We start from the raw sequence: 57,671 nt of genomic DNA, 5'->3' as shown, positions 1-57,671 counted from the left end.
CAAATATATAAAGTAAAGTTTTGTATCTCATTAGGGAATTAACTGACAGGAAAACACAATTTATTAGCAATAAATTTATTTATTGCTAATAAATTGTAAATTTAATTAATCTTTTGTTAAACAACTTAATGATTTCTTCAGTAAAAATACTTAAGTATACTGTTTTAATAACTTAAAATTATAGTCAAAAGGGAAGCCGAATCAGCAAGTAACTTCATCGCAGCTTTACAATATGATGAGATGAAAGTATTTCCCGGAGCAAAAATGGCTATAAATATGGGACGATATGTGCACGTAGTGAAACTGTTTTGGGGGGCGGCGATGGCGGCAGAACTTGAATACCGCATCAATTTTGTCCTCGCGGCCCTGAGCAGCATCGGAAACCTGACTGGTAGTTTGTTTGGGCTGTTTTTGTTCTACCGCAACGGTAATACGTTTTCTGGGTGGAAATGGGAAGAAGCCCTAGTTGTACTGGGCATTTTCACCATTTTGCAGGGTTTTTCGTCAACCTTTCTAGCACCTAATCTTAGCCGGATTGTCGATCGAGTGCAGCAAGGCACCCTGGATTTTGTCCTCCTCAAACCCATAAGTTCCCAATTCTGGCTGTCTGCAAACACTGTATCTCCGTGGGGAATACCCGATATCATCTTCGGCGGGGTGTTGCTGCTGTACTCGGCCAACAAATTGGGAGTAGAAATCAGCAACTATTTCCTAGCTGCAATACCGCTGTTATTTGGCATGGTGAGTCTTTACAGTATCTGGTTTATGTTGGGCGCAACCAGTATTTGGTTTGTCAAGATTTATAACGTTACTGAAGTCCTCAGAGGATTGTTAGAAGCTGGTAGATTTCCCATGGTAGCTTATCCCGCAGCTTATCGATTTTTCTTTACGTTCATAGTCCCGGTTGCTTTTTTGACCACAGTCCCGGCAGAAACAATGTTAGGCAGAGGTGATATACTTTGGATAGCAGGAGCAGGCATTTTGGCGATCGCACTTTTGTTCGCTTCCCGCTACTTCTGGCAATTTGCACTCCGATTTTACACCAGCGCTTCGAGTTAGTTATGAATTTAAATAGTTAACAGTTGACTCTTGACTGTTAATTGTTGTATGATGAAATTACATATTTTAAATAGCCATAACAATCTAACTCTACAGATAAACAATCAAAAAAGGGCAAACCAATGAAAAATAAAAAACTCGGAAACACTAACTTTAATATCAGCCCAATTGGTCTGGGAGGGATGCCACTATCCTTAAATGGTAGACCAACAGAATCCCAGGCAATCGCCGTAATTCACCGCGCCCTAGATTTGGGAGTCACATTAATTGACACAGCAGATTCTTACTGCCAAGATCAATCCGACAAACACCATAACGAGGAACTAATTGCCAAAGCCTTACAACAGTATACAGGAGATATTAGATCTGTCACCGTCGCCACAAAAGGTGGGTTGATGCGACCTCAAGGTGCTTGGACGCGGAACGGCAACCCCCACCATTTACGCAAGACAATTCGCGAAAGTTTTGAAGCCTTGGGCGGCCAAAAACCCATCGACCTTTGGCAATACCACGCCCCCGATCCTAGTTATACCATCGAAGAAGCCCTAGCACCAGCAAAAGAAGCAGTTGCAGAGGGAATAGTTCGATTTGTAGGAGTCTCCAACTTCTCTGTAGAACAAATCAAGCGCGCCCGCGATACAGTAGAAATTGCCTCAGTTCAAAATCAATATAATCCTTGGCACAGAGAACCAGAATCAGACGGCGTACTGGAATATTGTGAAACCGAAAAACTGACATTTTTTCCTTGGAGTCCTCTCGGAGGCAGCCGTCGCGTCACCAGTTTGCAAGATATGCCAGCGATCGCGAAATTAGCAGCAGAAAAAAACGTTTCAGTTTACTGTATAGTATTAGCCTGGTTGATGGCAAAATCTCCCTGTATCGTTCCCATTCCCGCTGCGACCAAACTATCCAGCATTGAAGACTCCGTAAAAGCGATAGATGTCAAGTTGACTGATGAGGAAGTACAACGAATCTCCGCAAGTTAATTAGGTAAACGTCAAAAAACAATAAACCAGTCTCTCCGGCCTGTTCCACAAACAGTAAACTTGATTGTGGGCGATCCCAAACAGCCGGGACTGCCTGTTTGACCAAGACTCAACTTGATAGTGGGACACCCAGGATAACCAGCCCAGAAAAGCAACATTTTTAGAGGAGTGAGATTTTATGGAAATGAATCCAGTCAAGGCAGATTTAGACTTACCAATAGAACATCAAAACGTACCTATCGCCCATGAAGGACTGCACAACTTTTTATACAGTTCCGATGAAGAACATGGTGCAGCGACAGCAATTCCGTCCTTAGAAAATGACGGAACCAAAGTAGTGTCAATCCCAGCTTGGCGTGATTTAGCAACCAACGCTAAAGTGGCAGGCGTTTATGCCGTTATCGACGCTTCCCATCAAACCCAATATATAGGTTATTCCCGAAATATCCTGCTTTCTCTCAACGGTCACATCGCCCAAAATGGAAGCGAAAATTGTGCATTCCTCCGCGTGAAAACTTTCAAATTTCCCAAGCGGGAAGAAATGGAAAATTTGCGCGATGCTTGGATAGCAGAACTCGAAAACGTTCCCCCAGGAAATAGTACAGACAGCGAAATGTGGGCGAGTACAGTCGGCCAAGCCGCGCGGGCTGCCATGTCTGCTGACGAACAAAAAGCCTATGAAGAAAAGAAACTGAAATTACGCAAAGCAATGGCAGATTCCACTCTGACTAAAGAGTTGGAAATAGCAGCAAAAAGTGCCGACGAACGTGGCAAGGATTTGGCAAGTGCTGTTAATGAAGATGACTGGAGTGCTGTGATTCAATCCCAAACCCAGGAAACAAAGCCATCTATTTAAATATCGAAAAACCAAACAGCTTCTGTGGGCATAAAAAAAATTTGCCCACCAAACTTGATATAGTGGAATATAGATATTTCGATCGCAAGAGGGTACTGTGCAACCTGTAGACTTGACAACTTTAACTGCCACTTGCAGCGAACTGCGAGCTCAATGGCTACCAGCACGCTTAGAACAAGTCTACCAGCGCGATCGCTTCACTGTGTCCCTGGCCCTACGCACCATGAACAAACGGGGCTGGATTGACCTTTCCTGGCATCCCGTAGCCGCCCGCATCTGCGTCGGCGACCCCCCGCCCCGCATTCCCGACACCTTCACCTTCAGCCAACAACTGCGACACCAACTCAGCGGTTTAGCCCTGGTTTCCATCGCCCCCATCTCCCCCTGGGAAAGAGTTGTAGACTTGCAATTCGCCCAACGCCCAGGAGAACCAGCCCTGTGGCATCTCTACGCCGAAATCATCGGCAAATACAGCAACGTCATCCTCACCGCCCACGACAATCTCGTTGTCACCTGTGCTCACCAAGTCAGTGCCAAACAGTCCAGCGTGCGCCCCATCCAAACCGGGCAACCCTACGAAATGCCCCCGGCTTTGACCGATACAGCACCAAGCGCGATCGAACCTCAAAACAGATGGCAAGAAAGAATTAGCCTCGTTCCTGGGCAATTACACCGCAACCTGTTGAAGAATTATCGAGGGTTGAGCAAGGCTTTAATTTGGTCTATGATTCGATCGGCCAATTTAGACCCAGAACAATCCACCGACAGCCTCAGCCCCCACGACTGGCAGCAACTATTCCAGCGGTGGCAATACTGGCTGCAAGCCCTAGAAAACTCAAAATTCAAACCCAGTTTGACAGCCCAAGGCTACACCGTCATCGACTGGCCAGCACCCGAAAATCATCACGTAGGGGCGGTGGATGGTGCGTGCCCGCCCTCTGATTCTCCCCCCCTCTCCCCCTCCTTCCCTTCAGTCCAAGAATTACTCAATAGCTACTACACCAGCGAAATCAACCAAGAAGTATTCGCCCAAGTGCGACATCAACTAAGTCAAAAACTGATTAACCTGCTAGCCAAACTCAAACTCAAAGCCAACACCTTCAAACAAAAATTACAGCAGTCAGAAGTAGCCGACACCCACAAATCCCAAGCCGATTTGCTCATGGCAAACTTACAACATTGGCAACCGGGAATGAAAACCATTTCTCTACCAGACTTTGAAACCAACCAACCAGTTGCTATTCCCCTGAATCCCGAAAAAAACGCCGTTCAAAACGCTCAAGCACTCTACAAAAAGCACCAAAAACTTAAAAGAGCTCGCATTGCTGTAGAACCGTTATTGGCCGCCGTCCAAGAAGAAATAGACTATCTAGAACAAGTAGAAGCTGCACTTTCGGTATTAGAAACCTACCGCAACACCCAAGATTTGCAAACCCTAGCAGAAATCCGCGAAGAACTGATTCAACAAAAATATCTAGATGCTCCAGATTACCGCAGTACGGACAAAAATGCTGCGATCGAATTTCACCGCTACCAAACCCCCAGTGGCTTTGAATTATTAATCGGGCGCAACAACCGCCAAAACGACCAACTCACCTTTCGCGTAGCAGGCGACTACGACATCTGGTTCCACACCCTAGAAATTCCCGGAAGTCACGCCTTGCTGCGCGTCACACCGGGCACAGTTGCCGAAGAAGCCGATTTGCAATTTGCCGCCAACATGGCCGCCTACTACAGTCGCGCCCGTCAGAGCGAACAAGTACCAGTAGTATATACAGAACCGAAATATGTGTATAAACCCAAAGGCGCAAAACCTGGTATGGTTGTATACAAGCAGGAGCGCATAGTCTGGGGCAGACCGCAGCAAGCCACAGCTTAATCTAAGTCCGCCCGGAAATGTAAAGTTTTATTGCAAAAATTAAATTTTCTTGCTAAAGTAACACTCTCGAAGGATGATATGTTTTGAAGAACCCGCTGCAAGGGAACGCGCTGTTTGGGTTTCCTCACTTTGAAAGAACAACGGACTTAATTAATTAGCAGACCAGCTTTCCCAAAAAGCTGGTCGTTCTTGTTGAGTATTTAATATTTTTGACCGTTGCATGGAAATGATATCAATTCCGGTTGTATCGGAATGATTTAACCGCGAAGGCGCTAAGGACGCGAAGTTCGAGAAGAGAGAGTTTAATACAGGACGATGAAGAGAGGATTTTATATGATTTAACCGCACAGATTAACGCAGACCATGAATCTGCGTTAATCTGCGGTTAAAAACAACCTAGAAAGTGAAAGTCGTTCTAACTACCCCAATCAACAAATCAGAGTTATTCTTATTGTGGTCGGGAGCAGTCAGCCAAATTAAACCAGGAGTGATGGAAATATTGTCACTCAACTTGAACTGATAGAAACCTTCAATGTGCAACGAAGTATCCTTATCTTCGGGCAATGTCCGATTAGTGGAACTCGTCACTCTCGGTTCCATACCTACCAAAAAGCCAGCGACATTTCCCTCTTTCAATAAATCGGGAAAAGCCAAAGTAACTGCCCAGTTCCAGATTTTTTGGTCTCCCCGCTGTACCGAACCTCCAGGAGTTGCCAAGTTGGATAAAATGCGCTGATTTGTGTAACCAGCCCAACCGCCAACCGCAAGTCCACGGTTCACCTTCCAGGAAGCTTGCAAGCCATAAGAATTGCTAGAAACCGGAACAGTACCGTCATCTAGCCCGAAGTAACTGAGTCGGGCAGGAAAATTAGAAGCATTGCTGCCGGTACCAGTGACGAAGTTGTAGGAATTAAGGTAAGTCAAACCTAAAGCAATGCTACTTGTCGGTTTAAAAGTCAACTGAGCCAAACCGCCGTAGGAGCCGTTAAATAAACCATTTCCGTTGCTTGGGTTAGCAGCATTGCCGGCCAAATATCCCAAACTCAGTTCCAGTTTGTCTCCAAATTGATGCCGCAAAGCGATACCGGTACCTGCTGTCAAATAGTAAATCGGGTTGCGAGTACCGAAGTTAGAAAGAGCTCCGCTGCCCCCATCTCCGTCAAAGTAAGGGTTGACCGTATTTGTGAAATCGTCAGCAGCCCCGGCATTGGCTTCGAGAATGACTGTAGTGCTTTTCCCTAGAGGGAATTGATAAAACAACGCATCTAAACCTACAGTATTGCTAGCAGTGCCAAAAGGCCCAGCATTAAACCGCAATTCTCCTTCAGCGGTTTCGGTGTTATTGGTAGAAAATGAACCCAAATTTAACACTTGCAGTCGAGTTCTCAGTAAATCTTTGCCTGTGAAACTCGTGTCGAAATTGAGACGAACTCTGCTGCCAAAAGCTGTGGTTTTATCAGCATCGCGACCATTAGCATCTTCTCCTGTGGCGATGCCTGTCAAAGCGAATATCACTTCGCCATTGAGTTTAGTCGTAGTCGAAAACTGATTGGCTTCTAATTCAGCCGTCCGTGCTTCCAAAGCATCGACGCGGCCGCGCAAGGTTGCTAATTCGGCGGCAAATTCTTCTTGCAATCTTTGCACAGAAGCTAAATCTTCTTTAGTTGCCAGGCCTTGGCTGCCGCCTCTAATCAGTTCGTTCACTTTATCCAAACAGGCGTTTAAACCGGCTGCAAACTCGTAGCGAGTCATGGCGCGGTTGCCCCGGAAGGTGCCGTCGGGATACCCAGCTATACAACCGTAGCGTTCTACTAGGGACTGCAATGCTTGGAATGCCCAATCTGTAGGCCGCACGTCAGAGAGTTGGGAAACCGAGGTGACTTGACCGGCTGCATTTTCACTGTCAGTACCTTCGGCGCTGTATTGGTTGATTTGCTCTAAGGCATTGGGCAATGCTGGAGATGTGGCCTTGGGAGCTGTCGATTGGGAAATTTGCTCCGGTTGTGGTTGTGGTGCCACTGCCCTGGTTGAGTCGGTGGCTGGTTTTGCTTCGCTGGTGTTTGCCCCTAGGGCTGTGCTGTTGGGTTCTGGGGCTGTCGTGGCTGCCGCAGGCTGTGTAGTGCTTAAATCTGCTACTGCTACTGTGTTTTCTGGTTCTTTTGACTGTTGAGCTACTGGGGCGATCGACTCGATCGCACTTGTATTGTCAATAGTTTCAATAGTCTGAGGGCTAGCTAATGAGACTGAATCTGCCGTTAACGCTTCTGTATCGGGCTTGGCTGTCTCTGTTGCCGCACCTGCTAATTGCAATTTATTAACTGGAGTCGTTGCTGCAATTTCCAGAGGTTGCTCTGCTAGGGAAGCAGAAGATAAAACCAAACTTGCTGCTAATACAGCGGGACTGACTAAGAGTCCTTTCCACAAAATTTTAGACATTGTTACCTCACACCACATGGGATCGATCGCCAGTCCCGAAGATTTAGGCGATCGTAAATACTATACATCAATTGGGCCTAATGGTATTAGCTGTCAATAATCCTCTCCAGCCAGCCCGCTCACACTCCCAAAACAGCTTTGCACTGTCACTTTCAGTAAGTCGGGCATTCACCTTAGCCAAAGTGATATTGACAGAATTAGCCCAAACAAATAGTTCGATCGACTACAGACAAGAGGGATTGTTTTTTTTGCTAGTCTCAATCCAAGCTAAAAATTGTTACTGGTGTGGAGACAAGAGTGAAATCTGCTTACGAAAAACTTAAATATGCCCTAGTTCACGAATGGTTAACGCCCTTAGCCACGGGCGGTTCAGAATTAGTAGTAGAGGAAATCCTCAAACACGTAGAAGCCGATGTCTATGCTCTCATCGACTTTGAATCGGCAAATCCCCAAAGCTATCTTTTCGGGCGACAGATTGGCACAACATTTTTGCAGCACTTTCCTTTCGCCCGCAAAGGTGTCCAAAAATATTTGCCTTTTTTGCCGATCGCGATCGAACAACTAGATTTGCGTCAATATGACATCATCCTCTCATCATCCCATGCCGTCGCCAAAGGCATCCTCAGCAGTCCCAGCCAACTACACGTCTGTTACTGCCACACACCCATGCGTTACGCCTGGGACATGACTTTTGACTATTTGGACAGTAGCAAAGCCGGACGAGGCATCCCAGGGGTGCTGACGCGATATTTGCTACACCGACTACGGCAGTGGGAAGTCATTTCTGCCAATCGCGTTGATTATTTCATCGCCAATTCCCAACATACAGCCCGCCGGATTTGGCGGTGCTATCGGCGACGGGCAGAGGTGATTTATCCACCAGTCAATATCGATCGATTTTCCTTAGTAGGGCAAAAACAAGACTTTTACGTCACTGTTTGCCGATTGGTAAGCTACAAAAACATCAGCGCGATCGTCCAAGCATTTAATCAAATGGGGCATCATCTCATTGTCATCGGCACCGGGCCTGAATTAGAAATGATGCGACAACTCGCCAAACCCAACGTGCAAATACTCGGATGGCAACCAGCAGAAGTAGTGGAAAAATACATGGCCCAAGCCAAAGCCTTTGTATACGCAGCTTGCGAAGATTTTGGCATCGCCCTGGTAGAAGCCCAAGCTTGTGGAACACCAGTAATTGCCTATGCAGCCGGTGGCGCCTTGGAGACAGTGCGGGACATTCGCCAACATCCAGAGACAGGGACTGGTTTATTTTTTGCTTCCCAAACCCCCTCCGCATTAGTCGCAGCGGTGGAGGAGTTTGAACAGTTGCAAAGCAAATTTCAGCCAGAAATAGGGCGACTCCACGCCGAGGAGTTTGCCCCAGAAGTCTTTCGCCAGCGCTATCTGGCCTTTGTGGAAGAATCCTATCAGGAATTTCACTCCCGTGAATTTACTCAGTCTGGGAATTAAAGGGGGAGAAAGTCCCAGGGGGAGAGAGTCCCCAGGGAAGAGAGTCCCAGAGAGACAGGGAGATATTCCCACAGGGGGAGAATTTTTTCTCGGCCCACTGACAACCCTCAACCGCCCACTGGTAAGCACCAACCGCCCACTAGCCACTAGCGACTGCCCACTGTCCACTACCCACTCCCCCAGAAAATTGAGGATTAGAAACATAATTCACAGAACAAAGCGTCTTGAGGCTTTATGATCAGGACTGTGTGTGGTGTGAAGTGAAGGAGTAAGATGACTGCCGACAGCCAACTAATCTCCGGCAAGGTAATTCGAGCGATCGCGAGACGCGGTTTTCAGCCTGTCTTGTCTAGAGACAGACGCATAAGTCGCTCTCTCCAAAGCCTCGACGGAGAATTTTTCAAACGGTTATTTGACATCATGTTTTCCTTGTCGGTTCTGATCCTGTTTGCTCCGGTTTACCTGCTTTTGGCTCTCTCGATAGCCTTAAGCTCCTCCGGGCCAATTTTTTATGTACAGGAACGAGTAGGCAAAAATCACAAGATGTTTTATTGCCTGAAATTCAGAACGATGGTGGAAAATGCCGACGACATCTTGGTGGAAATCATGGAAAAATCGCCGCATCTCCGTCAAGAGTTTGAGGACAATTTCAAGCTGAAACAAGACCCTCGAATTACCTGTATCGGAAGGTTTCTCAGAGCGACCAGTTTAGATGAATTTCCCCAATTTTGGAATGTTTTGAAGGGAGATATGAGCGTAGTTGGGCCCAGACCCTTAGTTGAAGAGGAATTGCCTAGATACGGCACTTACATCAACAAAGTTCTGACCATCAGACCTGGAATTACAGGCCTATGGCAAGTCTCCGGCCGGAACGACATTCCCTATCCCCGCCGAGTCCAGATCGACCTCTATTATGCAAATGAAAAAAACCTTTGGATGGATCTGTGGATCGTTTTCAAAACAATTGGCGTGGTGATTTTTCCTAAAAATAACGGCGCATACTAATTTTTGTCCGCAGTCAGCATCAGTAGTTACTACTAATTTGCTACTAACTACTGATGCTTGCTACTGACTGCCTGGGCTAAGTCTTTGCAAAATCTCAACTCTGCTTTGACACCGATCGAATAATTGTGAGTTAACCTAGAGCTTGAGAAAACGATCGGCAGGCAACAGCACCCCTGCCCTGAAAATTACAATCTGTCAAGGAACAATTTAGATGACGCAACGGAAGCGAGCCCTAATCACCGGTATCACAGGTCAAGACGGCTCTTATTTAAGTGAGTTATTGCTAGAAAAAGGCTATGAAGTTCACGGCATTATCCGGCGGAGTTCTAGTTTCAATACCGATCGCATTGACCACATTTATGTCGATCCTCACAGCGAGGACGCCAAGTTGTTTCTCCACTACGGAGACTTAACCGACGGCACCACTCTGCGCCGGATATTAGAAGAAGTCAAGCCAGTAGAAGTTTATAACCTAGGGGCTCAATCTCACGTTCGAGTTAGCTTTGACTCCCCAGAATATACGGTTGATGCCGTAGGAATGGGCGTATTGCGCCTCCTAGAAGCAGTTCGAGACTATCAGCGACGTACAGGCATAGAAGTGCGCTTTTATCAAGCAGGTTCTTCGGAAATGTTTGGCTTAGTACAGGAAGTTCCCCAAAAAGAAACAACACCTTTTTATCCCAGAAGCCCCTACGCTTGCGCCAAAGTTTACGGTCACTGGCAAACCGTAAATTATCGCGAATCCTACGGTCTTTTTGCCTGCAACGGCATCCTATTTAACCACGAATCTCCCCGCCGTGGCGAAACATTTGTAACTCGCAAAATTACTCGCGCCCTCGCCAAAATTTTAGCAGGAAAACAGAAAAAACTTTATCTCGGAAATCTCGATGCCAAGCGAGACTGGGGCTATGCTAAAGACTATGTGCGAGCAATGTGGCTGATGCTGCAACAAGAAAAACCAGACGATTACGTCATTGCGACCAACGAGACCCATTCCATTAAGGAATTCCTACATTTAGCCTTCAGCTACACCAACTTAAATTGGGAAGATTATGTAGAGTTTGATGAGCGCTACCTACGTCCCGCCGAAGTCGAACTTTTGATTGGCGACTCGACAAAAGCCCGCACTCAGTTAAATTGGGAACCCTCTGTAACTTTTGAGCAATTAGTACACTTAATGGTAGATGCTGACATTAAAGCTCTGGATCAGCAGGGGCGAGGTTCTGGGAACGGATTTGATTAATTTTTGCATTTACTGAACTCTTTCACGGCGGTCACCAAGCTGTAGGGGCGGGTAAACTTCTCAGCTTTTTCATAGTGCAAATCGATGGGGTGCTCTACTATCCCGAACCCCTAAAAATTGTGCAAAAACTCACATGAGATACCCTAAATTCAATATTACTCATGGCGGTTGCGTCTAGGAGAGTGAAACAAACCCGCCCCCACCCACAAACAAGCCCATGATTAATACTGGTTTCTTCGGTGAGTAGTTAAGCTTCAGCGCGGGGGTTTCATCTTGCTGATATTGGATATTGTCGATCGACCCTGATGCAAATAAGAGGATAAAATTATGACCAGCTTAGATTTAACTAACAAACAGATTTTAGTCACAGGTGGCGCCGGTTTCCTCGGCCGTCAAGTCATCGACCAGTTAGTCAAAGCAGGAGCCGATGCTGATAAAATTAGTGTAACGCGATCGCGCGATTGCGACCTCCGCGTCATGGAAAACTGCCAACGCGCCGCCGACAAACAAGACATCATCATCCATCTAGCAGCCCACGTCGGTGGCATTGGTTTAAACCTACTCAAACCCGCTGAATTATTTTACGACAATTTGATGATGGGCGCGCAACTAATTCACGCAGCCTACCAAGCCGGAGTTGCAAAATTTGTTTGTGTTGGCACAATTTGTGCTTATCCAAACTTAACTCCAGTTCCTTTCAAAGAAGACAACCTCTGGAACGGCTATCCAGAAGTAACTAACGCCCCTTATGGAATTGCCAAAAAAGCCTTATTAGTGCAACTGCAATCCTATCGCCAGCAGTACGGATTCAACGGGATCTACTTGCTACCAGTCAACTTATACGGCCCAGAAGATAACTTTGACCCCAAAAGTTCCCATGTCATCCCCGCCTTAATTCGGAAAGTCCACGAAGCCCAAGAAAGGGGAGACAAAACATTGCCAGTGTGGGGCGACGGTAGCCCTACCCGCGAGTTTTTGTATTCCACAGATGCAGCGCGGGGAATCGTGATGGCAACTCAGGATTACAATGACTCCGAACCAGTGAATTTGGGAACCAATTCTGAAGTACCAATTAAAGATTTGATTGAGTTAATTTGCGAATTGATGGAATTTAAAGGCGAAATTGTTTGGGAAACAGATAAACCCAATGGTCAGCCACGCCGTTGTTTGGATACAGAAAGGGCAAAAACAGCCTTTGGGTTTACTGCACAGACCGAGTTTAAGGAAGGGTTGAAAAATACAATAGAATGGTATCGGAAACACGCAGCGTGAGTCTAAAAAACCAGGTCGATCGAGACTGACTCTATTGATTTAAATGTAGCGTTTTGTAGGGGCAATCCCACGCCCGGTTGCCCCGAGACCTAGGATGGTTGCATAAGTCCTAAATGTGATAAATTAGAGTATAATCTTTCTCAGGTTTCTGGATGTACAATAACAGCAGTGAGTAAACCACAGAACAGAAGTCTTGCTCCTCAAATTGCTCAAAAGCTCTCGTTATTGCTTCGGACAATGCTTTATAAGTTCTCGCAGGCAAAGTACGGAGAATGCCTTGAAATTTGGAAAGCAAATTTATGATGTCAGTAGAGAGACTTTTAGAGATTGATTACTTTCAACAAGATTCAACCTTAACCTTTGCTCCGCGTCCAGTGATTCACTCCAGCCAACAAGCGGGATGGAAAAATATCCATCTTGCACATTATCAACTGCCTGCAATTGACTTCCCGGAAACAACAGGTCTTCAGCACCTCATTTCGTTACCATCATGGAAGCAGCCAACGGAAGTAGAGATGGTAATTGATGGAAAGCGTTATCGATTTCAACATCACGAACAGGAAAAGGGGCATATTGAAATTTTTCCGGCTCATATGCTGCTCAAAGTGAGATCGAGTCAGGCAGGGGAAACGACTCACTGCTATCTCGATCCTGCATTTCTAGCTCATGCTGCTTACGAGTCTGCAAATCCAGAGAAAATCGAACTGAAGCCGACGCTATCAACGCTCGATCCGTTAGTCTATCAAATTGTCTTAGCTCTGAAAACGGTATTAGAAACTGATGCAACAAATAGTTGCTTCTATGCGGAGTCAATGGCAACAGCTATGGCTGCACATTTTTTGAGAAACTACTCAACCCGCAAGCACATTCTACCAGAGTATGAAGATGGCTTACCTAAGTACAAACTGAAGCAAGCTCTTGATTATATGAACGTTCATCTAAGTGAGAACCTATCGTTAGCAACCCTTGCAGATGAATTGCAGATTAGCCAGTACCATTTCTGTCGATTATTTAAGAAATCTACGGGCATGACTCCTCATGCGTATTTGATACACCAGCGAGTCGAGCGATCGAAGTTATTACTGAAGCAGAAAGAACACACAATGCTCTACATTGCGATCGAATGTGGTTTTGCTAACCCCAGTCATTTTGCTAAGCATTTTCGCAGATACACAGGCATTTCACCTAAGCAGTTTCGCATGATGTAGCAAGAATATGTTCAATTCGCAAGGAAATGTTCGACTTGAACTGGCAAAGATGATTAAAATTGAGCATCTACTGAACATTTTCAGTAAACAGGAATGGAAACAAAAATGAATCGATCGCTCGGATGCTCACGCAAGCGTGGGTTTTTGTCAGTCACCTTTAGTAAAGCACTAACGATCGGCGTTCTGAGCGCCATTCTACCTTTACTCGGACACACACAGCCTTCAGTTGCCCAAACGTGCAATCCCTTCGGCTGTTCTCAACCCGGTGCCGGTGCTTGTAACCCGTTTGGTTGCCCAAATCCGGGTGCAGATCCTTGCACTCCTTTTGGCTGTCCGGCTTCGCCAACTCCTGCTGGCGGGACCGCAGCGCAGCCCCTGGTCATTTATCAACCGCAGCAACCTCCCGTAATTTACCAACCGCGACGGCAAATTGGTGGTTCTCCGCAGGCGATCGGTAACTGCATGAAAAACCTGATGTACGAACAACAGCTAGTTTGCACTCGCAGTTATTGCAGCCAAGTGAGTCGAGAAGATGGTTGGGGCGGTTGGCAACTGCAAACCGTGAGAACTCAAACCAGTGAAGTTGCTGCCGTTCAGGTTTGCCAAAACGCACGCTAAGACAACTTTCCATTATTTGTAGAGCCATGATTATAAATCATCAAGCATTGACGATCGCAGGCGCGATCGCCACGATGCTATCACCATTGCTAATGACCCAAGGCGCGATCGCCCAGAGTTCGATTCGAGAATGTCTGAGTGAGTTTGTCCGCCAAGGCGTTTCGCCTGATAAAGCTGCTGACCTGTGTTCCAGTGGTGGTTTGGCGATCGAAAGATGTGTACAGAATAAGCGATTTCAGACTTACGAAGGTGCACCTCGACAGCGAACGGATGGTAAGACAGAATACATTTACCCGATGGATGCGTTCTCTGCTCATCTGAGTACCGGAACTCAATGCTGGACTGATCATCGAAACTTTTTTAATCCCAAAAATGTCTGCTGGGCGAGTTCGATTAGGGTTTCGGTATTGAGTGAAGAAGAAGCGGTCAACCAGTGCCGTAATGCGGTGGGTGGCAATCCAGTGGCTCCTGTCAGTAATCCAAATCAGAACACACCGCTGATCATCATTCCGGGAGGCGGAGGTACAACCTTGACTAATCCGGTTGGAGGGTCGCCACAGGCGATTCAGCAGTGTATGGAGAATTTGCTGTATCGAACAGAGGTACAGAAACCATTTTCAGGCTGGATTTGTGTTGCGAATGATGTGAACTGTAGAACCGTCAGAGTCAGAACTGAGATTAGCGAGGCTGCCGCAGTCCAGGCTTGCCAAAACGCACGCTAAAAAACCATTTTTTAGGGAATATTCAATAGAAATAAGAGTGCAGTGTTACCACTAATTGTTAAATTACACAACGATCGATAGGAGTAAGAAGTCATATCAATTCCTCTCTTAATCGTCCTGTATTCATTAGACCTCTCCCATAATTGTTATGGAACAGGTTTATAGCCTGTTCTTGACTATCTTTTTAGAAGATGTCTATTTCTCTGCGATCTCTGTGTGTTCTCTATGTTCTAGGTCCGGTTAAATCATTCCGATGCAACGGTCAACCATATCATGTCTAACAAAGCTTTTATGCTAGACTTATCTATTGCTGGGATCGCGATTTGTGGTGCGATCGCTTCCATCATCTTAAAACTAGAGCTGGCCTGTGGTTGTCCATTATGACAAGCTTGTGTTATCGCGCCATCAGTTTATTTAACCCTAAAAAAATAGTTGAGCAAAAAAATGCCAAATCAAACCTACTCTATTCTTGACTTAGGGACAGTGAGTGGCTCTGAAACTCGAGCTTGGGCGATTAATAATAACGGTCAAGTCGTTGGTGATGCTCAGACAGGTATAGGCGTCGCCCAAATGTATCGATATTGAGAGCAATATCCGTCAAAAAAATTAACATTCGTGAATTTTGTAGGCTCAATAGATGGCTTTATGTATAAAGGAGGAACTGATTGTGCAAATTCTCAAATTAGGTGCATCAGGTTCCGATGTGGTTAAACTACAAAAACGGTTGTTAGAATTAGGGTTAAGTTCCAGTCGTGCCGATGGTCAATTTGGACCAAAAACTGAAGCAGCCCTGAAAGAATTTCAGAGTAATCAAGGATTGGTAGCAGATGGCATCGCGGGCGATCGAACCCTGACTGCTTTGTTTCCTGGAGAATTGCTGGGGTCGTCACTTTTATCATACAGGGCGATCGAGTTAATTTTGGAATTCGAGATTGGTGGCGGAAAGGAATATTACGAAAAATTTTTGCAACACCCCACTTGGCCCGAAGGACAATCAGGAATTACGATCGGCATCGGTTATGATGTAGGTTACAACAGTGTAGAAGTCTTTAACCAAGATTGGCATAAATTAGAGGATGTTGACCGGAAGCGTTTGAGTGATTGCTGCGGGTTAAAAAAGGATGCAGCGCAGCAGCGTTTAGCTAGTGTTCGAGATATCATAATTTCTTGGGAATTAGCTTGGGAAGTTTTTAATGCTGTCACAGTGCCAAAATTTTACAATTTTACCAAACAAACATTTCCCGGTTTTGAAGAATTACCACCAGATGTTCAAGGGGGATTGGTGAGTTTGGTGTTTAATCGCGGTACGAGTTTGGAGGGAAATCGTCGCCTGGAAATGCGCGCAATTCGGGATTTAGTACCGAAAAAAGATGTGAAGGGAATTGCGGTAAAAATCAGAGAAATGAAACGAATTTGGGAGGGAACTTCAATTGCCAGAGGTATGAACAGACGGCGGGATGCGGAAGCGGATTTAATTGAAGAAAGTGCTTAAATCCATCGGCTCAGAGGTCTTTTCATCTACCGCTAATAGGGCGTAAGATTAAATGAACCGCGAGGCACGCGGACGCTAAGTTAGAGAAAAAAGAAGAGGCATTTATTCCTTCACGGTTCTATCGTTCTATTATATCAAATCCGGTAGCATCTGAATTATTAAGATCTCTATTTTCTCCCTCTGTGTCCTCTGTGTTCTCTGCGGTTAAATAATTCCGATCCAACCAGAAACGATATTATATAATAGGAATAGCTCGAATTAAATCATCTAAAACTTACATTTTGTAAACCCCGTGATTACCGATCGCCCCCACAATTATATCTCCCCCGAAGAGTATCTGAAGTTAGAAGAACTCAGTCCGCTCAAACATGAGTATATTCAGGGCGAAATCTATGCAAGGGCTGATGCAAATGATGCTCATGTGACGGTTGCGGGCAACTTATTTGCACTTTTGAGAAGTCATGTTCGGGGCACTGGCTGTCGTGTTTATATGTCAGACATGAAAGCTAGGATTGAATCTCAGAATGTTTACTACTATCCCGACGTGATGGTAACGTGCGATGAACGGGACAAGGCTTTTCAATCTTTTAAAAGATATCCTTGTTTAATTGTCGAGGTTTTATCTAATAGTACAGAAGGATTCGATCGGGGGGATAAATTTGCTGATTATCAATAATTAGAAACGCTTCAAGAGTATGTGTTAATTAGCCAAAAACGCGAGCGGGTAGAGTGTTTCCGTCGGAATGCTGAAGGGTTGTGGGTTTTGTATTCCTATACTCAAGGTAGCGAAATTAACTTGGCTAGCGTAGATTTTCGCACAGGTATTGATGCGATTTATGAGGATGTAATTTTTACTAAGGAAGATGCAGAAGCAGATGTTGATGAACTGCGATCTAGGGGATAAATTGAAATTGCGATCGCACCTCAGTTAAGGAAGGGCGATCGCACTCTTTCCTAAGCTACTCCATAGCCGGTATACGGACGCTTGTAAGGTGGATGTAAACCTAAAACTATATCTTCTTTTGGTACTCCCAGATCGACTAATTCCTGTCCGAGATCGGCTTCTGTCATATTACGTTGAATCCAGATTTTACCATCCTTGATATCTAAGTGAATGAAACAGTTATAAATCCGTTTGTATCCCTCCCAACCAACATCTAAAATTTGGTAATGATCGTGTTCTGTGTCGAACACGAGTTGACACTCACCATCCAACTCGGAATTATTATCGAGACTGGCATGAGAGGTTAAAAGTTGGCGGATAAATTGGCGATACTGCTCTATTCTTTCCATTCAATGATTACCTCCTGAACAGGGTCGTAAGCAATTAACTTTACTTGATACTGTCTGACGGCTTCCTGAGTGAATTTTTCTTGAAAAAATGATTGATATATATCGATAGGTACTGCCAGATAAAGAGTTCTATCTGGTTCGATCATTTGCAATCCTAAGCGGTAGTTCAAAAACTGTCCTAACGCTAAATGAAAGTCTGTAATCGCTGATGGATGGAGAAAGCTTTTAATTTCAACTGCAATTTTGCGTCCAGCCTTTTGGGCGGCAAAGACTTTCTCTGCTGCTAAATCTATCTCCAGCTTCACCTTATCTATCTTGAGGATCAGCGGATCTGCGGTAACTATCCACTCTTCCTTCAGGAGTGCTTGTTTGACGGCATCATGGAATAGGTCTTTGGCGGCCATCGTTTTTTTACAGTATATAGCTGTTATTATAATAGCGATCGCTCCTCAATTCAAGTCAGCGCGATCGCGCCTCGGTTAATGAAGGGCGCTTTTGATATCAGGTTATAGATAGAGGAGATCTGACAGGGAGTGAGGATGAAATCGATGACTACGATCGCTACGGTTTATACTTTGATTATCCTATAGTTTATCAAATCAGAGCCGACGGCAGTCGCATTCCGCTGTATTACGCAGAAATTAAAATCATCAAAGGAACTGATAATTACAAAGACATACAAAAAGTTGACATAAATAGCAGAATTCCCAGCGGTTGATTTTTCAAAATATGCTTTGCCATTGAACCCCCTAATTTTCCTGGTATCAATAAAATGGTTGATTGCGAACCTGACACAATGAAACTTTATTCAATCTTTGTCCTGTGGTGAAACAATATGTGATATCAAATCCGGTTAATTAGCCACGATATCTGTAGGGACAGGGCAATGCCCATTGGTGACAACTTAAGACTGAAAGCCTTGAAATCTCTCGTTTTTAGCTGAGTCTAGATCCCCCTAAATCCCCCTTAAGAAGGGGGACTTAAAGAGGCTTCCTGTCCCCCCCTTCTTAAGGGGGGTTAGGGGGGATCTGACCTTAATAGTCAAACAGCATTCTCTGATACCAAATCCTCTCTTCATCGTCCTGTATTAAACTCTCTCTTCTCGAACTTCGCGTCATAAGCGCCTTCGCTGTTAAATCATTCCGATACAACCGGAATTGATATGACTGGGTTTGACGTTAAGTTGACACCAATGGGCATTCTCGTTTCCCTACCATTTTGAGGAGAGGGCAATGCCGTTTCCCTACCATTTTGAGGAGACGGAAATGCCGTTTTTCTACTATTTTGAGGAGAGGGCAATGCCGTTTCCCTACCCGCAGCGATGATTTAATCTGAAATATGAATACTTCTGAACCTTCATTAACTAAAACAGAATTAAGAAAATCTCTCCTTCAAACCCGCAAATCCCTATCAGCACAAGAATGGAGAGAAAAGAGCGATCGCCTTTGCAACCACCTACAAACCTCATCCCTATTCACCCAAGCCAAAACCATCCTCGCCTACTTCAGTTTTCGCCAAGAACCAGACTTAAGCCCCCTATTTACCATTCCTAAAAAATGGGGATTTCCCCGCTGTGTCGGCAAAGACCTCTCCTGGCACATCTGGCAGCCCGGAGACCTTTTACATACAGGAGCTTATGGCATTCTCGAACCACTGCCTGATGCTCCTAAAATAGACCAATCAGAGGTAGATTTAATCCTTGTACCAGCCGTGGGTTGCGATTTGCGTGGCTATCGTTTGGGCTACGGCGGCGGCTATTATGACAGGATGTTCAGTAAAGCTGAGTGGGAATCAAAAATTGCGATCGGCACAATCTTTGAATTTGCCTTGAGGGCGCAACTTCCTGTTGACTCCTGGGATAGACCTCTGTATGGAATTTGCACAGAAAGCGGGTTAGAAATGATACAGCAGAAATCTTAAACGGGAATAAACAAATTAATTTTTCGCAATTAAGTCTATAACAGTTATTGATTTGTCTCGTTATTATCCAGATTTGAATCGAGCCGTTTGACAGAGTTCAACCAAATCGCAAACCGAGGTTTGAACAGGGAATCAAACCTCGATTCCCATTGATAATTTCGCCTCGCAGTCCCGGCGGCCTAGATGGCCAGGAAATGGGAACTGTTGAGGGAAGCTGCTGGGACACCAGTTAAAACCGCTAAGACTTCATTGGTAGCAGTTACCTTGATGATGGTATTAGCAAGATTGGAGTCTGGGGCAATGGTTAGCTGAGCAAATGTCAAGCCACCGGCTAGGCCCAGAGTGTCTTTATTGCCACCTGTAGCAGTGAAGTCAAGTAAAGTATCAACTCCGTTTCCAGAAGCAAAAACAAATAAGTCTTGGCCGTTTCCGCCCGTGAGGGTGTCGTCACCCATTCCGCCCGTGAGGGTGTCCTTGTTAGCCCCACCATCGAGCCAGTCGTCACCAAAGCCACCGAATAGGGAATCAGTACCATTTTGACCTGTGAGGGTGTCGTTGCCGGCTTCACCATCGAGGTAATCATTGCCCGTGTCGCCGTTGAGGGTGTCGTTACCAGCACCACCGAGAATGCTGTCATCACCTGCATTGCCAATGAGGGTGTCATCGCCTGCATTGCCCATCAGGGAACTGGAGCCTGAGTTACCTATTAGGAGGATACCAGGGACGGGGGAAGGTGCAGGTGTTGGTGTTACCGATGGTGTCGGTGTTACCGCAGGCGTGGGTGTTACCGCAGGCGTGGGTGTTACCGCAGGCGTTGGTGTTACCGATGGTGTCGGTGTTACCGCAGGCGTGGGTGTTACCGCAGGCGTGGGTGTTACCGCAGGCGTTGGTGTTACCGCAGGCGTTGGCGTTGTCGATGGTGTCGGTGTTACCGCAGGCGTTGGCGTTGTCGATGGTGTCGGTGTTACCGCAGGTGTTGGTGTTGTCGATGGTGTTGGTGTTGTCGATGGTGTTGGTGTTGTCGATGGTGTTGGCGTTACCGATGGTGTTGGCGTTACCGATGGTGTTGGCGTTATCGCAGGCGTTACCGATGGTGTTACCGATGGCGTCGGTGTTACCACAGGTGTTGGTGTTACCGATGGTGTTGGCGTTACCGATGGTGTTGGCGTTACCGATGGTGTTGGCGTTACCGATGGTGTTGGCGTTACCGATGGTGTTGGCGTTACCGATGGTGTTATCGATGGTGTGGGTGTTTCCACAGGCGTGGGTGTTTCCACAGCCGTTGGTTTTTTCCCTGGTGTGGGTGTTTCCGCAGGCGTTGGTTTTTTCCCTGGTGTGGGTGTTTCCGCAGGTGTAGGCGTTATCGCAGGTGTAGGCGTTACCGATGGTGTGGGTGTTTTTGGCGTGCCCAATTGCAAGTTTTTGAGGATGGCTAAAAGTTCATTATCTTTACCTTTGCCACGCCAGACTAAGGTATCTTTGGCATTTTCACCCGTGCCGTTGGTAAACTCTAATTCGTCATTTCTCAGTCCCTTCAAAACACCTAGATTATCTTGGCCGATCGCATAATCCCAGACGATATCTACTCCCTCACCAGGAGAAAGCATAAAGATATCTTGACCGTCGCCACCATAGAGGTTATCGTTGCCAACTTCGCCGTAGATTACGTCGTTGCCGTTGCCACCAAGGATGGAATCATCGCCGCTGTCTCCGTAGAGGGTGTCACCATCTTCGCTACCTAAGAGGGTGTCATTGCCGGCACCGCCGTAGATGAGGTCGAAACCGAAACCGCCGTCGAGGGTGTCGTTGCCGGAACTGCCTTCGAGGATGTCATCCTCTCCGCCGCCGTCCATGTTGTCGTCGCCAGAACGTCCTAAAAGGGTGTCTTTGCCGTCGCCGCCTTTCATCCAGTCGTTGCCTTCGCGGCCGTCCATGTAGTCGTCGCCGCTACCGCCTTCTAAGCTGTCGTTGCCTTCGCGACCGTCGATGATGTCGTTGCCGGCACCGCCATCGAGGGAGTCGTCGTTGTTTTTGCCGTCGAGGGTGTCGTTGCCGTCACCGCCTAAGAGGGTGTCGAGGCCGTTGTTGCCGATGAGGAGGTCGTCGCCTTCTTCCCCGGCTAGGAGGTTATTACCTAAACCGCCATCGAAAATGTCGTTGCCGGCACCGCCGTAGAGGGAGTCGTCGCCGTTTTTGCCTTCGAGTTCGTCGTTGCCGTCGCCGCCTCGCAGGATGTCGTTACCGTCACCGCCATCGAGTTTATCTTCTCCTGCTTGGCCTAAGAGTTCGTCGTTGCCGTCTCCCCCTTTGAGTTGGTCGTTGCCGGCCCCGCCGTCCATTGAGTCGTCGCCTGCTTGACCTAAGAGTTGGTCTTCGCCGTCGCCACCGGCCAGGGTGTCGTTGCCAATACCGCCGTCTAGGAAGTCAACGCCAGCTTGACCGAAGATGATGTCGTTGCCTTCTTCCCCTTCTAATTGGTCGTTGCCGTTGCCGCCGTCTAGGTAGTCGTCTCCGGTGCGACCGAATACTTTATCATCGTCATCGCCGCCGTAGAGGGTGTCGTTGTGGGCACCGCCGTCTAGGAAGTCTTGGCCTGCTTGACCTTGGAGTACGTCGTTGCCGTCGCCGCCTTCGAGTTGGTCGTTATCGTTGCCACCGTCTAGGGAGTCGTTGCCGGTTTCTCCCCAAAGTTGGTCTTCACCGTCGCCGGCGTTGAGGGTATCGTTGTCTTCGCCTCCCCAGAGTTTGTCTTCCCCTGCATTGCCATTGATGATGTCGTTACCGGTTTGGCCGTAGAGGAGGTCTTTGCCGTCGCCGCCGTTGAGAAGGTCGTCGTCGCTACCGCCTTCTAATAGGTCGTTGCCACTGTCGCCGTTGATGGTGTCTTTGCCTGCGTCGCCGTAGAGTTTGTCGTCTTCGCCTTCGCCAAAGAGGAGGTCGTTGTCTTCTCCACCTCGGAGTAAGTCTGTACCGGCGCGGCCGTGTAGTTCGTCGTTGCCGTTTTCGCCGTAAAGTTCGTCGGCGGCATCGCCTCCGTCTAGGAAGTCGTTGTCGTTGCCTCCGTAAAGGGTGTCTTTGTCTGCGTCGCCTTGCAGGACATCTGCGCCGTTATTCCCCCAGAGTAGGTCTTTGTCTGCGCCACCGCTGAGGGTGTCTTCGTTATCGCCGCCTTGGAGTTGGTCTTCGCCATCGTTGCCGAAGAGTTGGTCTTTGCCGGCATCTCCTTGGAGAAGGTCGTTGTCGGCGTTGCCACTGAGGTTGTCGTCGCCGTCGCCGCCGCTAAGGGTGTCTTGGCCGGCATCGCCTGTCATTAGGTCGTTGTCGCCGTCGCCATACATTAAGTCGGCATTGTCGCCGCCGCTGAGGGTGTCGTTACCGCTGTCGCCGTGTAGGAGGTCTTGACTTTGTTCGCCATAGATGAGGTCATTGTCACTACCGCCGTTGAGGGTGTCGTTGTCGATGCCGCCATAGATGTTGTCGTCGCCACTGTCGCCGTTGATGATGTCGGTTCCTTCGGCACCGTAGAGGGTGTCGTTGTTGCCGCCGCCGTTGAGGAGGTCGTTACCGAGTTCCCCGTAGGCGAGGTCGTTGCCGTTGTCGCCGTTGAGGGTGTCGTTGCCAGTTGCGCCGTGGAGAAGGTCGTCGTTTTCGCCGCCGTTGAGGAGGTCGGTTCCTTCGGCACCGTAGAGGGTGTCGTTGCCGGCATCGCCTCCGAGTTGGTCGTTGCCTTCTTGGCCGTAGAGGAGGTCTGCGTCGTCGCCGCCGGCGAGGGTGTCGTTGTCTTTGCCGCCGTAGAGGAAGTCGTTACCCGCGTCGCCGTTGATGTTGTCAAAACCTTCTTGGCCGTAGAGGGTGTCGCTGTCACCGCCACCGTTGAGGAGGTCGTCTCCGAGTTCGCCGTAGGCGAGGTCGTTGCCGTTGTCGCCGTTGAGGGTGTCGTTGCCGATGTTGCCGTAGAGGAGGTCGTCGTTGTCGCCGCCGTTGAGGAGGTCGGTTCCTTCGGCACCGTAGAGGGTGTCGTTGCCGGCATCGCCTCCGAGTTGGTCGTCGCCTTCTTGGCCGTAGAGGATGTCGGCGTTGTCTCCGCCTAAGAGGGTGTCGTTATCGAGGTTGCCGTAGAGGATGTCGTTGCCGGCATCGCCTTGGAGGAGGTCTTCTCCTTTGCCGCCATAGAGGGTGTCTTGGTCGGTGCCGCCGCTGAGGGTGTCTTGGCCGTCTTGACCTAAGAGGGAGTCGTTGCCGGCATCGCCGTTGAGTTGGTCTTGGCCTTTGCCGCCGAAGAGGGTGTCTTGGCCGTCGTTGCCGTTGAGGATGTCTTCGTTATCGCCGCCGTAGAGTTCGTCTTGGTCTGTGCCACCGCTGAGGGTATCGTTTCCTTGTTGGCCGAGGAGGGTGTCGTTGCCGGTGTCGCCGTTGAGTTGGTCGTTTCCGAGTTCGCCGTAGAGGGTGTCTTGGCCGTCGTTGCCGTTGAGGATGTCTTCGTTATCGCCGCCTTCGAGTTGGTCTTGGTCGGTGCCCCCGTTGAGGGTGTCGTTTCCTTCATTGCCAAATAGGGTGTCATTTCCCTCGTCGCCGCTTGCTTGGTCATTTCCTGCTTGGCCAAAAAGGGTGTCTTGGCCTTCGTTTCCGTTAAGGATATCGTTGCCTTTACCCCCAAAAACTTTATCTTGGTCGCTACCCCCAGAGATTTTATCCTCTCCTGTACCACCTAAGATTAAATCGTTATCTTCATCACCAAAAATTTCATCATTCCCTTCATCTCCTGCAATACTATCGTTGCCTTTACCACCATAGATTAAATCGTCACCATCAATTTCTTGTTGTGGCTCAATGTTAGCTTCAGCATGGATCGTGGTAAGACTGATATTAGTATTAGCCGCAAAACGAGTGATATTTGCTTCTGCATCAACACCTAGACCTGCTACTGTAAAACTGGCTTCTTCTGGGTTACTTCCCTCTTCTTTAATTTCTTCTTTTTCATCCCAGTTTTGCCATTCAAAAAAACCACCAGCAACATAATCATTGTCCGCTCCACCGTGCAGAATATCTCTACCACCTTCACCTTTTAATACATCATTATTCGTACCACCGTAGCCCTCGTCACTATCATTTCCACCATAAAAAGTATCATTCCCTGAATGACCTTCAAAGTAATCATTGCCCTTGTTGCCCTCAAAGTAATCATCTCCACCCTCTCCTTTTAATGTATCATTACCATCTCGACCATAGAAAATATCTTTTCCTCGACCACCAAACATTTGATCATTGGCATTAGAACCAGAAACTTTTTCAATATCAACTAAAACATCTATTTCTCCACCGTCTGTTACTTCATAAACATCAGAACCAGAACCAAGATAGTTTTCTCTTTGCCTTACAGTAACACTGCCTCTATCTTCATAGCTGGCTTCGTCTTCACCTGCTCCACCATCTAGGAAATCCCATCCTTCACCACCTATCAAGTAATCATTTCCAGCATTGCCACGTAAGACATCATTACCTTTTTTTCCTTGTAATCGCGTATCATCTAGTGGGAAAAAAGCATCATTACTTGAACTCCCTTCAATCCAATCCCCATCGTCTGTTGGTGAAGGCCATAATTGTGTCTCAATAATTTGTACTGGGTTAGGAAAATAGTACCCAATTGGATTTAGACTGTTAAAAAAGTTTTTTAAATCTCCTTTTTTGTAAGACCTTTGTAAATATCCATCATCTGAATCATCAAAAGGATTGTTTAGGGCTTGTGCAGTAAGGCTATGATACTTGTTTAATTTACCAGCAACATCTGATAGAATTTCTCGCAAACTTTTCAAAAATATTTCTATTTTTTTGTGAAGATCAGCATCTCCTTCATAACGAAGGTGAGTAACAGGATCGGGAGTGCTATTAGTATTGGGGTTCAATACAATTTCTGCTGTTCCTTTAACCGCTGAATAATCAGTTGGTGAACCCAGAGAAATTATCTTAACTTTAGAGTTATCAACAGGTAATCCTTCTGATAAAGCATCCTCTACAAAAAAATTACCCTGAGAATGAGCAATCAATATAGCAGAATTAGAACCAGTAATTTTTTCAGTCAATTTTTGATTAACTCTACTACTAGCTGTTGATGCTTTTTTCGACCAAAATTGGCTGAAGGATTCTAATAAATCATTAGGAGGAGATTCGTAACTATATTTTGAATTGCCTACTTCGTCATTAATTCTTGTTTCAATATTGGCAATTGTGCCGAAGTATTTGGATGCCGGATCTGCATCTGGATATGCTTCGATATATTTTGCAAGGAAATTTGATAGTACAGTAATTTTATCATCTGTAATCTTCTCCAATGCTTCTTCTTGACCTGCTAGTGGACGAACATCATCGATATTTTTTTGTATTTCGGCTTTTTTTGATTCATAATCAGGGCTATCTTCATCTAGTTTCACAATAGCATCCTCTGCGTTTTTAATAGCTGGATAAAGAATTAGGTCTGCAAATTTTGTATGAAAAACAGCATAAGATTGTGTAACTGCGTCATAAGTATCTAAAGCTCCAGTGCTCCAACTGTCGTCACCTTCTGTTTCAGTTGATTTATTGTGAACAAAATCAAATATTATAGAATTTTTAAAGTCTGGCGGGATTGGTGATTGGTTGTGTTTATGAGTGAGATAATAGGCTTTGTCAACCTCGTCCGCTATTTTATTAATAACATTATCAGGGGTCAAAATACCATTAATAAATACAACTTTTGTTTTAGGTCTATCCTTAATTATTTGACTGAAAACTTGACTTCCTAACCCAGAAGTGTAACCATTAGAATTTGCGTCTTGTTCAGCTTGAATTTGGCTATCATTCGCCAGTAAATTAATGGCTTGAGAATCATTAAAATTGAGAGTAATGGCATCATTCTCCTGCTTCAACCCCTGAATCTGTTCCTCACTCAAACCAATCCCTTGTACCACATTAGAAAAGAACTCCCCTTCATCCCCAGGAGTATCAGAAGTATTAATATGCCAATCCACAGAATGACCAATTTCTTCCAATAAAACACTGGTAATCGCTTGCAGATTATCAGTATATTTAGTCAAAAAGTCTTGAGAAACATAAATCGTATTATTTGAACCTGCATAAGCAGCATTAGCCCCTTGGAGTTCAGAACCACTGCGAATTTCAATCGGTGGCAGAGATGTAAAATTACTGTTAATCCACTGCTGACGGATTTCTTCTAACTTACTCGCGTCAAAGTTCGTACCAAAAATAGATTGAATCTTGGCAAGAAAATCATCACTATTGGCAAATTTATTTAAGGTGCTGTAAACCTGTTGCAGAGAAGTTGCGATTAAAGAGTTGAGTGAGTTATTAGAAGTCAACATGGCTTTTTTCTCCAATTAATTATGTTAGTGAACCCTGAACAATGTAAATGCAGATACGCGAAACTTACTCGCCTTTTTTACGAAGCGATACTATGAGGAAATAATGAACGCGATCGCGCCAGTATTACCCTCTATGAAACCTATCGGGGTTAACCCCTAATTTTTATGCCGCTTTGCCGAATTTGTTACAAAACTTTGCATAAAGCCCGCCGCATCAAAATCCGCCCCTGGAAATTTCCCAAGTGCGCCCTTCCCTAAAACCTTTCATATCAATCTTCATGCACCCTCCAAAATTGAAACTTTGTAACCTCTGTCTATCTATCAGTCTCAGCCCGTGACTTTTATGCAAAAACTCAGCTTTTTGTTACAAAACTTTACAAAAAGCCCGCCCAATCAAAATACGCCCCTGGAAAATTCCCCAGTGCGCCCTTCCCTAAAACCTTTCATATCAATCTTCATGCACCCTCCAAAAGAGAAATTTTGTAACTTCTGTCTATCTATCAGTCTCAGCCCGTGACTTTTATGCAAAAACTCAGCTTTTGTTACAAAACTTTACAAAAAGCCCGCCCAATCAAAATACGCCCCTGGAAAATTCCCCAGTGCGCGCTTCCCTAAAACCTTTCATATCAATCTCCATGCACCCTCCAAAAGAGAAATTTCGTAACTTCGATCTATCTCTGTTTTTATTCCGAACTGATACTAATGCGTATTTATACCAATTTAATGGGTCGTTGCACAGATCTCGATCCCCCTAAATCCCCCTTAAGAAGGGGGACTTTGAGAAGAATCTTGTCCCCCCCTTATTAAGGGGGGCTAGGGGGGATCAGATTCTATGCAGCCTCATAAAAAATTGGTATTTACTAGCAATATTAGACCAAAACTACGTTTAGGGAAATCACCTAAACGCCCGATCGCAATTAATTTCTCTCATTGGTGCGATCGCGCTAATTACGCAGTAGTAAAAGCTTGTATAAATATCTAAGTACAACTGCTAATTTACCCGCAAAAAAACCGGTTCTTTACTATTACTTCACACAAACTTGATTTTTTTCTCGTAAATATGGCGTTGGGCAAGCAAGCGCGATCGCTCAACTCAGTATTTTCACTGAATCCCTGCTACAACATAATTATCTTGACACTCTCAGGTCTTTCATACGCTGAGATTCTGCGGACAAAGTAGGCTTGGGTAATACCCAAAGTCTAACTCTCGCTACGTTCGTCAAGCAACGTCTACCAAGTCGGCTGAGGTCTACGCCTAGCCTACTCGCTACTTTTCTCAGAATGTTGGCAGCGCCATTTAAGTCTGCATTTACCACCCTGCCATTAGCTGACTGATACAAGCCACGTTTAATCCGCTTTCCAGATGCTTTCCACCCAGATGGTTTTTCACCATATTTGGGTAGGGAGTCTCCATCTAAAAAACTAGCTTTCGATGTATACGCTTCTTCAGTTTCAACAAACCTGATACCGTGCAAATCACATAGTTCTTTTAACCTATTTTTCAGCTTACCTAAAGGCATTTGAACAAACTTTTGATTGTTCGCTTTACCGAGATTACTATTAAACTTAAAACCTTCATTCCACCCAACTATCAGTGTACCAATTCCGGATTTAAGGCAATGGTTGGCAATCAACTTGGCAGCCTTATTGATACCATCACGCATTTGGTGATTACGTTTGCGAGTCACACTGTCTAGCCAATTATCCCAATAACCTTCTGGCTTTCCTTCTTTTCTAGTTGCTACTTTTTTGTTCCACAATTGATTCATCGCTTTCATTCCACGAGAATCAATTAAGAAGGAATTTCCTAGTGTATCGACACAAGCTGCTAAATTATCAGCAGTTCCCAAGTCAATTGATAATGCTTGACCTATGTCCAGATTGTGTTGTTCTTTTTCAACCTCGTAGGACATTTCCAGGTAAAAAGCACCATTTTTAGGGAGAATCGTAAACTCTTTCACGTTGGAAAAATCAAGATTTGACGGCATAGGTAGAAAGAATTCAGGAATTCCAAACCATCGCCTCACGGTTAAGCCCAAGGAGAATCTTAACTGATTGCCAACAAGTTTCGGTCTTAAACCTCCAGAATTAGGATAAGCTACTTTGAACAACTTAGAACCTGTCAGGTATCCCGGTGGCTTGGGCTTAAAATGCAATTGACCTTTGATGTACAAGTCTCTTAATTCTTTAAAAGATTTGAAGGCTTCTGTGACTGACATCAATGTTTGCTGCATTGGTGTTGATGGCAACGACTTAGCAACCATTGATTTGGCAACTGACGATTCAAAAGATAAGTCGAATTTTCCCGTCAACAGTTTTCCGGTCTTAAAAAAAGTTTGACGAGCTAAATAAACCCCACTGTTGTAAAGTTTACCTGATTGTTGGCAGAGATACTCCAACAATGCTTTAACCTCTTTGTTTGGAGACAGTAATACTTGCTGAACTCCCATTGTTTTTTGGGTTTTGGTCACCTCTATTTTCCTGAATATTGGTTAATTTGTCTACTTTTAGTGATTATAGTAGATATCTCAAGCTTGATCAACAAAATATTTAGAAAGAAAGAAAGAAAGAAAGAAAGAAAGAAAGAAAGAAAGAAAGAAAGAAAGAAAGAAAGAAAGAACACGGGGACTAAAGTCCCTCGCGCCGCTTCCCTAGGAAGGACTGAAGTCTCTGAGTTTCCCGCATCCCGTATTGATTTATGAAACCATGACATGAAGGCACAGGTCGCCTCTTGGGGAAATAGGGCTGACACACGGGCGCTCTACTACCATGATTTCCCGTAGTAACCCTGACGATTGTTGAGAGAATATCGTACTGCAAGTCCTATTCCGCTATCCTTTTAATCTATAATCCAAAATCTAAAATCTAAAATCCTATGGCTTCACGCTACGTTCGAGTCAAAACAGTACAAGGACAAATCCATTACGGTTTACTGCAACTAAGCCGCAGCGTTCAGGTACTTGATGCACCTCCCTGGTTAAAAGGAGAACCCACTGATTTGGAACTTCCGCCAGATAGTTACCAAATTCTCGCCCCGTGCTCTCCCAGCAAAATCATAGCCGTGGGCAAAAATTATAGCGACCACGCCGCCGAAATGGGAGGTTCCGTACCGGAAGAACCGCTATTGTTTTTCAAGCCTCCCACGGCTGTGATTCCCACAGGTGGGTCGATTCGCTATCCAGCACAGTCCCAGCGAGTAGACTACGAGGGAGAATTAGCCCTGATAATTGGCGAACATTGTACTCAGTGCACTCCTGAACAAGCACAGAGCAAAATTTGGGGTTATACGATCGCCAATGATATCACAGCTAGAGATTTGCAAAAGCGGGACAATCAGTGGGCGAGGGCGAAAGGTTTTGATACATTTTGTCCCCTTGGGCCTTGGATTGTCCGCGAATTGAGTCCCGCTGCACAATTGCAGACTTTTGTCAATGACAGCGATCGCCCGGTACAATCCGATCGCATCGATCGCATGGTATTTTCCCCAGACTTTATCGTCTCCTACATCAGTCAAATCATGACTCTCCTTCCTGGTGACGTAATTCTGACTGGAACGCCGGAAGGAGTTGGGCCGCTGCAAATAGGCGATCGAGTTCGCATTGAAATAGAAGGTATTGGCAGTCTGGAAAATACAGTCATTAGTCATTAGTCATTAGTCATTAGTCATTAGTTGTTAGTCATTAGTTGTTAGTCATTAGTTGTTAGTCATTAGTTATTAGTTGTTAGTCATTAGTTGTTAGTCATTAGTTATTAGTTATTAGTTGTTAGTCATTAGTTGTTAGTTGTTAGTTGTTAGTTGTTAGTTGTTAGTCATTAGTCATCAGTTGTTAGTGATTAGTGATTAGTTGTTAGTCATTAGTCATTAGTCATCAGTTGTTAGTGATTAGTTGTTAGTTGTTAGTCATTAGTTGTTAGTTGTTAGTCATTAGTCATTAGTCATTAGTTGTTAGTTGTTAGTTGTTAGTTGTTAGTTGTTAGTTGTTAGTTGTTAGTTGTTAGTTGTTATTAGTCATCAGTTGTTAGTGATTAGTCATTAGTTGTTAGTCATTAGTCATCAGTTGTTAGTCATTAGTCATCAGTTGTTAGTCATTAGTCATTAGTTGTTAGTCAGCGTTCAATTATTGATTTTAATTATTAGTCATTCGTCAATTGTGAGTCATTAGTTATTGCCAACAACCTAACCAACCTACATTGGCTTCAAAGACAACTAACTAATGACTGCTAACTAATGACTAATGACTATCGTACCTGCATATAAACTGCATCCGAAAGTGGAGGAATCTCTGCATAGCGTCCCAATGCCGACTGAACAACTGCATATACAAATGCAGCCACAACGCCTAAAAACACCATGTTATAGAGAGTTTCGGCAATAAATGCGATTTGAACCTTAGCTAAAATCGGCAAAACCAGACCGCACAACATCAAAACAATGTCTAAAAGAATCGCCTGCATCGCGTTAAAGCGAATAAAGTGACTAATGTTTTCGTTTCTCACAACCCCTAAATAGAGGGCAAAGAAAATCACCAAGCTAGCGAAGGGCAAACTATAAATTTGCATCAAGGGAGCTAGCGGTATGAACAACAGTTGGAGGACAGGAAACTGTTGAAACAGAAACCTGCCAAACATCAGCCCGTCAACCAGCGGCAGCAAATAAGGCAAAGAAGCAAAAATCCGGTCTGAAACAGTTGTAGACCCGCGCCAAGTCATAGTGAACTCTCCTGAGTCGATCGACTAACTATCAATTCCCATTAAATTCAGGATAACGCAGCAGCAGGGTTTGTGTTCCGACTCGCCCGGAATTTGCCCACACTCAGATCCCTGTAGATTCAGGGATACTTATATCAAGTCGCGTTAAATAGTCACTAGGCCCGATGCCCGATGACCAATTCCCAATGCTCTATGCCCAATTCCCTATGCCCCAGGCCCGATAATTATTTAATGTGAGCGATCGTGAAGCCCATTTGACACTCGTAGCGATCGGGCAAATTTTCCGTAGGTTTGCGAATCGGATGGCCGCAGCGGAGTTCGCCATCATTCCAGCGGGGTTGGCCAGTGCTAGAGGCCAGCAAACAACCTTGGCAAACACGCTGAGGGGCAAGCATCTGATTTTCCATTAAAATGACTAACATTTGATACCTCCGGCAGGTTCCACACCAGTGATTACATTGTATGTCAGGACTTTGGAACAAAGAGCTTAACCTGAACACAATGTAATATTTATGTCAATGGGGCGGAATCCGTAGTATGGTACAAGATCCCCAATTCCCAATCCCCAATTTCTTAAGAGGTTGATTATTGTGACGGACTCTAACTTTGAATTTCTTTCCAAAACCGATCCGCTAATTGCCGATTTAATCGGGCAGGAACTCCAGCGGCAACGAGATCACCTAGAACTCATCGCCAGCGAAAACTTTACTTCCGCAGCGGTAATGGCAGCTCAAGGCTCTGTGCTGACAAATAAGTACGCCGAAGGATTGCCAACCAAACGCTACTACGGTGGCTGTGAATTTATTGACGGCATCGAGCAAATCGCGATCGATCGCGCCAAACAGCTATTTGGAGCAGCTCACGCCAACGTCCAGCCCCACTCCGGCGCTCAAGCCAACTTTGCAGTGTTTTTGAGTTTGCTAGAGCCTGGAGACGGCATTATGGGCATGGATTTGTCCCACGGCGGACACTTGACCCATGGCTCACCGGTCAACGTATCCGGCAAATGGTTCAAAGCTTTTCACTACGGTGTCAGCAAAGAAACAGAACAGTTAGACTACGACGAAATTTTGGCGATTGCCAAACAAAATCGACCGAAATTGCTAATTTGCGGCTACTCAGCTTATTCGCGAATTATCAACTTTGAGAAATTTAGAGCCATCGCTGACGAAATCGGGGCTTATCTCCTCGCCGACATCGCCCACATCGCCGGGTTAGTCGCCACAGGGCACCACCCGAATCCTCTGCCTCACTGTCATGCAGTCACCACTACCACTCACAAAACCCTGCGCGGGCCCAGAGGCGGTTTGATTTTGACAAATGACCCAGAACTAGGCAAAAAGTTCGATAAAGCAGTGTTTCCTGGTACTCAGGGCGGACCTTTGGAACACGTCATTGCTGGTAAAGCAGTAGCTTTTGGGGAAGCATTAAAGCCAGAATTTAAAACTTATTCTGGTCAAGTAATTGCAAATGCTGCTGCTTTAGCTGCACAGTTACAGCAGCGGGGTTTGAAACTGGTTTCTGGGGGTACCGATAATCACTTAATGTTAGTTGATTTGCAATCTATCAACATGACAGGTAAAGTAGCCGATCAATTAGTTAGCGGTGTGAATATTACAGCTAATAAAAATACCGTGCCTTTCGATCCAGCATCGCCCTTTGTTACCAGTGGTTTGAGACTTGGTTCCGCAGCGATGACAACCAGGGGTATGGGAACTACAGAATTTACCGAGATTGGTAATATTATTGCCGATCGACTGTTAAATCCTGAAGACGAAAGCGTAGCGGCCGATTGCTTGCGGCGAGTTGGCACCCTCTGCTCGCGCTTTCCCTTGTATCCTCACTTGTACCTGAAAGTCCCTGCCTTGGCTTAATTTTCCTGATTGACAAGGGGAAATTGGTAGTTGGGAGTGTACAGGTAAAAGGGCAATAGAGCAGGAGAAGATTGAGAGTTATGAGTTTTAAGCGCAGAATTAACAACTCTTTAACTTGCCACTTGTAACTCCCAACTCTCCGTCTCCTAATCCCCCAGTCGCTATTCCAAGATTTTGCCTGGTTAAAAGCCATCTGAAATGTAGTAGACTCTGCCTGAAACCCAAATTACCCGACACTCTATACTGATTTCAGATGCTCCACCATCTGTTCTACCACCTACTAGCCTTTATCGTTTCCGCGATCGTCGTCCTATTGAGTACGCCAATAGTCAAAACCATTGGTCTCAAAAGCGGACGAGTCGATCGACCAGGCGATCGTAAAGTTCATCAACGCCCGATGGTACGCTTGGGAGGAGTATCTATCTTTCTTGGCACTATCATTGCTCTCCTAATTGTCTGGCTCTCAGGAGGCTTCATCGATGCTACCGGACAAATTCTCAATCGCAAAGACGAATACGAAATTTGGGGAGTCACCCTCGGCGGCATCGGATTCTTCCTCATCGGTTTAGCAGACGATTTATTTTCGCTTTCAGCACTAAGACGCTTGCTCATGCAAATTGGTGTATCCACCATCGCTTGGATGGCCGGTGTACAAATTGAATTTCTCACAGTTCCCTCCCTGGGACTGACAGATATTGGCTGGCTGAGTTTGCCAATTACGGTGATTTGGCTCGTCGGTATGGCCAACGCCATCAATTGGATTGACGGTTTGGACGGATTGGCGGCGGGAGTTTCAGGGATTGCAGCAGTTGTGATGCTGATTGTCAGTCTGTCGATGAACCAACCAGCGGCGGCGTTAATTGCAGCAGCCTTAGCTGGTGGCACATTGGGATTTCTGCGCTACAACTTCAATCCAGCTCAAATCTTCATGGGAGATGGAGGTGCCTATTTTATCGGCTTTACTCTTGCCGGAGTGGGAGTGATTGGGTTAGTTAAAACTACGGCTATAACTTCTGTGTTGCTGCCATATTTGATTTTAGCTGTACCGATTTTAGATATGTCTGCGGTGATTCTCGATCGACTTCGCAACGGCAAGTCTCCGTTTATTGCTGACAAACGTCACCTCCACCACCGACTGCTCAATGCAGGATTATCCCATCGATTTGCAGTTTTATTTATTTACTCGCTGACACTGTGGGTGGGAAGTTTAGCTCTAGCTTTTTCGGTTCCCAGTGGCGTAGTCTATGCCATGGGAGCCACCAGTTTGCTGGGATATGCTAGCTGGAAAGTTTGGAGGCACGCTCGATAGTCATTAGTCATTAGTCATTAGTCATTAGTCATTAGTCATTAGTCATTAGTCATTAGTCATTAGTCATTAGTCATTAGTCATTTACTACCAATGTCCAATGCCCGATGCCCAATGCCCAATGCCCAATGCCCGATGCCCCATGCCCAATTCCCCAATCAAAAATCCACAATCTAAAATCAAATTGAATGGTTGCTGAAATTATTTGTGTTGGCACTGAATTGCTGTTAGGGGATATTCTCAATAGCAATTCTCAGTTTTTAGCCAAGGAGTTAGCAAGTTTGGGAATTCCTCACTACTATCAAACAGTGGTGGGCGACAATCCAGAACGCATTAAACAGGTGTTAAAAATAGCAGTAGAGCGATCGCAACTACTTTTGTTTACAGGAGGTCTAGGTCCAACACCAGACGACCTCACTGTCGAAACTATAGCGGATTATTTTGGTGTTCCCCTCCTAGAAAGACCGGAAATTATCGCTGACATCGAACACAAATTTGCTCAGCGGGGACGAACCATGAGTAAGAGCAACCGCAAACAAGCTTTAATTCCAGAAGGTGCTGAGATTTTGCCAAACCGCACAGGTTCTGCACCGGGGATTATTTGGCAACCTGTTCCCAATGTCACAGTCATGACATTTCCGGGCGTACCAGCGGAAATGCAATTGATGTGGCGAGAAACCGCCGTTCCTTACCTGCAAAATAACGGCTGGTGTAGCGGAACTATTTACAGCCGCACATTAAAATTTTGGGGTATTGCTGAGTCAGCACTCGCCGAAAAAGTAGATAGTTTTCTCAATTTAACCAATCCTACTGTTGCTCCCTACGCCAATCACGGCGAAGTCAAATTGCGGATTTCAGCCCGCGCTGAGTCGGAAGCGGTGGCTAAAAACTTAATTAGCCCCATCGAACAACAGTTGCTACAGATTACTGGTCTAGACTGTTACGGTGTCGATACCGATACCCTCGCCTCGACTGTTGGTAAATTGCTGCTGTTGGCTGGCGAAACTCTCAGCGTGGCTGAATCCTGCACGGGAGGAGGATTAGGGGCGATGCTGACCGGTGTTGCTGGCAGTTCGAGATACTTTTTGGGCGGGATTATTTCCTATGACGATCGAGTTAAGGAAAAATTATTAGGTGTTAAGCCAGGAGATTTAGCCGAATTTGGGGCAGTCAGCCACCAAGTGGCAAAACAAATGGCTGTCGGAGTGCGGCAAGGGCTTAACACCAGTTGGGGATTGAGTATTACAGGCATCGCCGGGCCAGGAGGAGGTAGTGACGCTAAGTCGGTGGGACTTGTTTATATAGGTTTAGCCGGGCCTAAGGGCGAGGTAGATAGTTTTGAATACCGTTTTGGCGATGCGCGCACCCGCGATTGGATTAGAAATCTGAGTGCTTGTACGGCCCTCGATCTACTCCGACGTCAACTTTTGTTGACAGAATTTCAAAAAAGTTGAAATGAACTGTAAATTGTCAAGAGGTAAAAGTAATCTTAATTTTTATTTAAGGCTGAAGGAGCCGAAACAGTTCCGTAATTTATCGCTTCCCTCTTGATTATCTGTAAAGATTCGTTATGATAATAAGATAAGACTGATTGGCAAATACACTCCCTCTCGCGGTTGCTCCCAACAACTGGTCGAGAGAATTCAAGTTTGACTGTTGATTTCATGGTTATGCTTGCTTGTATTCAGAGAGTTGGCCGTCGGTTTAAGAATCAAGATTATAAAAAAAGGAGCTATCCGTTCAATGGAAGACATTGAAAAGGTGCTGGAACAAATCAAGGAATGGGTTCGCAAGCTGATTGAAGGATTGCTGAATCCAGAAGCTCAACCGGAACTGCAACCGATTCCAATTCCAGTCAACCAACCCAGAAATCGCAGGTAGCCTGGACTGGCTTTAAGGTTTGAGAATTGAGATTTGAGAGTGGTTCTAAGACCGAAATCAAAACCCTCACATATTTTGTTGCGCTGGAAATTTTAAAATTGTTAAATATCCTGGTACTGCACGGCCCAAATCTCAATCTGCTGGGTCAGCGAGAACCTGGAGTTTATGGATTAGCAACTTTAAATGATATCAACAAGTTGCTAGAGCAAGAAGCCCTTGCGCTCCAGGTGAAAGTCTCAATCCAGCAATCTAATCATGAAGGAGTCTTGGTGGATGCCATTCATTCAATGTTAGGGCAGCACCAAGGTCTTTTGATTAATGCTGGAGCTTATACTCATACGAGTGTAGCAATTAGGGACGCGATCGCTGCCATCAATTTGCCTGCGGTAGAAGTTCATTTGAGCAATATCTATCGGCGGGAAGATTTCCGGCACCACTCGTTTATAGCACCAGTGGCGATCGGGCAAATCAGTGGTTTTGGTTCAGAGAGTTATCGGCTAGGGCTGCAAGCTGTAGTTAGTCACTTGAAAAACCACTGAAAATTTACCGAATACCAACCTCCCCGAATTTTTGTTTAAAAAATCGGGGAGTTAATAGCCATGGAATTAAGATATTTTTTTGACTCGGAAGCCAGTGATATCAAATCCCTTGACATCGGAATTATGATTTCTCTCTTCTCTTTCTCTGTGTCCTCTGTGTTCTCTGTGGTTTAATCATTCCGATACAACGGTCAACGATATGATTAGAGGCTCGCTAGGACTGGAAAAAATTAAGATAAACCCCAAAATAACAAATAACAAATAACAAATAACCAATAACAAATAACCAATAACAAATAACCAATAACAAATATGCGACATTCTCTATTGAACAAGTTTCAAGGAACGTTACTGGGTTGCGCTTTAGGAGATTTTATAGGAATTCAATATCAGAAACAACTTCTAGGTATTCTCCCCGAAACATCAGAATTGCCACCAATTTTACCACTGACTAAACACCAACCATTGCCCATGAATGGGGCGAATTTGCGATGGAAAGTGTCTGATGGTAAACTTTCAACTGGCAAAAACTCATCCGAGTGCTGGATGCGGGCTCTAGCCGGAGCTCAAAGTTTAATTAGATGTGGCGGTTTAGATTTAAAAGATTGGCGCGATACTTGGGAAACATTTGCTCAGTCTGAGCTTTACCATTGGCCAAACACAGAAGCTAAAAATATACTTAACCCTTGTGAATCTGCGGTTGCTGCATTGCCAACGGCACTGTTTTATCACGAAAATAAAGCCAAGCTCCGAGCAAAACTCATGCTGGCGACAGATGTTTGGCACAACCACAACGCTTCAGAATATCAGACAGGAGTTTTAGCAGTAGGGTATGCGATCGCGCGAGCGCTCAAAGAAAAACTTGACCCCGCGACGGCAATTCCTCAAACAATTACCTACCTGGGAACAAATAATGCTTTAACCGAGCTGCTTTCACAAGTACAAATATTATTAGAAAAGGGAGCAGATTTAGAAAGAGCGAAAAACCACCTCTGCAAAAGCGCCATAGCTTTGGAAGAAAGCCATACCAAGGGTGAAAAAAAATCACAAACTAACTCAATTGTCAGCCCAGGAAATTTCATTTCGATGGCGATCGCTTTCTACTGCTTCTTAAGTACCCCAGAAGATTTGCGTTTGTCAGTTTTCCGGGCTGCCCGGTGTGGCATCGCAGCACCGCTAACCTGCTCGCTGACGGGAGCTTTGTCAGGATCTTACAATGGTGCGGCCGCGATTCCTGTAGAATGGCGATCTAGACATTCGGCTGCGGTGGCATCTGACTTGGCAGCCGAGGGGCAAGAACCCTCGCTCTGTTTAACGGCTACGGATGCCAAAATCAAACAGCTAGCTAATCACCTATTAGCAGTCTGGAGTGGAGTTTACAGTCCCGATGCCGAAGGTGAACCCCCCATCCTGGGGGCAGTGGTGGCTGCACCTTATGTAATTAGATCTCGTAATTAAAAAAAACAGAATACCCAGATTCTTGACTTCTGAAACTGCTCCGACGATCTAACAGCATAGGGTTTCATGTTTAATAAGAGCTACTCGTACCGATCGCCAAACCATAGCCCACCATTTCAGTGGTCAACTTATGAACAAAGTCGGTTCGCCCATGGCTAATTTCGGCATCGATTTTAGAAACAGCAATATGGGTTGGATGTCGGAGTGATGGGATGTGTTCGATCGCACGGTGTGGGGCCTGTGCCAAACACAGTAAATCTAACCGTGGGGTGAGTTCAAGAGTCAGTCGCTGCCAGCCTGATTAAGAATGCTGCAAGATGTTGGAGACCAACGATAATGGAAAGCTGTTTCCGCGATGAATCACATTATACACGTTACTTTGCCAGTGCCCCCGTAGCGTCGATCGATCTTACGGGGATGGAAATGCCCCGTGTCGCTTCCCTCTCAGGTCAGAAGACGCTGAGTTTCCGGCTTCCGGTGAAATTTTTATGAATACTCTCTCCTCATTAATGCGGCAAATAGAACAACTAGGGATTTCCCGCTCGCAGGGCCAACAGGTTGCTAAAGTGCAGCATGATTGTACTAAACAAGAATCAGACGATCGCCCGCGTGGCTCTATGCTCAACCGTTTTTTCCCGAAGAAATTTGCTCTACCCAAAAGTTTTACTGGTTATAAAAGTAAAAATTCCCCATCCTACCTCAAAAATCAAGCTCGTTCCCCTCTGTTGGCAATCGTCGCCGTCATTTCTCTCAGCAGCACTCTGGGGCACCGTTTTTACAACCAACCGAAACTAGATGTAGGCACAAAAGCTCCTGAGACAATTAAGGCCCCAGCTAGTGCGAAGGTATCCGATCTCAAAACCACGGAAGAACAAAGGAAAGCAGCGCGGATTGGGGCGGTAGCAATATTAATGCTGGACGAGAATGCCGATCGCAAAATCTATCAAGAACTGCAACAATTTTTGCAACAGGGGACTGAACTGCGACGGACGATCGGTATTTTGCCTTTGACCAGGCCAGAATTGCTGTCAACTAATGTTCAATTGTACCTGCGGAGCTGTCCAGAATGGGAGTGGCGATCGATTTTAGCGCAAGTGGGAGACGGTAGTACCACAGCTACGCCCTTGAGTCTGGAGTCCAGCAGTCCGACGCAGCCGACGGGAAATCAATCTCAACAAGATGCTGTCGCTCAACTGCAAGCTTACAGTCGATCGGTCTCCAAGGTAGAATTCCAAAATCTGACAAACGCTATCTCCGAAGTTCGCCAGGGCTATCTTAACGCTGTGGAAGCGATGGAAACCAAATCGGTGTCCCGACTAGGACAGATTTATGATAATTCCCTGTTTGATTTGTCCGATACAGCTTGGCAGGAAACCCAAAAGGGCATGAGTCTGGTAGCAAAAAAAATGCTGGCTCAAGGTATTCCCCAGGGTTTGCCCAAAGATATTTTAAAGGAAGCTGTGAGACTGCAAGTGGCCGACTCAGTGCCTGGGGTATCGCAAAATTTTGCCATAGAAGCTTTAACAGCGATTTTACAGCCCAATTTGGTGCGAGATTCCGAAGAAACCAAACAGCTAGCTGAATTAGCGGCCCAAAAGGTACAAGTGGTGACACTAGAAGTAAACCAGGGCCAGATAATTGTTGCAGAAGGACAAGAGATCTCTCAACAGGATTTCGTCTTACTGGACTATTTCGGTTTGAGTAGGCGGGGTGTGAATTGGTTGGGGCTGGCGGGCTTTGTCTGCTTAGTTGGGGTGGCGATTGGGATCGTGCTACTGGTAGAAAGGCATTATCGCTTGCGCCGTAGAGATCATTTACTGCTGTTGCTGTTGACTTTGAGCGCGCCTGTGTTGGTGAGTTTGGGGCTGCCTTGGACAACTTTGCCGGCGATCGGCATTTTAGCAAGCGGCTTCTACGGTTCAGCCGTGGGGGTTACTGTGGTGGGGCTGTTGTCACTGGTGTTACCCATTGGCTTGGAAATTGAGTTGATTCATTTGGTGGCTAGCGCGGCGGCGGGATTGCTGGGTGCTTTAATGGCGAGCAGGTTGCGATCGCGCGAAGAATTGGCTCTCTTGGGCGTGGCGATCGGCTTAACTCAGGGCATCATTTATCTGGTGGGGACAATGATTGCCAGCGTCGCTGCCGGCTCTATTTGGTACGCTGTACTCGGTACCGTGGGTGCCCAAAGTTTGGCCGGTTTAGCTTGGAGCGTTGTAGCTCTGGGCATCAGCCCTTATTTAGAACACGTTTTTGACTTGATTACCCCCATCCGACTAGCGGAATTGGCTAATCCCAATCGTCCCCTATTGAAGAAGTTGGCTGCGGAGGCTCCTGGGACTTTTCAGCACACGCTGTTTGTGGCGAGTTTGGCCGAAGCGGCGGCGCGGGAACTGGGTTGCAATGTAGAGCTAGTTAGAACTGGCACACTATACCATGATATTGGCAAAATGCACGACCCAATCGGATTTTGCGAAAATCAAATGGGCGGGGGTAATAAACATGATGAAATTAATGACCCTTGGGCCAGTGCCCAGATTATTAAAAAGCACGTTAGTGAAGGCTTAGTGATGGCACGAAAACATCGATTGCCGAAGGCGATTCAGGCGTTTATTCCTGAACACCAAGGGACGATGTTGATTGCTTATTTCTATCACCAAGCAAAGCAAATTGTGGCTCAGGAATCGACAGATTTAAAGATGGCTGTTACCGATGGACATAGTTCCACAACAACCACAACTTTAACTAGGGAAAGTCGGGAAGTGAGGGAAGAGGATTTTCGCTACAATGGGCCGATTCCTCAGTCACGGGAAACTGGGATTGTGATGGTGGCGGATTCCTGCGAAGCTGCTTTGCGATCGCTCAAGGATGCCACTCACGAGGAGGCTTTGAGTATGGTTAACAAGATTTTGAGAGCTCGTTGGCAGGATAATCAGTTGATTGATTCGGGTTTGACGCGGGAGGATATGTCTCTGATTGCGGAGATTTTTGTCCGGGTTTGGGAACAGTTCAATCATAAGCGAATTGCTTATCCTAGTGCGGTTTGTACTCCGAGATAAGGGGAATTTGGATGGAAAGAGTGGTTTAATCATTCAACAACAACTAACTATACGATCGGTAATAGGTCGTAAGATTAAATGAACCGCGAAGGCGCGAAGGACGCAAAGGAAGAGAAAGAAGAAGAAGATGCAGTTCTGACTTCGCGCTCTTTGTGTCTTCGCGGTTTAATCATTCCGATGCAACCGGATTTGATCTAATGCGGATTTTTAAGATGGATATTATCCCTTGACTCCCGTCGCTGTTTCTGTGGGTACAATGTATTTTTGCAATATCAAAAATAGTCCTAAAACTGGTACAATGGAAATAATAGAACCCGCCGCCACTAAACGCCAATCTAAGGAAAATGTCCCGGCTAAATTGGCTACTCCTAGAGGCAGAGTATAATATTCTGGTCTGTCTAAAACTAGCAGCGGCCACAAAAAGTCACTCCAAGAGCCGATAAATACGAAAATCCCTAACGTGACTAATGCTGGCTTAATTGCTGGAATCATAATGTGCCACCAAATCCCTAATTCGCTACAGCCATCTATGCGGGCGGCTTCTTCTAGTTCTTTGGGAACTGCGAGGAATGCTTGCCGGAGTAAAAATATGCCGAAGGCTGAGGCTAGTCCGGGAAAAATTACGCCTAAATAACTATTTTTTAGTCCTAGTTGTACAGTTAATACATATAGAGGAATCATCACGATTTGGAAGGGAATCATGATGGTGGAAACGATCGCAATTAAGATGGTTTCGCGGCCTCGAAAATTGAGTCTGGCTAAGGGATAGGCGGCCAGGGCACAAAATAGGACGTTGATGCTAACGGTGAGGGTAGCAATCAGGGTGCTGTTGAAGAGGTAGCGCCCGAAGGGGTTTGTTTCCCAAACTTTGATGAAGTTTTCTAGGGTGGGCTGTTGGGGCCACAGTTGGGGAGGAAATTGAAAGATGTTTTCGGCTGGGGATTTGAGGGATGTGCTCAGCAGCCACAACAGGGGGAATAGCATTAACAGGGCGATCGCGCTCATCATACCGTACATCCAGAGGGTCTGCCACTGGGAGGGAGTGCTGTTTGGGGAATTTGGTTTTTTAGTTTTGAAATTGTTCATTGTTGGGATATGATAATAAGTCCTTGCTTCGCGAGAAGCCTTGTTGTCCATAAGGGGATTTTTGGCATGAAACCGTTTATTTACGAAACAATGTACATTCTGCGCCCAGATTTGGGTGAAGAAATGACCGATCAGGCGATCGCGAAATATCAAACTATTTTGCGCGATCAAGGTGCGGAAAATATCGAAACCCAGCACCGTGGGAAGCGTCGTTTGGCTTATGAAATCGGCAAGCACCGCGACGGAGTATACGTTCAAATGAACTATACAGCTCCTGGCGCTGCCATTTTTACTATGGAACGGGCGATGCGTCTGAGTGAAGAAGTGATTCGCTATTTGACAATCAAGCAAGATGTGCCTGATGCTCCTGATGCTGAACTCGAAGCCGAAGTAGCTGAGTAGGAATCTGATACAAAGATTCAATCAGGCTTTTGAGGGCTGGAACTCCAGCCCAACCCCCTTTCAAATTGACTGTTTGTGGAATAGGCATCTTTCCCGTTGCTAACAACCTTAATCCGAGCTTAAAAATTCCAAGTAATTATTAGTTAACTCTTTGACTGCTAATTCATAAAATTGCTGGCCATGTTCGGGAGTTGCTAAAGCCGGGTTTGAACCCATTCTGCCATCGGGAAATCGGCGACGAAAGTCAGTAGCACCGTAGATTTTGTGCCCGGATGCAACTTCCTCAGAAAGTGGAGCTTGCTTGATGGCTTCTGGATACAGGTACTGAGTTAAGGCGACTTCGCTAGGGGTGGCGTGTCCACCTTCTTGGTTTCCATACAATTCTTTGGCTAGTTTGTATACGGAGCCGCACATAAACCAATTGCCGATTTGACATTGAATTCGATCGCAATTCGGCAGATTCAAATCTGATAAATGGGCGTAAGTCTCGGAAAATGCTGCTTTCATCGTCGCAATATTCCCACCGTGACCGTTAATAAAGAAATATTTATCAAATCCGGCTTTTGCCAAAGAGGTGATATAATCCCTGATTACCAGTATCATAGTTTGTGGTCGCAGGCTGATGGTGCCGGGAAAACCGGTGTGGTGCAAGGCCATGCCCACATTAATGGTGGGGCCAATTAAGGCATTAGTCGCTTCCCCCACACCGCGGGCGATCGCCTCCGCGGCTATGGCATCAGTCCCGATTAATCCAGTCGGTCCATGTTGTTCCGTAGAGCCGATCGGGATAATTATGCCGCGGGAACTCTCTAGATAGGTTTCTACCTCCGGCCAGGTACTTAAGTGCAGCAACATTATAGGCAGTTTAGAGATTTTTTACTTACAAACTCGATCCTAATCGGCCATTGCAGCAAATAGGCTTTAGCCAAACCGATTATTTTATGCTTAAACTAAGCTCTACATTGCGATCGCCAATTCATATAGCAATCCTCGCATCATTTGTGAATTTCTTACTCCCTCCCCTTCATAAGGTCCGGGTTGGGGTGGGGTAAAAAACTTTACGACTCATTTAGGACTGCTATATTTATATTACTTGACCTTAATAATTTAACTACTTAATTACCAAAGCTTTACCTTTTAATAACCTTTTAAGAGTATGATAACGACCATCTCCCTATAGATTGGGTGTTACCTGGTCAGTTATCAGCGGGCAATGTTTTATGAAATTAACACCACCGCCTAAAAAAGACCAGGCGTCACAAGCCTGGACACAGGCAGACAGCGCGACTCCGGCAACTGCTCTACGGCTTTATTCCTTGCACGAGCAAGTAGCAAAGGTCGAGCGCGCATCTGTTGGATGGACTGGCAGAGGATGTAAAGCGATTGAACAGGCGATCTTATAAGTGCGATCGCAGCGCGAGGAGCGCCTCAGCCACTTAACAAGGCGCCTTCCACCAGCCACAAACAAACATAACTCCAACACTGATTTTTATGTCTTCTGCTGAATTAAGCGAAAGTCCTTCCAGGTCTACCGTTGGACAAGCGGGTAGGATCTTGTTACTCGAAGGTGAAGACCTATTGCGGGAAATGCTAGCTTTAGCCCTTCAAGAACAGGGCTATGAGGTGGTGGTTACTAGCGACGGGCGCAACGCTCTCCCTTCTATCCAAGGTGGATCGTCATACCACGGTGATTCATGCTTTAACTTGCTGATTATGGATTCAATTAACGGTTTAGATCTGTGTCGAATGTTACGACATCAAGGAAATCCCGTACCTATTTTGATTATTGGTGCCAGGGGAAGTGCAAATAATTGCGCTTTTTACTTGGAAGCCGGCTCCGATGACTACCTAACCAAACCTTTTGGAATGCGAGAGTTTATCGCTCGCTGTCGAGCACTGATGCGGAGACAACGCCTCGGTCAGTTGCCACAACCAGTCATGCTCCAATACAAGAACATAACTGTTTATCCTGAAGAATGTCGAGTGCTAGTTCGCGGTGTAGAAGTAAAATTTTCTCCCAAACAATTTCGTTTGTTAGAACTATTTATGAGTTATCCCCGTCGAGTTTGGTCTCGCGATCAGTTGCTGGAAAAAATTTGGGGACAAGATTTTATCGGAGACAGCAAAACAGTGGATGTCCACATCCGCTGGCTGCGAGAGAAATTGGAAATAGACCCCAGTCAACCGGAATATATCATTACAGTGCGCGGGTTTGGCTATCGATTTGGCTGAATTTTCAAATTAATCAAAGGAGAGGGTGCTATCTTAGCCATTTAATTGATTTAGGGACACAATTTTGTTGTGTCCTTATTTTTGAGCTTGTGTTAGAAAAGATTAAACAACATACCAAGTATTCCTGTTTGCTGATTCAGTTGCTGAGGGTAGTCTAAAGACTTGCTTCCTTCTACTGTTAAACAAATCTGCTAATAACCTTTCGTTAAACTCTGCTTTACCTATGACTATCAAGCGTCGCGAATTCCTACTTTTCTTAGGTGCAAGTGCTGGTAGTATCGCACTCAATTCTTGCCAGCAAAAAGCTTTCACCCCCTTCGTTGATTCGGTGAGTACGACAAATACATCTGCTAATACTAAAGGAGGCATAAACTTTAAACCCCTTAAAGGACCCATGCCTTTGTCAGGTAGCAGCACCCTAGCACAAACCGGACAATTAATCGAAATTAGTACCGCGTCATCACAACAGCAAATCCAAGCTTACAGCACCTACGAAGTCCCAGATGACTTGCTACTCCCTGAAGATTTTATTTACGATATTATTGCTGCTTGGGGAGACAAAGTAGGCGATTCTCGCTTCGGCTATAATAATGACTATCTCTCCTTTGTTGAAACCAGCAAAAATGAAGGATTTTTGACGGTTAATTTTGAATACATTAGTGCCAAGCCTTGGATTCAAGCCTATCAAAAAGTCCTTGGTAAATCCCTCCCTTTTGCTGACATAGAAACTGCGCTCAAACCTGCTGGAAAAGATGGAATCAATGCTTTTTCCTTGGGTGACAAAGAGCCAACTAAAAAGATGGTTAAGGAGGTGAGTACAGAAGCTTTAATTGATTTAGGGATAGGAGTCATATCCATTCGCCGCAATCCAGTGGGCCAATGGGAGCGGACTAATTCTCAAGCCGATCGCCGAATTACTGGTATTTCTGGTTTAGCAGACGGACGCTACCTGAAAGCAACAGGCCCGGCTGTAGCTGTGTTCAACAAAAAAGGTCAAGGCTATCAGGACAAATTGGGTGACAAAATTATCGGCACTTTTGCTAACTGTGCGGGCGGTACGACACCCTGGGGAACAGTTTTTAGTGCTGAAGAAAATATCCAAAATTTAGTACCGGAACCTGTATTTGCCGATGGTACATCTTTTGACCCAGGTCAGAAAAAATTCTACATTGATGCCGAAGAAATGGGCGGTTTGGGTAATGTCTTCGGGTTGGCGGGAAACAAATACGGCTGGATGGTGGAATTAGACCCGGCTAATCCGAAGGATTATGGAACTAAGCATACTTGGTTGGGAAGATACCGCCACGAAGCCCTGGGAATTCGAGTGGTAGCGGGCAAACCTTTAGCATTTTACTCTGGGTGCGATCGCCGCAGCGGTCATCTCTACAAATTTGTTAGCAAAAATGCGGTCAAAAACCCCAAAGACAAAGCTAATTCCCAACTATTGACAGAGGGAATGCTTTATGCTGCTAAGTTTAATGCTGACGGTACGGGTAGCTGGATTGCACTCAAGGCTGACACTCCTGTTAATCCCGATTTGCCTAGCATTCATGCAGGGGGAATCATTAATTTACCAAAGCGACCACAAGGCGGTTTTTTTAAAGTTGAAAAAGATGCCGATGTCGCTGCTTTTAAACAGAAGTTTAAGACTTTAGGCGACCTTTATCAAGGGAACGCTCTGGAAAAACAAGGTGCAATTTTAATTGACGCTCATTATGCCGCAAGTGCGGCTGGTGCTACTTGCACTGCTCGCCCTGAAGATACGGAAATTGCTCCTGATGGTTCTCTTTATATTACTTTTACTTCCGGTTCGGGAAGCGATACTGACGGTGGTCCAGATTTGCGAATTTTTCAAGGTAAAGACGGTAAAGCTTACGAATACGGCTGGATTATGCGTTTGATGGAAGATGGTAACGAACCATCTGCAATGAGTTTCCAGTGGAAAATGTTTGGGACTGGTGGTGAACCTGCTGAGGGGGGGTTGGGTTTTGCTAATCCAGATAATTTGTTAATCGACAACAGCGGTAATATCTGGATGGTTAATGATATGTCTTCTGATAAACTAAATTCTGCCATTCCTCCGGGTAGAGTTGGTAAGGATGGAAAGCCGATTAGCCAATCTAATTTACGGGGTTTGTACGGAAACAATTCGATTTGGTTTTTGCCGGCTTCTGGCGCGAATGCGGGGGAGGCTTTCCTGTTTGGAATTGGGCCAATGGAGTGCGAAACTACTGGGCCGTTTTTTACTGAAGATGAAACAACTTTGTTTTTGGCAATTCAGCATCCGGGAGAGATGAATGGAACTCGCCTGGATCTGGCTTTTGAGAGCCGTGAGTTGGCGATGAAAACTACTGATGGTCAGGGGTTTAGCCAAACTCGTAAAGTGCCTATTGGTTCTAATTGGCCTGGGAATAAACCTAACGATCCGCCTAAACCTGCGGTGGTGGCGATTCGTCGCGTGGATTTGCGATCGCTCACCTAAGATTACGCTTCAGGCTCACGAGTGTCAAATATTTCCAAAAATGATGCTGGGGTAGGCATCCAGTCTGCCCTTTACAGGATTTCCTGAATCAGTCTATTAGTAAAATGTGGCACAATACCATCACCTTTTTTTTGCTTTGTAAGGTGCTGCGAACTAAAAAAGAAGTGCAACAGAGCAAAAATGAAACTTACGCATCAGAGACAATAGAGTAAAAGGGTCAACCAATCTATTTGCTCAAAAGATTGTGACTTTTGGCGAAATTGTTTTCTGAGATTTCTGGTTTTTATCGCAAAAATTAGCCAATTGGCTTAGGGAATTTAAGACATATTGCTAATGCCTTCTAGCGACCAAATAAGTTATGTTCCGTTTACAGTTTGTAACATATTCCACAGATAGACGGGAAATCAAGCTCGCCATAGCTGGGATTTTAAATATCGCCCAATCTAAAATCTGTTTGCTGGTATAATTAGTTCTGAACTTGTTCGGGTGCAGCTCATCGAAATGATATAATACCTCATCGCCAACAAGTCTTTCTAAGCATGATTACACGATCGAGCGTCAAAGTTGCAGACCCAACTCAATCTGCGGGCAAATTAGCGATTATAAAAAATCCTCGCTCCCTCCCTCTGCGAACAGTCCTGATAGTTCCCTTCGTTTTGCAAATCTTCGCTGCGGTGGGAGTTGTAGGCTATCTGTCATTTCGCAACGGACAACAAGCGGTTAATGAAGTTGCTTCTCAGTTGCGACAAGAAATTAGCGATCGCATTTCGGAGCGCGTTCAAGCATACATGACCTTTCCCCATCAACTCAATCAATTCAAAGCTAATGCTTTTGAATTAGGGGACTTGAATTTGCAAGATACTGCTAGAATCCACCGTCACTTTTGGAAGCAACTACAAACTTTTGACACTGTAAGCGTTACATATGTTGCTACTCCAGCGGGAGATTTTATTGGCGTGAGGCGTACAAATGAGGGTAATTTTTTACTCCAAGAAAGAAGCGACCTGACCGAAGGCAACATGAATTATTATGGTGTCAATAAGGAAGGTGAACGTACTGATTTAGTTAAAGTTAAACCGAAATATGACCCGCGAGTCCGTCCCTGGTACACCGCAGCAACGGAAGTAAAAAAGGCAACTTGGAGTAAAATTTACGCGGATTTTACTAGCAAAGGACTGGGTATTACAGCAGCCCAGCCATTATACGACGCATCGGGAGAGTTGCAGGCAGTCTTTGGAACAGACTTACTTTTTTCGCGAGTGAATGAGTTTCTTGCTAAGTTAAAAATTGGCAAATCAGGACAGACATTTATTGTGGAGCGTTCCGGGGCTTTAATCACTACATCGACTACGGCTCCCGTATATTTAATCAAGGGTGAAGAAACGGAAAGAATTCCGGCGATAAATAGCGAAAATACGGTAATTAGTCGGACAACTAAATACTTGCAAGAACGCTTTGGAGACCTCAATAATATTCACCATAGCCAACAGCTTAATTTTCAAATTCAAGGTCATCAACAATTTCTGCAAGTTACTCCTTTAAAGGACGGCAATGGTTTGGATTGGTTGATTGTGGTAATTATTCCAGAATCTGACTTCTTGGAACAAATTAATGCCAACACGAGGACGACTATTTTGCTGTGCATTGCTGCTTTTACAGTAGCCATCATTATCGGCATACTCACGGCAAGATGGGTGACTAAGCCAATTTTATATTTGAATGAAACCGCGAAAAATATTACTAAAGGTCAGTGGGGAAAAATTGTAGAAATTAACCGTAATGATGAGGTAGGGGAACTGGCTCATTCCTTTAAGAGTATGGCGGAACAACTGCAACTATCCTTCGCGGAAATGCAAGCTTTGAATGAAGAATTATCTGAGAGTAAAAGCCAACTTAACCAAATTTTAGAAGCCGTCCCAGTGGGGATATTTGTAGCTGAATCTAACGGTCAACCTTATTACATTAATTCTCGCGCCAAATCATTGCTGGGAAAAGGTATAGTTGCGGATCTTAATCCTGATGAAATTAGAGAGGAATATCAAATTTATCTGGCTGGTAGTAATGAAATTTACCCTCCAGAGAAAGATCCAATAATTAGTGCTTTTAATGGCTCAAGTGTCAATGTTGATGACTTAGAAATCCACAAAGGCGATCGGGTGATTCCCCTGGAAGCTTGGGGAACGCCAATTTATGATGAAAAAGGAAAAGTTAGTTATGCGATCGCAGCTTTCGCGGATATCACCCAACGCAAAGAAAGTGAGAAGTTGGTAACGAAATATAACCACACCCTCGAAATTCAAGTCGCCCAAAGAACTCAAGAACTTTCGGAAGCTTTGAACTATCTGCAAGCGACTCAAAACGAACTAATTCAATCGGAAAAAATGGCTGCGTTAGGACAATTAGTAGCCGGAGTAGCCCACGAACTAAACACTCCTTTGGGTGCGATTCGATCGAGTGCTGGAAATATGACTAAATTTTTGGGACAAACTCTTTCTAACTTACCCTCGCTGTTTCAGTCACTTTCCAGCGCCGAAGCTGAAATGTTCTTCCTTTTGCTAAACAAATCTCTGGAAAAAGATATGAGTTTAACAGCCAAAGAAGAAAGGAAGTTAAAGCGGTCTTTAATTAGCGAACTGGAAGACCAAGATATTGATGATGCTGATGATATAGCTGATACCTTGGTGGATATGGGAATTTACGAAGCCGAGGAATTCTTGAGTTTGCTACAAAATAGCGATCGGCATAGCATCTTGGAAATGGCTTACAAACTCTCAGAAATTCAGCGGGGAACTCAAACAATCAATACCGCAACAGATAGAGCGTCAAAAGTCGTATTTGCACTGAAAAATTATGCCCGTTACGACTCGTCGGAAGCCATGATTCAATCGGATATAGTCGATGGCATAGAAACGGTACTAACCCTGTATCAAAATAACATCAAACACGGCGTAGAAGTATTACGAAATTTCCAAAAAATAGAACCAATCCTCTGCTACGCAGACCAACTCAATCAGGTGTGGACAAATCTGATTCATAATGCCCTGCAAGCAATGAACAATAAAGGGACATTGACGATTGATATCCTTCAGGAGGGTAATTATGTAAAAGTTGCAGTCACCGATAGTGGCCAGGGAATTCCTGCCGAAGTTATGCCCAGAATATTCGAGCCATTTTTTACTACTAAGCCCCCCGGAGAAGGTAGTGGTCTGGGGCTGGATATTGTCAAAAAAATTATTGAAAAACATCATGGTAAAATTCAGGTGGAATCGGTTCCCGGTAAAACTACTTTTACGGTTTTCCTATCGGTGAATCTTGCCTAAAATTTCCTGAAAATAGGCTGAGATTAGAGTAACTATAAAAAACTTCCTACTTTGGCTAACCTCGGTTGTTTTTCCATTCAAGATTCATCGGAATTATAGTAGATTCAAACCCTAAAAAATTCCTAGTATGATTCCAAATACTGTGGCAATGATGACATTTTGAATTACTAAAATCCTTGAGTTTATTGCATCTTTCATCTTCCATATTCCTTCTGGTATAATCCTAATCAAAAAGCCAAAAATGTCTAAGCCAATCATCCTGTGCGTTGACGACGAAAAAGTAGTATTGAAAAGTCTCAAAACCCAATTAAAATCAGCATTTGGCAGTAACTATTCCTATGAAATGGCCGAGAGCCCTGCGGATGCTTTAGATTTAATCGATGAATTCAACGATGACGAAACAATGATTATTTTAATCGTTTCTGATTGGTTGATGCCAGGAATGAAGGGAGATGAGTTTTTAGTTAGAGTCCATCAAAAATTTCCGAATATTGTTAAAATCATGCTGACTGGTCAAGCGGATGAAGATGCAGTCCAGAGGGCTTTCGATCAAGCAAACCTCCATCGCTGTTTGCACAAACCTTGGTCAGAAGAAGAGTTGATCGAAACCATTAAAACTGCTTTATCACTATGACCAAACAAGTTATTATTTGTGTGGATGATGAAAAAACAGTTTTGAAAAGTCTCAAAACTGAATTAAAAGATGCTTTAGGTAATACTTATCGAATTGAAATTGCCGAAGGAGGCGAAGATGCCTTAGAATTAATTGCTGAATTGATGGAAGACGGGTATGAAATTCCGTTAATTATCTCCGACTACGTGATGCCAGACATGAAAGGAGATGAACTGTTGAGGCGAGTCCACCAATTATCTCCTAAAACTCTCAAGGTCATGCTAACAGGTCAGGCGACTATTGAGGCGGTAGGAAATGCTATCAAAAATGCTAAACTTTATCGTTATATAGGCAAACCTTGGCAAACTGAAGATTTGAAATTGACGGTAACAGAAGCGGTCCACAGCTACAGTCAAGATAAAAAACTAGCTGCACAAAATGCGGAACTTCGGAAAATAAATCAGGAGTTGGAAGTTGCCCTAGAACAGCAATCAAAATTAACAGAAGCTGCTAAACGCTTTGTACCTAATGAATTTGTCTCACTGCTAAGTCGTGAAACCTTGAGCGATGTTAAACTGGGGGACAGCGTAGAAAAAGAAATGTCCATATTATTTTCTGATATTAGGGATTTTACTGCTCTTTCCGAGGGAATGACACCCCAGGAAAATTTTAAATTTATTAATGCTTATCTAAGTCGAATGGAACCGGGAATTATTGAAAATCACGGTTTTATTGATAAATATATTGGGGATGCAATTATGGCTTTATTTGGTCACAGTGCCGTTGATGCAGTCCAAGCCGGAATTTCTATGTTGCACAGTCTAGATGATTATAATCAATATCGGATTAATGCTGGTTATGTACCGATTAAAATTGGGATTGGTATCAATACAGGTTCCTTGATGTTAGGAACCGTTGGGGCAACTAATCGGATGGATAGTACAGTGATTGGGGACGCGGTGAATTTAGCGGCGCGGGTGGAAAGCCTGACGAAAAGTTACGGAGTATCAATGTTAATTACTCAAAATACTTTTTCAAAGTTAACAGATTTTCCACGGGATTTTATCCGCAATATAGGTCATGTTCGAGTCAAAGGAAAATCTAATTTGGTGACTATTTATGAAGTATTTGAAGCGGATAAACCTGAACGAAAGGAAGGCAAGGCAAGGACTTTATCTATATTTCGAGAAGCTTTATATAACTACAGTGCGAGTAAACATAAAGAAGCTGCACAATTGTTTGGTGAGTGTCTGCAACTAAATCCGCTGGATCAGGTTGCACAAAATTATCTGGAACGTTGTCAGGAAATGCAGTCAATATTACCTCAAAATCGCTCTGATTTTATTTAAATGCTAACTACTGTAAATATTAAAGAATAAAATAAAGGATGTACATTTTAATTTTTCTCTCAATATCAATGGTCAATAAGTCCAAGTTTGTACAACTTTTCCGGCTAATTTCTTGCCAAACCAAGGCGTATTGACCGATCGCGACTTCAAACTTTGCCCATCCACAGTCCAACTCTTTTGCGGGTCGAATAAAATCAGCTCAGCAGCGACTCCTGGTGCAGCCGTAGGGGGGGTTTGTCCGAGACAAACTGCCGGGCCGGTACTCAAAAATCGCCACAGTTCTAGAGCCGAAAAATCGCCGGTTTCTACCAAATTTTGCCAGAGTAAAGGTAAAGCTAATTCCAAACCGATCGCCCCTGGTGGAGCATCAGCAAAAGCCACGGTTTTCTCCTCATAAGTATAGGGAGTGTGGTCGATCGCGATCGCATCAATCACCCCATCTTGGAGGCCTTGAAGCAGCGCCAACTGGTCAGCCTGATTACCCAAAGGCGGATCTAAACGCAAATTGGGGTCATAAGCAAAAGAAACAGTGGTGTTTCCTGAAATTGCCCCCACATTTAACAACAAGTGCATCCAAGTCACACTCGCAGTCACCGGCAAACCCCGCGCCTTCGCATCTCGAATTAGTTCCACACTGCGAGCACAAGAAACCCGCATGATGTGCACGGGAGTCGGCACAGTAGCGACTAATTCCAGAATGGCAGCCAAAGCGGCAGTTTCCGCAGCCATCGGCATTCCCGGTAAACCCAAGCGAAGGGAAACCGCACCATCCCTAGCGACTCCATTTCCTGCCAAAGTGCGATCCATCGGCCACAAAGCCACCGACTTACCCAAAGGCTGTATATATTCCAACAAACGTATTGCCAGAGCCGGATTAGCCAGGGGTAAACCATCGGCAAACCCCACAATCGCGCTGGATGCCAACTCCCCCAACTCAGCCATATGTTGCCCTGCCACACCCGTGGTGAGAGCGCCCCAGAAATATAAGCGGGTTCGGGAAGGGGAAAAATTGCGGATATTTTGCTCTAACAAAGCTAAACCGGCCAAATTGTCAAGAGGTGGAGATGTATCGGGCAAAATCGCCACCCGCGTAAAACCGCCGGTAGCAGCAGCCTGCATCAAAGATTGCAGGGTTTCTCGATCCTCAAAACCCGGTTCTCCGCTGTGACTGTAAATATCAACCAATCCAGGTGCTAAAATCATTCCCCCACAATCTCGCACTTCTGTGTGAGGGGGAAATTCCGTAATTTTTGGCTCTACTGCTTCGATCTCACCTTCCACAATCAGAACATCAGCGAGGCGATCGCCCTCTGAAACTGGATCTAGCACCCGTACATTTTGCAGTAGTTCAGAAGTCATTGGGAATTGGGAATGGGGAATGGGGAATTGGGAATGGGGAAGTGGGAATTGGGAATTGGGAATTGGGAATACAGTCAACGGTTAACAGTCAACCGTCAACTGTCAACTGTCAACTGTCAACCGTCAACTGTCAACTGTCAACCCTTCGACCCAACGACTGCGTTTATCCTGAGCGTAGTCGAAGGGCTCAGGGCGACGCTCCGCGGTTCAGTCAGCGGAGTCGAAGGGCAGGGCTGCGCTGTCAACTGTCAACCGTCAACTAAACTTTTGTCCCACACTCAGGACAAAACTTATTCGTCGAAACATTCTTCGCCCCACAACTGGGACAATAAATTAACTCTGCCGATTCCAAGTTGCTGCGTTCGGGTAAACCAACCATTTGAGCGTTGCTCTTACCGGGAACAACCATCGGATAACAGTTTTCGTCCCTCGTCACCTTCACATCCAAAAGTACGGGACCTTGATGGGCTAGCATTTCGGCGATCGCCTCCTTCAGTTCCCCCGGCTGTGAAACCAGTATCCCCTTAACGCCATAAGCTTGAGCCAGCATCACAAAATCCGGCATCCCCACAGTCATGTTCGACGACGAATAGCGCTCCCCATAGAAAGCCTGCTGCCACTGCCGCACCATGCCCTGCCAGCCATTATTCACAATTACTAGCTTGACATTAATGCCATACTGTGCTAAGGTTCCCAACTCTTGAATATTCATTTGGACGCTAGCATCGCCAGCAATGCAAATTACTTGCTCCTGGGGCAGTGCCATTTTCGCACCCATTGCCGCCGGCAGCCCGTAACCCATAGTTCCCAAGCCAGCACTAGAAATCCAGCGACGAGGCCCGTTGTTGAGGAATTGAGCCGACCACATTTGATGTTGACCCACATCGGTGGTGTAGTAAGCATCCGGCGCTTGAGAACCCAACTCGGAAATCACCTCTTGGGGAGATAATACTTCTGCGTAATGAGGTACGACTAAGGGGTAATCGCGTTTCCAGCCCTCGATCCTGTCGAGCCATGCCCGTGTTTGTCCGGGATTTCCCGAAACTCCTGTTTCACGACAGCGACGCAGCAAATCGATCAAGACTTGGCGGACATCTCCGACAATCGGAACTTCGGGTCCACGATTTTTACCTACCTCAGCGGGGTCGATGTCGATGTGAATCACCTTGGCGCGGGCGGCAAACTCGTCTAATTTGCCTGTGACGCGATCGTCAAATCGGGCTCCGACAGCAATCAACAAATCGCACTCGGTGACGGCAAAATTAGCGTAAGCAGTGCCGTGCATCCCCAGCATTTTCACTGACAAAGGATGGTTTTCATCAAAGGCACCTTTGCCCATCAGGGTTGTGGTGACAGGGATTTGGAACAGCTCAGCTAGTTCTTTAATTTCATCATGGGCTCCCGCGGCGATCGCGCCGCCACCCACATAGATCAAAGGACGTTGGGATTCCTTGAGCAAATGAATTGCTTGATTAATTTGCCGGGGATTTCCCTTCACCGTCGGCCGATAACCAGGAATCCTGACTGCTCCAGGCTCGATCGGCAGATAATCAAATTCCTCCAAACCCACATCCTTGGGTACATCCACCAACACAGGCCCTGGACGCCCCGTACTGGCGATGTGGAAAGCCTCGGCGACTATTTTCGCCATATCTCTGGGGTCCCGCACTACATAGGAATGCTTGACAATGGGCAGTGTAATGCCATAGATGTCGGTTTCCTGAAAAGCATCAGTGCCGATCGCCGGCCGAGCCACCTGACCGGTAATAATTACCATCGGGATCGAATCCATGTGAGCTGTCGCAATCCCCGTCACCAAGTTAGTTGCGCCGGGCCCGGAAGTAGCGAAACACACCCCTACTTGTCCGGTAGCGCGGGCATACCCATCAGCGGCATGAGCAGCACCTTGCTCGTGGCGCACCAGAATATGTTGGATGCCGCCCTCGGCTTCAGCGCGGTATAGTTCGTCGTAAATCGGCAGAATTGCGCCGCCGGGATAACCAAAAATATGCTTGACACCGTGTCGTCTCAAGCTGTCTATGAGAGCAAATGCACCTGTTGCACGCTTTACGGCTACTTTAGTTTTTAGTTGCACAGATTTTTTTCCTCAAAGTAATTATAATTTACGATTAAGGCTTTCATTTTACTTCTTTCTCAATATGGAAGCTTTAAAAGTTGGAGTGTTGATATTTTTCTCAACACTTGAGAATAAGACATCGGCTTGGGGCATAGAAGTTTTAGAACCCGAGAGGGAGACAGGGGAGATTCCCGATCGCGGGAGAACCCCAGAGGGCTGAGCTGGAAATACGCTACCGTCACCCATCTAACCCGCATTCCGCATCCTCAACAGTCACATCGACTTTTCTCGCCAATAATCATGAATCAAGTCAGGATCTAGGAAATAGTTCTCAATGCAAGCTCGATGCGTTAACCAAACGGATTGACTGCCTAATTGAATCAGTCGTACCTCTTCTGAAGGCTTGGCATCGAAGTCTCGATCTCGGAAAACGAGATATTTTTGACTGCCAATTTTTTGACCGGAAAAATAACCCTGTGCAAATGAAGAAAAGTTAAATTTACTGCCACAGGGGACAATTGTAGGCCGCTCTGCTGGTAGTGTTTCTAAAACCCGCCCCAGCAGTTGATTATCCAAACTTGTTTGCTTTCCTTCGCAGAAAATAATTTTGCTACTGACAACACTCACAATTACACCTCTAGCCTGATAATGTGTGCTTCAGGCACTAATTGCTCCACATAATCAGAGTGGGTTGTAATTATAAACTGATTATTATTGCCTAGCTTAGTCAAGGATCTAAGGAATGCCTGTTGCATTGGTGGGTGGAGGTGCAATTCAATTTCATCAATCAAGATGAGTGAATTATGAATGTTCCAATTGGCAAAATCCATGAGGATGGGAAAGACAGCTCGTTCGCCTCCAGACATCTCAGAAATTTCATACTGATTTCTGCCGTCGTAAAGATAAAACCAAGGTTCGCTCAGGATATCATCTATATTCTCGCGCGGGACGGGGCCTAGAAAGCTGCGTTGGGGAAAAACTCCTTTTTGACATACTCCCCGGCGTAAACGCGCGGGGATTCTTTACGCTTCATCGAGATGTGCCACAAGTGGTCTTACCTTCTCTCTGCGTACATTTAGAGTCGTGGCAATGCCCTATCCCGACTTGAAG

Annotated in this window: 44 protein-coding genes and 1 pseudogene; 31 read left to right on the top strand and 14 right to left on the bottom strand. The window is 45.5% G+C overall.

From position 1 onward, the window contains the following. Positions 1 to 276 precede the first annotated feature (276 nt). From AAFP14_RS18085 to AAFP14_RS18070, 4 genes are all read left to right on the top strand, one after another. On the top strand, positions 277 to 1,059 hold the full coding sequence (locus tag AAFP14_RS18085) for an ABC transporter permease (RefSeq protein WP_341733659.1): 783 nt from the start codon (positions 277 to 279) through the stop codon (positions 1,057 to 1,059). Positions 1,060 to 1,181: 122 nt separating this feature from the next. Beyond that, entirely contained in the window at positions 1,182 to 2,045 is an 864-nt protein-coding gene (locus AAFP14_RS18080) for an aldo/keto reductase (protein ID WP_341733621.1), read from the top strand. A gap of 178 nt (positions 2,046 to 2,223) precedes the next feature. Then, the gene (locus AAFP14_RS18075; protein ID WP_341733620.1) at positions 2,224 to 2,901 is read left to right on the top strand and encodes a GIY-YIG nuclease family protein; all 678 of its coding nucleotides are present in this window, start codon (positions 2,224 to 2,226) and stop codon (positions 2,899 to 2,901) included. A 97-nt stretch (positions 2,902 to 2,998) separates the two neighbouring features. Further along, the gene (locus tag AAFP14_RS18070; RefSeq protein WP_341733619.1) at positions 2,999 to 4,780 is read left to right on the top strand and encodes an Rqc2 family fibronectin-binding protein; all 1,782 of its coding nucleotides are present in this window, start codon (positions 2,999 to 3,001) and stop codon (positions 4,778 to 4,780) included. A 396-nt stretch (positions 4,781 to 5,176) separates the two neighbouring features. On the opposite strand, the gene AAFP14_RS18065 is transcribed toward AAFP14_RS18070, so the two are convergent. Next, a complete protein-coding gene (locus AAFP14_RS18065) occupies positions 5,177 to 7,216 on the bottom strand; it encodes an iron uptake porin (RefSeq protein WP_341733618.1) in 2,040 nt (679 codons plus the stop codon). A 297-nt stretch (positions 7,217 to 7,513) separates the two neighbouring features. Here AAFP14_RS18065 and AAFP14_RS18060 point away from each other — a divergent pair, with 297 nt between their 5' ends. The 10 genes and pseudogenes from AAFP14_RS18060 to AAFP14_RS18015 all read left to right on the top strand — a co-directional run bounded on the left by AAFP14_RS18060 (position 7,514) and on the right by AAFP14_RS18015 (position 17,153). Next, positions 7,514 to 8,689 (top strand): glycosyltransferase, encoded by a 1,176-nt coding sequence (locus tag AAFP14_RS18060; protein WP_341733617.1) that lies wholly within the window; start codon positions 7,514 to 7,516, stop codon positions 8,687 to 8,689. Positions 8,690 to 8,962: 273 nt separating this feature from the next. Continuing rightward, on the top strand, positions 8,963 to 9,694 hold the full coding sequence (locus AAFP14_RS18055) for an undecaprenyl-phosphate galactose phosphotransferase family protein (RefSeq protein ID WP_340524800.1): 732 nt from the start codon (positions 8,963 to 8,965) through the stop codon (positions 9,692 to 9,694). Positions 9,695 to 9,905: 211 nt separating this feature from the next. After that, a complete protein-coding gene (gene gmd / locus AAFP14_RS18050; protein WP_341733616.1) occupies positions 9,906 to 10,937 on the top strand; it encodes a GDP-mannose 4,6-dehydratase in 1,032 nt (343 codons plus the stop codon). A gap of 327 nt (positions 10,938 to 11,264) precedes the next feature. Beyond that, on the top strand, positions 11,265 to 12,209 hold the full coding sequence (locus AAFP14_RS18045) for a GDP-L-fucose synthase family protein (RefSeq protein ID WP_341733615.1): 945 nt from the start codon (positions 11,265 to 11,267) through the stop codon (positions 12,207 to 12,209). Between the two features lie 299 nt (positions 12,210 to 12,508). After that, entirely contained in the window at positions 12,509 to 13,417 is a 909-nt protein-coding gene (locus AAFP14_RS18040) for an AraC family transcriptional regulator (RefSeq protein WP_341733614.1), read from the top strand. A 93-nt stretch (positions 13,418 to 13,510) separates the two neighbouring features. Then, entirely contained in the window at positions 13,511 to 14,035 is a 525-nt protein-coding gene (locus tag AAFP14_RS18035) for a hypothetical protein (protein WP_341733613.1), read from the top strand. Between the two features lie 26 nt (positions 14,036 to 14,061). Further along, complete coding sequence (locus tag AAFP14_RS18030) at positions 14,062 to 14,757, top strand: hypothetical protein (protein WP_341733612.1); 696 nt, start codon at positions 14,062 to 14,064, stop codon at positions 14,755 to 14,757. A 444-nt stretch (positions 14,758 to 15,201) separates the two neighbouring features. Then, complete coding sequence (locus tag AAFP14_RS18025) at positions 15,202 to 15,342, top strand: hypothetical protein (protein WP_341733611.1); 141 nt, start codon at positions 15,202 to 15,204, stop codon at positions 15,340 to 15,342. An 82-nt stretch (positions 15,343 to 15,424) separates the two neighbouring features. Further along, positions 15,425 to 16,249, top strand: a complete 825-nt coding sequence (locus AAFP14_RS18020; protein ID WP_341733610.1) for a peptidoglycan-binding protein — start codon at positions 15,425 to 15,427, stop codon at positions 16,247 to 16,249. A 292-nt stretch (positions 16,250 to 16,541) separates the two neighbouring features. After that, positions 16,542 to 17,153, top strand: a pseudogene (locus AAFP14_RS18015) (Uma2 family endonuclease). A gap of 50 nt (positions 17,154 to 17,203) precedes the next feature. Here the strand turns inward: AAFP14_RS18015 and AAFP14_RS18010 are convergent. Both AAFP14_RS18010 and AAFP14_RS18005 read right to left on the bottom strand, forming a co-directional pair. After that, positions 17,204 to 17,542, bottom strand: coding sequence for a XisI protein (locus AAFP14_RS18010; RefSeq protein WP_341733609.1), 339 nt, complete (start codon positions 17,540 to 17,542; stop codon positions 17,204 to 17,206). Then, on the bottom strand, positions 17,530 to 17,946 hold the full coding sequence (locus tag AAFP14_RS18005) for a XisH family protein (protein ID WP_341733608.1): 417 nt from the start codon (positions 17,944 to 17,946) through the stop codon (positions 17,530 to 17,532). Before AAFP14_RS18005 ends, AAFP14_RS18010 begins: the two co-directional genes overlap by 13 nt. A 104-nt stretch (positions 17,947 to 18,050) precedes the next feature. On the opposite strand from AAFP14_RS18005, the gene AAFP14_RS26720 reads away from it, so the two are divergent. Further along, positions 18,051 to 18,260, top strand: coding sequence for a DUF6972 family protein (locus tag AAFP14_RS26720; RefSeq protein WP_472851069.1), 210 nt, complete (start codon positions 18,051 to 18,053; stop codon positions 18,258 to 18,260). 620 nt (positions 18,261 to 18,880) lie between these two features. Further along, positions 18,881 to 19,462 (top strand): 5-formyltetrahydrofolate cyclo-ligase, encoded by a 582-nt coding sequence (locus tag AAFP14_RS18000; RefSeq protein ID WP_341733607.1) that lies wholly within the window; start codon positions 18,881 to 18,883, stop codon positions 19,460 to 19,462. 179 nt (positions 19,463 to 19,641) lie between these two features. Here the strand turns inward: AAFP14_RS18000 and AAFP14_RS17995 are convergent, their stop codons facing one another. After that, positions 19,642 to 26,817, bottom strand: a complete 7,176-nt coding sequence (locus tag AAFP14_RS17995; protein ID WP_341733606.1) for a calcium-binding protein — start codon at positions 26,815 to 26,817, stop codon at positions 19,642 to 19,644. An 832-nt stretch (positions 26,818 to 27,649) separates the two neighbouring features. On the opposite strand from AAFP14_RS17995, the gene AAFP14_RS17990 reads away from it, so the two are divergent. Further along, positions 27,650 to 27,799 (top strand): hypothetical protein, encoded by a 150-nt coding sequence (locus AAFP14_RS17990; RefSeq protein ID WP_341733605.1) that lies wholly within the window; start codon positions 27,650 to 27,652, stop codon positions 27,797 to 27,799. Positions 27,800 to 27,944: 145 nt separating this feature from the next. On the opposite strand, the gene AAFP14_RS17985 is transcribed toward AAFP14_RS17990, so the two are convergent. After that, positions 27,945 to 29,288, bottom strand: coding sequence for an RNA-guided endonuclease InsQ/TnpB family protein (locus tag AAFP14_RS17985; RefSeq protein WP_341733604.1), 1,344 nt, complete (start codon positions 29,286 to 29,288; stop codon positions 27,945 to 27,947). Between the two features lie 404 nt (positions 29,289 to 29,692). On the opposite strand from AAFP14_RS17985, the gene AAFP14_RS17980 reads away from it, so the two are divergent. Further along, on the top strand, positions 29,693 to 30,466 hold the full coding sequence (locus tag AAFP14_RS17980; protein ID WP_341733603.1) for a fumarylacetoacetate hydrolase family protein: 774 nt from the start codon (positions 29,693 to 29,695) through the stop codon (positions 30,464 to 30,466). A 590-nt stretch (positions 30,467 to 31,056) separates the two neighbouring features. Here the strand turns inward: AAFP14_RS17980 and AAFP14_RS17975 are convergent. Beyond that, positions 31,057 to 31,527, bottom strand: coding sequence for a Tic20 family protein (locus tag AAFP14_RS17975; protein WP_341733602.1), 471 nt, complete (start codon positions 31,525 to 31,527; stop codon positions 31,057 to 31,059). Between the two features lie 224 nt (positions 31,528 to 31,751). Further along, on the bottom strand, positions 31,752 to 31,949 hold the full coding sequence (locus AAFP14_RS17970) for a hypothetical protein (RefSeq protein WP_341733601.1): 198 nt from the start codon (positions 31,947 to 31,949) through the stop codon (positions 31,752 to 31,754). Between the two features lie 168 nt (positions 31,950 to 32,117). Here AAFP14_RS17970 and glyA point away from each other — a divergent pair, with 168 nt between their 5' ends. From glyA to AAFP14_RS17940, 6 genes are all read left to right on the top strand, one after another. Next, positions 32,118 to 33,401 carry a serine hydroxymethyltransferase gene (gene glyA / locus AAFP14_RS17965; protein WP_341733600.1) on the top strand — a complete coding sequence of 428 codons (1,284 nt, stop codon included), beginning with the start codon at positions 32,118 to 32,120 and terminating at the stop codon, positions 33,399 to 33,401. A gap of 253 nt (positions 33,402 to 33,654) precedes the next feature. Further along, positions 33,655 to 34,710: a glycosyltransferase family 4 protein gene (locus AAFP14_RS17960; protein WP_341733599.1), complete on the top strand. Its 1,056-nt coding sequence runs from the start codon at positions 33,655 to 33,657 to the stop codon at positions 34,708 to 34,710. A gap of 185 nt (positions 34,711 to 34,895) precedes the next feature. Then, the gene (locus AAFP14_RS17955) at positions 34,896 to 36,161 is read left to right on the top strand and encodes a competence/damage-inducible protein A (protein ID WP_341733598.1); all 1,266 of its coding nucleotides are present in this window, start codon (positions 34,896 to 34,898) and stop codon (positions 36,159 to 36,161) included. 289 nt (positions 36,162 to 36,450) lie between these two features. Next, positions 36,451 to 36,588 carry a hypothetical protein gene (locus AAFP14_RS17950; protein ID WP_341733597.1) on the top strand — a complete coding sequence of 46 codons (138 nt, stop codon included), beginning with the start codon at positions 36,451 to 36,453 and terminating at the stop codon, positions 36,586 to 36,588. Between the two features lie 98 nt (positions 36,589 to 36,686). After that, positions 36,687 to 37,127, top strand: a complete 441-nt coding sequence (gene aroQ, locus AAFP14_RS17945; RefSeq protein WP_341733596.1) for a type II 3-dehydroquinate dehydratase — start codon at positions 36,687 to 36,689, stop codon at positions 37,125 to 37,127. A 312-nt stretch (positions 37,128 to 37,439) separates the two neighbouring features. After that, positions 37,440 to 38,585, top strand: a complete 1,146-nt coding sequence (locus AAFP14_RS17940; protein WP_341733595.1) for an ADP-ribosylglycohydrolase family protein — start codon at positions 37,440 to 37,442, stop codon at positions 38,583 to 38,585. Positions 38,586 to 38,655: 70 nt separating this feature from the next. On the opposite strand, the gene AAFP14_RS17935 is transcribed toward AAFP14_RS17940, so the two are convergent. Further along, positions 38,656 to 38,832, bottom strand: coding sequence for a hypothetical protein (locus AAFP14_RS17935; RefSeq protein ID WP_341733594.1), 177 nt, complete (start codon positions 38,830 to 38,832; stop codon positions 38,656 to 38,658). Between the two features lie 241 nt (positions 38,833 to 39,073). On the opposite strand from AAFP14_RS17935, the gene AAFP14_RS17930 reads away from it, so the two are divergent. Continuing rightward, positions 39,074 to 41,641 carry an HD family phosphohydrolase gene (locus tag AAFP14_RS17930; RefSeq protein WP_341733593.1) on the top strand — a complete coding sequence of 856 codons (2,568 nt, stop codon included), beginning with the start codon at positions 39,074 to 39,076 and terminating at the stop codon, positions 41,639 to 41,641. A 219-nt stretch (positions 41,642 to 41,860) separates the two neighbouring features. On the opposite strand, the gene AAFP14_RS17925 is transcribed toward AAFP14_RS17930, so the two are convergent. Next, on the bottom strand, positions 41,861 to 42,658 hold the full coding sequence (locus AAFP14_RS17925; RefSeq protein ID WP_472851068.1) for a carbohydrate ABC transporter permease: 798 nt from the start codon (positions 42,656 to 42,658) through the stop codon (positions 41,861 to 41,863). A gap of 135 nt (positions 42,659 to 42,793) precedes the next feature. Between AAFP14_RS17925 and rpsF the strand changes: the two genes are divergently transcribed. Beyond that, entirely contained in the window at positions 42,794 to 43,129 is a 336-nt protein-coding gene (gene rpsF, locus AAFP14_RS17920; protein ID WP_341733591.1) for a 30S ribosomal protein S6, read from the top strand. A gap of 108 nt (positions 43,130 to 43,237) precedes the next feature. Here the strand turns inward: rpsF and AAFP14_RS17915 are convergent, their stop codons facing one another. After that, complete coding sequence (locus tag AAFP14_RS17915; RefSeq protein WP_341733590.1) at positions 43,238 to 43,984, bottom strand: creatininase family protein; 747 nt, start codon at positions 43,982 to 43,984, stop codon at positions 43,238 to 43,240. A gap of 636 nt (positions 43,985 to 44,620) precedes the next feature. On the opposite strand from AAFP14_RS17915, the gene AAFP14_RS17910 reads away from it, so the two are divergent. From AAFP14_RS17910 to AAFP14_RS17890, 5 genes are all read left to right on the top strand, one after another. Next, positions 44,621 to 45,361 (top strand): response regulator transcription factor, encoded by a 741-nt coding sequence (locus AAFP14_RS17910; protein WP_341733589.1) that lies wholly within the window; start codon positions 44,621 to 44,623, stop codon positions 45,359 to 45,361. A 223-nt stretch (positions 45,362 to 45,584) separates the two neighbouring features. Then, positions 45,585 to 47,843: a PhoX family protein gene (locus AAFP14_RS17905; RefSeq protein ID WP_341733588.1), complete on the top strand. Its 2,259-nt coding sequence runs from the start codon at positions 45,585 to 45,587 to the stop codon at positions 47,841 to 47,843. Positions 47,844 to 48,382: 539 nt separating this feature from the next. Then, on the top strand, positions 48,383 to 51,163 hold the full coding sequence (locus AAFP14_RS17900) for an ATP-binding protein (protein ID WP_341733587.1): 2,781 nt from the start codon (positions 48,383 to 48,385) through the stop codon (positions 51,161 to 51,163). 241 nt (positions 51,164 to 51,404) lie between these two features. Continuing rightward, positions 51,405 to 51,797, top strand: a complete 393-nt coding sequence (locus AAFP14_RS17895; RefSeq protein WP_341733586.1) for a response regulator — start codon at positions 51,405 to 51,407, stop codon at positions 51,795 to 51,797. After that, the gene (locus AAFP14_RS17890) at positions 51,794 to 53,125 is read left to right on the top strand and encodes an adenylate/guanylate cyclase domain-containing protein (protein ID WP_341733585.1); all 1,332 of its coding nucleotides are present in this window, start codon (positions 51,794 to 51,796) and stop codon (positions 53,123 to 53,125) included. The genes AAFP14_RS17895 and AAFP14_RS17890 overlap by 4 nt, the downstream gene beginning before the upstream one ends. Positions 53,126 to 53,197: 72 nt before the next feature. On the opposite strand, the gene AAFP14_RS17885 is transcribed toward AAFP14_RS17890, so the two are convergent. The 4 genes from AAFP14_RS17885 to AAFP14_RS17870 all read right to left on the bottom strand — a co-directional run bounded on the left by AAFP14_RS17885 (position 53,198) and on the right by AAFP14_RS17870 (position 57,484). Next, the gene (locus tag AAFP14_RS17885) at positions 53,198 to 54,484 is read right to left on the bottom strand and encodes a dihydroorotase (protein ID WP_341733584.1); all 1,287 of its coding nucleotides are present in this window, start codon (positions 54,482 to 54,484) and stop codon (positions 53,198 to 53,200) included. Positions 54,485 to 54,743: 259 nt separating this feature from the next. Continuing rightward, the gene (gene ilvB / locus AAFP14_RS17880; RefSeq protein WP_341733583.1) at positions 54,744 to 56,579 is read right to left on the bottom strand and encodes a biosynthetic-type acetolactate synthase large subunit; all 1,836 of its coding nucleotides are present in this window, start codon (positions 56,577 to 56,579) and stop codon (positions 54,744 to 54,746) included. Positions 56,580 to 56,834: 255 nt separating this feature from the next. Continuing rightward, positions 56,835 to 57,188, bottom strand: coding sequence for a hypothetical protein (locus AAFP14_RS17875; RefSeq protein WP_341733582.1), 354 nt, complete (start codon positions 57,186 to 57,188; stop codon positions 56,835 to 56,837). A 2-nt stretch (positions 57,189 to 57,190) separates the two neighbouring features. Then, entirely contained in the window at positions 57,191 to 57,484 is a 294-nt protein-coding gene (locus tag AAFP14_RS17870) for an AAA family ATPase (RefSeq protein WP_472851067.1), read from the bottom strand. Between the last annotated feature and the right edge of the window lie 187 nt (positions 57,485 to 57,671).

It is taken from the genome of Microcoleus sp. EPA2 (genome assembly GCA_020882975.1).
Classification (GTDB): domain Bacteria; phylum Cyanobacteriota; class Cyanobacteriia; order Cyanobacteriales; family Microcoleaceae; genus Microcoleus.
Note: the sequence above shows the minus strand (reverse complement) of the source record. Positions and strands in the feature narration are given on the sequence as shown.

Coding starts and splice junctions, on each gene's coding strand:
- AAFP14_RS18010 (WP_341733609.1), bottom strand. CDS start 17,542: ATGGAAAGAATAGAGCAGTATCGCCAATTTATCCGCCAACTTTTAACC.
- AAFP14_RS18000 (WP_341733607.1), top strand. CDS start 18,881: ATGAATACTTCTGAACCTTCATTAACTAAAACAGAATTAAGAAAATCT.
- AAFP14_RS18065 (WP_341733618.1), bottom strand. CDS start 7,216: ATGTCTAAAATTTTGTGGAAAGGACTCTTAGTCAGTCCCGCTGTATTA.
- AAFP14_RS18025 (WP_341733611.1), top strand. CDS start 15,202: ATGCCAAATCAAACCTACTCTATTCTTGACTTAGGGACAGTGAGTGGC.
- rpsF (WP_341733591.1), top strand. CDS start 42,794: ATGAAACCGTTTATTTACGAAACAATGTACATTCTGCGCCCAGATTTG.
- AAFP14_RS17955 (WP_341733598.1), top strand. CDS start 34,896: ATGGTTGCTGAAATTATTTGTGTTGGCACTGAATTGCTGTTAGGGGAT.
- AAFP14_RS17995 (WP_341733606.1), bottom strand. CDS start 26,817: ATGTTGACTTCTAATAACTCACTCAACTCTTTAATCGCAACTTCTCTG.
- AAFP14_RS18075 (WP_341733620.1), top strand. CDS start 2,224: ATGGAAATGAATCCAGTCAAGGCAGATTTAGACTTACCAATAGAACAT.
- AAFP14_RS18035 (WP_341733613.1), top strand. CDS start 13,511: ATGGAAACAAAAATGAATCGATCGCTCGGATGCTCACGCAAGCGTGGG.
- AAFP14_RS17905 (WP_341733588.1), top strand. CDS start 45,585: ATGACTATCAAGCGTCGCGAATTCCTACTTTTCTTAGGTGCAAGTGCT.
- AAFP14_RS17925 (WP_472851068.1), bottom strand. CDS start 42,658: ATGTACGGTATGATGAGCGCGATCGCCCTGTTAATGCTATTCCCCCTG.
- AAFP14_RS18080 (WP_341733621.1), top strand. CDS start 1,182: ATGAAAAATAAAAAACTCGGAAACACTAACTTTAATATCAGCCCAATT.
- AAFP14_RS17940 (WP_341733595.1), top strand. CDS start 37,440: ATGCGACATTCTCTATTGAACAAGTTTCAAGGAACGTTACTGGGTTGC.
- AAFP14_RS17950 (WP_341733597.1), top strand. CDS start 36,451: ATGGAAGACATTGAAAAGGTGCTGGAACAAATCAAGGAATGGGTTCGC.
- AAFP14_RS17975 (WP_341733602.1), bottom strand. CDS start 31,527: ATGACTTGGCGCGGGTCTACAACTGTTTCAGACCGGATTTTTGCTTCT.
- gmd (WP_341733616.1), top strand. CDS start 9,906: ATGACGCAACGGAAGCGAGCCCTAATCACCGGTATCACAGGTCAAGAC.
- AAFP14_RS18030 (WP_341733612.1), top strand. CDS start 14,062: ATGATTATAAATCATCAAGCATTGACGATCGCAGGCGCGATCGCCACG.
- AAFP14_RS18085 (WP_341733659.1), top strand. CDS start 277: ATGGGACGATATGTGCACGTAGTGAAACTGTTTTGGGGGGCGGCGATG.
- AAFP14_RS17970 (WP_341733601.1), bottom strand. CDS start 31,949: ATGTTAGTCATTTTAATGGAAAATCAGATGCTTGCCCCTCAGCGTGTT.
- AAFP14_RS18045 (WP_341733615.1), top strand. CDS start 11,265: ATGACCAGCTTAGATTTAACTAACAAACAGATTTTAGTCACAGGTGGC.
- AAFP14_RS17980 (WP_341733603.1), top strand. CDS start 29,693: ATGGCTTCACGCTACGTTCGAGTCAAAACAGTACAAGGACAAATCCAT.
- AAFP14_RS18005 (WP_341733608.1), bottom strand. CDS start 17,946: ATGGCCGCCAAAGACCTATTCCATGATGCCGTCAAACAAGCACTCCTG.
- AAFP14_RS17915 (WP_341733590.1), bottom strand. CDS start 43,984: ATGTTGCTGCACTTAAGTACCTGGCCGGAGGTAGAAACCTATCTAGAG.
- AAFP14_RS17890 (WP_341733585.1), top strand. CDS start 51,794: ATGACCAAACAAGTTATTATTTGTGTGGATGATGAAAAAACAGTTTTG.
- AAFP14_RS17960 (WP_341733599.1), top strand. CDS start 33,655: ATGCTCCACCATCTGTTCTACCACCTACTAGCCTTTATCGTTTCCGCG.
- AAFP14_RS17900 (WP_341733587.1), top strand. CDS start 48,383: ATGATTACACGATCGAGCGTCAAAGTTGCAGACCCAACTCAATCTGCG.
- AAFP14_RS17990 (WP_341733605.1), top strand. CDS start 27,650: ATGCAGCCTCATAAAAAATTGGTATTTACTAGCAATATTAGACCAAAA.
- AAFP14_RS18040 (WP_341733614.1), top strand. CDS start 12,509: ATGATGTCAGTAGAGAGACTTTTAGAGATTGATTACTTTCAACAAGAT.
- AAFP14_RS17895 (WP_341733586.1), top strand. CDS start 51,405: ATGTCTAAGCCAATCATCCTGTGCGTTGACGACGAAAAAGTAGTATTG.
- AAFP14_RS17910 (WP_341733589.1), top strand. CDS start 44,621: ATGTCTTCTGCTGAATTAAGCGAAAGTCCTTCCAGGTCTACCGTTGGA.
- AAFP14_RS17930 (WP_341733593.1), top strand. CDS start 39,074: ATGAATACTCTCTCCTCATTAATGCGGCAAATAGAACAACTAGGGATT.
- AAFP14_RS17885 (WP_341733584.1), bottom strand. CDS start 54,484: ATGACTTCTGAACTACTGCAAAATGTACGGGTGCTAGATCCAGTTTCA.
- AAFP14_RS18055 (WP_340524800.1), top strand. CDS start 8,963: ATGACTGCCGACAGCCAACTAATCTCCGGCAAGGTAATTCGAGCGATC.